This is a genomic window from Alkalihalobacterium chitinilyticum (assembly GCF_029028005.1).
GTDB classification, from domain to species: domain Bacteria; phylum Bacillota; class Bacilli; order Bacillales; family Bacillaceae_F; genus Alkalihalobacterium; species Alkalihalobacterium chitinilyticum.
This window is the reverse complement of record NZ_JAOTPO010000003.1, coordinates 57,672-115,342: the sequence shown is the minus strand read 5'-3', so window position 1 is coordinate 115,342 and position 57,671 is coordinate 57,672. Positions and strand designations below refer to the sequence as shown.

Annotated in this window: 60 protein-coding genes (2 of these 60 cut by a window edge); 44 read left to right on the top strand and 16 right to left on the bottom strand. The window is 37.1% G+C overall.

Translation table 11 applies throughout. The features are described 5' to 3' along the window. The 5 genes from N7Z68_RS05505 to N7Z68_RS05485 form a co-directional block, all read left to right on the top strand. Positions 1 to 599, top strand: partial view of a DUF421 domain-containing protein gene (locus tag N7Z68_RS05505; RefSeq protein ID WP_275117468.1) — the 3' portion only. The gene continues 118 nt to the left of window position 1, outside the view; the window shows 599 of its 717 coding nt (coding positions 119-717); its start codon lies off the left edge, out of view; its stop codon occupies positions 597 to 599. A gap of 108 nt (positions 600 to 707) precedes the next feature. Then, positions 708 to 848, top strand: coding sequence for an FbpB family small basic protein (locus N7Z68_RS05500; RefSeq protein WP_275117467.1), 141 nt, complete (start codon positions 708 to 710; stop codon positions 846 to 848). 236 nt (positions 849 to 1,084) lie between these two features. Continuing rightward, positions 1,085 to 1,225 (top strand): acid-soluble spore protein N, encoded by a 141-nt coding sequence (locus N7Z68_RS05495; RefSeq protein WP_216827844.1) that lies wholly within the window; start codon positions 1,085 to 1,087, stop codon positions 1,223 to 1,225. Between the two features lie 195 nt (positions 1,226 to 1,420). Further along, a complete protein-coding gene (locus N7Z68_RS05490; RefSeq protein WP_275117465.1) occupies positions 1,421 to 1,609 on the top strand; it encodes a hypothetical protein in 189 nt (62 codons plus the stop codon). Between the two features lie 96 nt (positions 1,610 to 1,705). Continuing rightward, a complete protein-coding gene (locus N7Z68_RS05485; RefSeq protein WP_308447211.1) occupies positions 1,706 to 2,212 on the top strand; it encodes a VanZ family protein in 507 nt (168 codons plus the stop codon). Positions 2,213 to 2,248: 36 nt separating this feature from the next. On the opposite strand, the gene N7Z68_RS05480 is transcribed toward N7Z68_RS05485, so the two are convergent. Next, complete coding sequence (locus N7Z68_RS05480) at positions 2,249 to 2,884, bottom strand: TVP38/TMEM64 family protein (protein ID WP_275117464.1); 636 nt, start codon at positions 2,882 to 2,884, stop codon at positions 2,249 to 2,251. Between the two features lie 210 nt (positions 2,885 to 3,094). Here N7Z68_RS05480 and N7Z68_RS05475 point away from each other — a divergent pair, with 210 nt between their 5' ends. The 10 genes from N7Z68_RS05475 to N7Z68_RS05430 all read left to right on the top strand — a co-directional run bounded on the left by N7Z68_RS05475 (position 3,095) and on the right by N7Z68_RS05430 (position 13,505). Continuing rightward, positions 3,095 to 3,667, top strand: coding sequence for a copper resistance CopC family protein (locus N7Z68_RS05475; RefSeq protein ID WP_275117463.1), 573 nt, complete (start codon positions 3,095 to 3,097; stop codon positions 3,665 to 3,667). A gap of 19 nt (positions 3,668 to 3,686) precedes the next feature. Continuing rightward, a complete protein-coding gene (locus N7Z68_RS05470) occupies positions 3,687 to 5,315 on the top strand; it encodes a CopD family protein (RefSeq protein WP_275117462.1) in 1,629 nt (542 codons plus the stop codon). 365 nt (positions 5,316 to 5,680) lie between these two features. Beyond that, positions 5,681 to 6,622, top strand: coding sequence for a DMT family transporter (locus N7Z68_RS05465; protein ID WP_275117461.1), 942 nt, complete (start codon positions 5,681 to 5,683; stop codon positions 6,620 to 6,622). A gap of 33 nt (positions 6,623 to 6,655) precedes the next feature. Continuing rightward, positions 6,656 to 9,001, top strand: a complete 2,346-nt coding sequence (locus N7Z68_RS05460; RefSeq protein ID WP_275117460.1) for an AAA family ATPase — start codon at positions 6,656 to 6,658, stop codon at positions 8,999 to 9,001. 65 nt (positions 9,002 to 9,066) lie between these two features. Next, positions 9,067 to 9,492, top strand: coding sequence for an acyl-CoA thioesterase (locus N7Z68_RS05455; RefSeq protein WP_275117459.1), 426 nt, complete (start codon positions 9,067 to 9,069; stop codon positions 9,490 to 9,492). A 71-nt stretch (positions 9,493 to 9,563) separates the two neighbouring features. Continuing rightward, positions 9,564 to 9,791 (top strand): small acid-soluble spore protein Tlp, encoded by a 228-nt coding sequence (tlp, locus tag N7Z68_RS05450; RefSeq protein WP_275117458.1) that lies wholly within the window; start codon positions 9,564 to 9,566, stop codon positions 9,789 to 9,791. 290 nt (positions 9,792 to 10,081) lie between these two features. Beyond that, positions 10,082 to 10,906: an NAD(+) synthase gene (gene nadE, locus N7Z68_RS05445; protein ID WP_275117798.1), complete on the top strand. Its 825-nt coding sequence runs from the start codon at positions 10,082 to 10,084 to the stop codon at positions 10,904 to 10,906. 149 nt (positions 10,907 to 11,055) lie between these two features. Then, complete coding sequence (locus N7Z68_RS05440; RefSeq protein WP_275117457.1) at positions 11,056 to 11,577, top strand: DUF4352 domain-containing protein; 522 nt, start codon at positions 11,056 to 11,058, stop codon at positions 11,575 to 11,577. 4 nt (positions 11,578 to 11,581) lie between these two features. Further along, positions 11,582 to 12,451 (top strand): PHP domain-containing protein, encoded by an 870-nt coding sequence (locus N7Z68_RS05435; RefSeq protein ID WP_275117456.1) that lies wholly within the window; start codon positions 11,582 to 11,584, stop codon positions 12,449 to 12,451. Positions 12,452 to 12,521: 70 nt separating this feature from the next. Next, complete coding sequence (locus N7Z68_RS05430) at positions 12,522 to 13,505, top strand: HD-GYP domain-containing protein (protein WP_275117455.1); 984 nt, start codon at positions 12,522 to 12,524, stop codon at positions 13,503 to 13,505. A 9-nt stretch (positions 13,506 to 13,514) separates the two neighbouring features. Here the strand turns inward: N7Z68_RS05430 and N7Z68_RS05425 are convergent, their stop codons facing one another. Continuing rightward, positions 13,515 to 14,186, bottom strand: a complete 672-nt coding sequence (locus tag N7Z68_RS05425) for a reverse transcriptase-like protein (RefSeq protein ID WP_275117454.1) — start codon at positions 14,184 to 14,186, stop codon at positions 13,515 to 13,517. Positions 14,187 to 14,556: 370 nt separating this feature from the next. Here N7Z68_RS05425 and metA point away from each other — a divergent pair, with 370 nt between their 5' ends. Further along, complete coding sequence (gene metA, locus N7Z68_RS05420; protein ID WP_275117453.1) at positions 14,557 to 15,471, top strand: homoserine O-acetyltransferase MetA; 915 nt, start codon at positions 14,557 to 14,559, stop codon at positions 15,469 to 15,471. A 65-nt stretch (positions 15,472 to 15,536) separates the two neighbouring features. Here metA and N7Z68_RS05415 read toward each other — a convergent pair whose 3' ends face one another. After that, the gene (locus N7Z68_RS05415) at positions 15,537 to 16,448 is read right to left on the bottom strand and encodes a methyl-accepting chemotaxis protein (protein ID WP_275117452.1); all 912 of its coding nucleotides are present in this window, start codon (positions 16,446 to 16,448) and stop codon (positions 15,537 to 15,539) included. A gap of 187 nt (positions 16,449 to 16,635) precedes the next feature. Here N7Z68_RS05415 and N7Z68_RS05410 point away from each other — a divergent pair, with 187 nt between their 5' ends. Together N7Z68_RS05410 and N7Z68_RS05405 are read left to right on the top strand one after the other, a co-directional pair. Next, on the top strand, positions 16,636 to 17,733 hold the full coding sequence (locus N7Z68_RS05410) for a hypothetical protein (RefSeq protein WP_275117451.1): 1,098 nt from the start codon (positions 16,636 to 16,638) through the stop codon (positions 17,731 to 17,733). A 312-nt stretch (positions 17,734 to 18,045) separates the two neighbouring features. After that, the gene (locus N7Z68_RS05405; protein ID WP_275117450.1) at positions 18,046 to 19,482 is read left to right on the top strand and encodes an RNA-guided endonuclease InsQ/TnpB family protein; all 1,437 of its coding nucleotides are present in this window, start codon (positions 18,046 to 18,048) and stop codon (positions 19,480 to 19,482) included. Positions 19,483 to 19,636: 154 nt separating this feature from the next. On the opposite strand, the gene N7Z68_RS05400 is transcribed toward N7Z68_RS05405, so the two are convergent. Next, the gene (locus tag N7Z68_RS05400) at positions 19,637 to 19,837 is read right to left on the bottom strand and encodes a hypothetical protein (RefSeq protein WP_275117449.1); all 201 of its coding nucleotides are present in this window, start codon (positions 19,835 to 19,837) and stop codon (positions 19,637 to 19,639) included. Between the two features lie 93 nt (positions 19,838 to 19,930). On the opposite strand from N7Z68_RS05400, the gene N7Z68_RS05395 reads away from it, so the two are divergent. The 5 genes from N7Z68_RS05395 (at position 19,931) to N7Z68_RS05375 (ending at position 27,732) form a co-directional block, all read left to right on the top strand. Beyond that, complete coding sequence (locus tag N7Z68_RS05395; RefSeq protein ID WP_275117448.1) at positions 19,931 to 20,773, top strand: alpha/beta fold hydrolase; 843 nt, start codon at positions 19,931 to 19,933, stop codon at positions 20,771 to 20,773. Positions 20,774 to 20,849: 76 nt separating this feature from the next. Then, positions 20,850 to 22,067, top strand: a complete 1,218-nt coding sequence (locus tag N7Z68_RS05390; RefSeq protein ID WP_275117447.1) for an EAL domain-containing protein — start codon at positions 20,850 to 20,852, stop codon at positions 22,065 to 22,067. Positions 22,068 to 22,267: 200 nt separating this feature from the next. Beyond that, positions 22,268 to 23,446, top strand: a complete 1,179-nt coding sequence (locus tag N7Z68_RS05385) for an MFS transporter (protein WP_275117446.1) — start codon at positions 22,268 to 22,270, stop codon at positions 23,444 to 23,446. 93 nt (positions 23,447 to 23,539) lie between these two features. Next, the gene (locus N7Z68_RS05380; RefSeq protein ID WP_275117445.1) at positions 23,540 to 27,343 is read left to right on the top strand and encodes a dynamin family protein; all 3,804 of its coding nucleotides are present in this window, start codon (positions 23,540 to 23,542) and stop codon (positions 27,341 to 27,343) included. Positions 27,344 to 27,522: 179 nt separating this feature from the next. Continuing rightward, complete coding sequence (locus tag N7Z68_RS05375; RefSeq protein ID WP_275117444.1) at positions 27,523 to 27,732, top strand: hypothetical protein; 210 nt, start codon at positions 27,523 to 27,525, stop codon at positions 27,730 to 27,732. 92 nt (positions 27,733 to 27,824) lie between these two features. On the opposite strand, the gene N7Z68_RS05370 is transcribed toward N7Z68_RS05375, so the two are convergent. After that, positions 27,825 to 28,232: a YppG family protein gene (locus tag N7Z68_RS05370; protein ID WP_275117443.1), complete on the bottom strand. Its 408-nt coding sequence runs from the start codon at positions 28,230 to 28,232 to the stop codon at positions 27,825 to 27,827. A 24-nt stretch (positions 28,233 to 28,256) separates the two neighbouring features. Beyond that, the gene (locus N7Z68_RS05365) at positions 28,257 to 28,700 is read right to left on the bottom strand and encodes an Hsp20/alpha crystallin family protein (RefSeq protein WP_275117442.1); all 444 of its coding nucleotides are present in this window, start codon (positions 28,698 to 28,700) and stop codon (positions 28,257 to 28,259) included. A gap of 113 nt (positions 28,701 to 28,813) precedes the next feature. On the opposite strand from N7Z68_RS05365, the gene N7Z68_RS05360 reads away from it, so the two are divergent. The 4 genes from N7Z68_RS05360 to N7Z68_RS05350 all read left to right on the top strand — a co-directional run bounded on the left by N7Z68_RS05360 (position 28,814) and on the right by N7Z68_RS05350 (position 33,089). After that, positions 28,814 to 29,743 carry a dipeptidase gene (locus tag N7Z68_RS05360; protein WP_275117441.1) on the top strand — a complete coding sequence of 310 codons (930 nt, stop codon included), beginning with the start codon at positions 28,814 to 28,816 and terminating at the stop codon, positions 29,741 to 29,743. A 55-nt stretch (positions 29,744 to 29,798) separates the two neighbouring features. Continuing rightward, on the top strand, positions 29,799 to 30,083 hold the full coding sequence (locus N7Z68_RS24425) for a HesB-like (seleno)protein (protein ID WP_441296786.1): 285 nt from the start codon (positions 29,799 to 29,801) through the stop codon (positions 30,081 to 30,083). Positions 30,084 to 30,485: 402 nt separating this feature from the next. Then, the gene (locus N7Z68_RS05355) at positions 30,486 to 32,108 is read left to right on the top strand and encodes a Na/Pi cotransporter family protein (RefSeq protein WP_275117440.1); all 1,623 of its coding nucleotides are present in this window, start codon (positions 30,486 to 30,488) and stop codon (positions 32,106 to 32,108) included. A 75-nt stretch (positions 32,109 to 32,183) separates the two neighbouring features. Next, positions 32,184 to 33,089 carry a chemotaxis protein gene (locus N7Z68_RS05350; protein WP_275117439.1) on the top strand — a complete coding sequence of 302 codons (906 nt, stop codon included), beginning with the start codon at positions 32,184 to 32,186 and terminating at the stop codon, positions 33,087 to 33,089. Positions 33,090 to 33,176: 87 nt separating this feature from the next. Here N7Z68_RS05350 and N7Z68_RS05345 read toward each other — a convergent pair whose 3' ends face one another. Next, positions 33,177 to 33,665 (bottom strand): DUF421 domain-containing protein, encoded by a 489-nt coding sequence (locus N7Z68_RS05345; RefSeq protein WP_275117438.1) that lies wholly within the window; start codon positions 33,663 to 33,665, stop codon positions 33,177 to 33,179. Between the two features lie 158 nt (positions 33,666 to 33,823). On the opposite strand from N7Z68_RS05345, the gene N7Z68_RS05340 reads away from it, so the two are divergent. The 6 genes from N7Z68_RS05340 (at position 33,824) to ablB (ending at position 39,078) form a co-directional block, all read left to right on the top strand. Then, positions 33,824 to 34,030: a hypothetical protein gene (locus tag N7Z68_RS05340; RefSeq protein ID WP_275117437.1), complete on the top strand. Its 207-nt coding sequence runs from the start codon at positions 33,824 to 33,826 to the stop codon at positions 34,028 to 34,030. A 192-nt stretch (positions 34,031 to 34,222) separates the two neighbouring features. Further along, positions 34,223 to 35,572: an aspartate aminotransferase family protein gene (locus N7Z68_RS05335; RefSeq protein WP_275117436.1), complete on the top strand. Its 1,350-nt coding sequence runs from the start codon at positions 34,223 to 34,225 to the stop codon at positions 35,570 to 35,572. Between the two features lie 4 nt (positions 35,573 to 35,576). Then, positions 35,577 to 36,260, top strand: coding sequence for a CoA transferase subunit A (locus N7Z68_RS05330; RefSeq protein ID WP_275117435.1), 684 nt, complete (start codon positions 35,577 to 35,579; stop codon positions 36,258 to 36,260). After that, complete coding sequence (locus N7Z68_RS05325; RefSeq protein ID WP_275117434.1) at positions 36,245 to 36,895, top strand: 3-oxoacid CoA-transferase subunit B; 651 nt, start codon at positions 36,245 to 36,247, stop codon at positions 36,893 to 36,895. The genes N7Z68_RS05330 and N7Z68_RS05325 overlap by 16 nt, the downstream gene beginning before the upstream one ends. A 31-nt stretch (positions 36,896 to 36,926) precedes the next feature. Next, complete coding sequence (locus N7Z68_RS05320; protein ID WP_275117433.1) at positions 36,927 to 38,195, top strand: peptidase; 1,269 nt, start codon at positions 36,927 to 36,929, stop codon at positions 38,193 to 38,195. A 52-nt stretch (positions 38,196 to 38,247) separates the two neighbouring features. Further along, a complete protein-coding gene (gene ablB / locus N7Z68_RS05315) occupies positions 38,248 to 39,078 on the top strand; it encodes a putative beta-lysine N-acetyltransferase (protein ID WP_275117432.1) in 831 nt (276 codons plus the stop codon). Between the two features lie 152 nt (positions 39,079 to 39,230). Here ablB and N7Z68_RS05310 read toward each other — a convergent pair whose 3' ends face one another. The 4 genes from N7Z68_RS05310 to N7Z68_RS05295 all read right to left on the bottom strand — a co-directional run bounded on the left by N7Z68_RS05310 (position 39,231) and on the right by N7Z68_RS05295 (position 43,538). Further along, the gene (locus tag N7Z68_RS05310) at positions 39,231 to 39,503 is read right to left on the bottom strand and encodes a YokU family protein (protein ID WP_275117797.1); all 273 of its coding nucleotides are present in this window, start codon (positions 39,501 to 39,503) and stop codon (positions 39,231 to 39,233) included. A 6-nt stretch (positions 39,504 to 39,509) separates the two neighbouring features. Then, entirely contained in the window at positions 39,510 to 40,928 is a 1,419-nt protein-coding gene (gene kamA, locus N7Z68_RS05305; RefSeq protein ID WP_275117431.1) for a lysine 2,3-aminomutase, read from the bottom strand. Positions 40,929 to 41,048: 120 nt separating this feature from the next. After that, a complete protein-coding gene (locus tag N7Z68_RS05300) occupies positions 41,049 to 42,449 on the bottom strand; it encodes a sigma-54 interaction domain-containing protein (RefSeq protein ID WP_275117430.1) in 1,401 nt (466 codons plus the stop codon). A gap of 570 nt (positions 42,450 to 43,019) precedes the next feature. Then, a complete protein-coding gene (locus N7Z68_RS05295) occupies positions 43,020 to 43,538 on the bottom strand; it encodes a ribonuclease H-like YkuK family protein (RefSeq protein ID WP_275117429.1) in 519 nt (172 codons plus the stop codon). 172 nt (positions 43,539 to 43,710) lie between these two features. Here N7Z68_RS05295 and N7Z68_RS05290 point away from each other — a divergent pair, with 172 nt between their 5' ends. After that, the gene (locus N7Z68_RS05290; RefSeq protein WP_275117428.1) at positions 43,711 to 43,998 is read left to right on the top strand and encodes a HesB/YadR/YfhF family protein; all 288 of its coding nucleotides are present in this window, start codon (positions 43,711 to 43,713) and stop codon (positions 43,996 to 43,998) included. Positions 43,999 to 44,123: 125 nt separating this feature from the next. On the opposite strand, the gene ykzP is transcribed toward N7Z68_RS05290, so the two are convergent. Continuing rightward, the gene (gene ykzP / locus N7Z68_RS05285) at positions 44,124 to 44,255 is read right to left on the bottom strand and encodes a protein YkzP (protein WP_275117427.1); all 132 of its coding nucleotides are present in this window, start codon (positions 44,253 to 44,255) and stop codon (positions 44,124 to 44,126) included. Positions 44,256 to 44,453: 198 nt separating this feature from the next. Between ykzP and N7Z68_RS05280 the strand changes: the two genes are divergently transcribed. The 6 genes from N7Z68_RS05280 (at position 44,454) to N7Z68_RS05255 (ending at position 49,094) form a co-directional block, all read left to right on the top strand. After that, positions 44,454 to 45,116, top strand: coding sequence for an SIMPL domain-containing protein (locus N7Z68_RS05280; RefSeq protein ID WP_275117426.1), 663 nt, complete (start codon positions 44,454 to 44,456; stop codon positions 45,114 to 45,116). Between the two features lie 91 nt (positions 45,117 to 45,207). Beyond that, positions 45,208 to 45,339: a hypothetical protein gene (locus N7Z68_RS05275; RefSeq protein ID WP_275117425.1), complete on the top strand. Its 132-nt coding sequence runs from the start codon at positions 45,208 to 45,210 to the stop codon at positions 45,337 to 45,339. Positions 45,340 to 45,616: 277 nt separating this feature from the next. Further along, the gene (gene msrA, locus N7Z68_RS05270) at positions 45,617 to 46,150 is read left to right on the top strand and encodes a peptide-methionine (S)-S-oxide reductase MsrA (RefSeq protein WP_275117796.1); all 534 of its coding nucleotides are present in this window, start codon (positions 45,617 to 45,619) and stop codon (positions 46,148 to 46,150) included. A 297-nt stretch (positions 46,151 to 46,447) separates the two neighbouring features. Further along, entirely contained in the window at positions 46,448 to 47,650 is a 1,203-nt protein-coding gene (locus N7Z68_RS05265) for an alpha/beta hydrolase (RefSeq protein ID WP_275117424.1), read from the top strand. Positions 47,651 to 47,823: 173 nt separating this feature from the next. After that, entirely contained in the window at positions 47,824 to 48,735 is a 912-nt protein-coding gene (locus N7Z68_RS05260; RefSeq protein WP_275117423.1) for an aldo/keto reductase, read from the top strand. A gap of 98 nt (positions 48,736 to 48,833) precedes the next feature. Beyond that, positions 48,834 to 49,094 carry a DUF2535 family protein gene (locus tag N7Z68_RS05255; RefSeq protein WP_275117422.1) on the top strand — a complete coding sequence of 87 codons (261 nt, stop codon included), beginning with the start codon at positions 48,834 to 48,836 and terminating at the stop codon, positions 49,092 to 49,094. Positions 49,095 to 49,471: 377 nt separating this feature from the next. Here the strand turns inward: N7Z68_RS05255 and N7Z68_RS05250 are convergent, their stop codons facing one another. After that, a complete protein-coding gene (locus N7Z68_RS05250) occupies positions 49,472 to 50,704 on the bottom strand; it encodes an aminopeptidase (RefSeq protein ID WP_275117421.1) in 1,233 nt (410 codons plus the stop codon). Between the two features lie 149 nt (positions 50,705 to 50,853). After that, positions 50,854 to 51,093: a DNA alkylation repair protein gene (locus tag N7Z68_RS05245; RefSeq protein WP_275117420.1), complete on the bottom strand. Its 240-nt coding sequence runs from the start codon at positions 51,091 to 51,093 to the stop codon at positions 50,854 to 50,856. A 73-nt stretch (positions 51,094 to 51,166) separates the two neighbouring features. On the opposite strand from N7Z68_RS05245, the gene N7Z68_RS05240 reads away from it, so the two are divergent. Together N7Z68_RS05240 and megL are read left to right on the top strand one after the other, a co-directional pair. Then, a complete protein-coding gene (locus N7Z68_RS05240) occupies positions 51,167 to 51,694 on the top strand; it encodes a GNAT family N-acetyltransferase (RefSeq protein ID WP_275117419.1) in 528 nt (175 codons plus the stop codon). A gap of 576 nt (positions 51,695 to 52,270) precedes the next feature. Next, positions 52,271 to 53,479, top strand: coding sequence for a methionine gamma-lyase (gene megL, locus N7Z68_RS05235; RefSeq protein ID WP_275117418.1), 1,209 nt, complete (start codon positions 52,271 to 52,273; stop codon positions 53,477 to 53,479). A gap of 149 nt (positions 53,480 to 53,628) precedes the next feature. Here megL and N7Z68_RS05230 read toward each other — a convergent pair whose 3' ends face one another. Beyond that, on the bottom strand, positions 53,629 to 54,450 hold the full coding sequence (locus N7Z68_RS05230; protein ID WP_275117417.1) for a squalene/phytoene synthase family protein: 822 nt from the start codon (positions 54,448 to 54,450) through the stop codon (positions 53,629 to 53,631). 227 nt (positions 54,451 to 54,677) lie between these two features. On the opposite strand from N7Z68_RS05230, the gene N7Z68_RS05225 reads away from it, so the two are divergent. Together N7Z68_RS05225 and N7Z68_RS05220 are read left to right on the top strand one after the other, a co-directional pair. Continuing rightward, positions 54,678 to 54,920, top strand: a complete 243-nt coding sequence (locus N7Z68_RS05225) for a YuzF family protein (protein WP_275117416.1) — start codon at positions 54,678 to 54,680, stop codon at positions 54,918 to 54,920. Between the two features lie 48 nt (positions 54,921 to 54,968). Then, entirely contained in the window at positions 54,969 to 55,865 is an 897-nt protein-coding gene (locus N7Z68_RS05220; protein ID WP_275117415.1) for a manganese catalase family protein, read from the top strand. 28 nt (positions 55,866 to 55,893) lie between these two features. Here N7Z68_RS05220 and N7Z68_RS05215 read toward each other — a convergent pair whose 3' ends face one another. Continuing rightward, positions 55,894 to 57,671, bottom strand: the 3' portion of a protein-coding gene (locus N7Z68_RS05215; RefSeq protein ID WP_275117414.1) for a DNA ligase D. Its footprint extends 34 nt past the window's final position; only the last 1,778 of its 1,812 coding nucleotides appear in the window; its start codon lies beyond the right edge, outside the window — the gene reads right to left on this strand; its stop codon occupies positions 55,894 to 55,896.

Sequence of the window (57,671 nt, the reverse complement as noted above, 5' to 3'; positions counted from 1 at the left end):
GTACTGTGAACCCTATTGACTTTATTTTTGGTGTCATTATTGGTGATATTGTTGGGGAGCCTTTATCAAGTGGTGAACTCCCATTGGGTGGACCATTAGCAGCCGCAGCATTAATTGTAGGACTGCATTTAGCGTTAACCGTAATATCGCTACATACTCCAAGATTTAGAAGAGTTGTGGAAGATGAACCAATCATTTTAATTCGACATGGAAAGATCTTAAAAGAGCAAATGACAAAAGCCAAAGTTACGATCGATTCTTTATTAATGGATATGCGCTTACTTGAAACAAATTTAAACGAAGTCGATTATGCTATATTAGAAGCAAATGGACAGATTAGTGTCATTAAAAAAAGTCAATACGATTCGATCACTCCACAGGATATGTCCATTGAAGCGACCAACAAAGGATATCCAACCGTACTTATTGAAGATGGACATATTATATTAGCGAATGTTAATAAAGTAGGGACTGTGGATTGGCTCAGAGACCAAGTGACGAAGCATGGATATGGCAGCTATAAAGACATCTTTCTTATGACAATGGATGAAGCAGGACAGATTTATATAAGCCCACAGGAAAAACAAGGAGCGCAATAGGGTTTTAAAACCACAAATATAATATAAAGTAAGAGTTTTCTTACAATTAGGTATAAATTCACTCTATAACAGTAAAAATAGTGATACTATTTGTTAGGAGTGATATACATGAGAAAAATCAGAAAATTATCATTTGAGGAATTAGTTCAGGAAAATAAACGGCAACTAATGAATGATAAAGAAGCACTTGAAAAAATTGAAGAGCGCTGGGAACAAAAAATTCAGAAGGAAAATGGTGTGGCATTTTAAGGTACTAGGTCTGTTCCAGTAACGTGACCGGTCTTTTTTTACACGTTAAGTATTGATAAATTGAGAGCAAGTAAATACATTTGACGTAGTGTAGAGATCATCGTGTTTCCTTTATCTCATACGGTGGCTCCAGTCCGTACGTCGCTAAACGGAACCTTGTACTTTGTTATCAAAAACTGCCACTTATGATTCGCTCCCTTTCTGCTTACATTATAGTTAGAGAAAGGGGGAGAACAATGGCAAAGTCAAAGCACGCATTTGATAAGTTTCGCCCAAATCACCTAGGTACACAGCCTAGAAAAAGTGACTCTAATAATGGTAAGAAAATGAATACAAAAGGAAATGAACACCCTGATTATGTTCCGCCAAAAGGGTAAGTGTTAAGTGCTAGTTGACCTCAATTATGATGGAGTGCTATAACCGATAGCATCTTCTCAGTTGAGGCCTAGCACTTTTTTTTTGGTGGTTAACCTCATAATTAAGTGTTTTGAGCTGTTGTTGCCAATCCTTTTTTCTCGTAACGTAAATAGTACCATGCTATCATGAAGTAAAAGAATTAAAGAGGAGATAGTATGGGTAAAGAACAATATCATTGCTGTGCTGCTTGCAAGCACTTTAGAGTCTTAAAAAACAATGGAAATACCCAATATTTTTGTTCGCGTTTAAAATACGAAACAAAACCAAATTATCAATTTAACTGTTGGGAACCAAAAGAATCGGTATTAAAAATAATGCAAAAACGTGGTGTTGAAAAGTGTTGAAATTCATCAAAAATTTGAGAAGGAAAAGTCTTGTCTAATCGTCCCAAAAAATCAATAATGAAACAAAGGTTAACTTAGGATGGAGATTAGAAGGACGTGTTTTCTATTAATAACAATAACAACCGAAATTTATCTTCTTCTCAACAAATAAGAGCCTTTGCTCTTGTTTTATTTGTTATTTATTTATCTTTACTTTTTTATGTCACTTTGTTTGCTTGGAATTATGGAGCTTCACTTGGAGCTGAAGGACCAGGTGGTCGCAATTATAATTTAATTCCTTTTAGAAGTATTTACCGGATCTCTGTTTTTAGTAAAGATATAATGGACCCAATCACCATATTACTGGGAAATATTGTGTTATTTATGCCGTTCGGTTTTTTACTTCCATTTGCAATGAAACAGTTAAAAAAAGTCATTTTAAAGGTTACAATTGCCGGCTGTATTATATCCATTTTTATTGAGTCCAGTCAGTTTATGTTCACGTATCGCGTTGCAAATATTGATGATGTAATATTAAACACGTTTGGTGCATTAGTAGGAGTACTCCTATTTGTATCTCTGCGGTTGATTAAAAGGCGAGTTATTATCTTCTACAACAAATAAGGAACCTTAACATTTTAGTTAAGGTTCCTTATTTGTTTATAACTCATTGAGATGTAAGACACGTTTTTTCCAAAGTCTGTAGCAACCGAAGACGATTCCTACAAATACTACATAAAAGAAGAAGATAAGAATCAGGTCCCTCGGATTGGTTACTAGTGTATTCCCAACGATGGCAAATAACATCATGGATGGCATCTTTCCTAGGGAGGATGCAACGGCATAGTTAATAAATGAAACTCTGCTTAAAGCAGCATAGACGTTAACGATGATCGAAGGAATAAATGGTATGAGTCGACTTAAAAATAAGGCGAAAAATGCATTTCGCTCAAACAAAACGGTAACTTTCTCTAAAGGCTTGTAGTTACGCAAGATGGCGTTACCCCAATCTTGAAAACTAAAACGAACGACCAAAAACATAATAATAGAAGCTGCAGATGAGCCTACCCAAATGACAAAGGCTCCTAAAGCTGGCCCGAAAGCGGCACCCACGATTCCGCCAATAATAGGGTATGGGATAATGGGAAATAAAGATAATAAAGTGGCAACAATCATCGTTAATAATAGATAATTTCTAGCATACGTATTTAGCCAGCCGATTAATTGATCTCCATAAATGTATAGTAAATATCCGATGATAATATAAAGAGTAACTGCCCCAATTTTTTTAAACATTAAACTCTCCTCGTTGCAAATATAGTGTGGTTAAGGTAATGAGCACTGATTTTGATTTTAATAGTAACTTAACCAATTATAACGAGACAGGTCTTTTATTTAAAGAAATTAGCTGAAAAAACTTTTTACTTTTCACAATTAGTTCACATTGCTAATATATAATGTATAATACATAGATGAATACTTGGTTTTATAGGAGTGAAAGTAGTAATGAAAAAATTAGTTGGTTTATTAATTGTTTTTTGCTTATTAATGCCTTTACAAGTGTTGGGGCATTCATATGTCGGTTCATCGACACCAAGTGAAGGAGAAGTTGTAAGTGAACCATTAAAAGAAATTTTATTACAGTTTGATGCGGGCATTGAAGAACATACGTCGATCGAACTTGTTGATGAGGACGGAGTAAACGTTTCAATTCGTGATCAATATGTTCAAGAACGAACTTTAGTGGTGTTACTAGATGAGTTGGTTTACAGTGGTGATTATACAATACAATGGACGGCGCTAGGAAGTGATGGACACACAACTGAAGGTACGATTTCATTTACAGTTGATGCGCCTCAGCCAGAAGTCGTTAACGAAGAGGTTCCTGAAGCAAATGATGAAGATGTTCCACAGATTAATGAAGAAGTTACAGAAGAAGAAATAATTGACGAAGAACTAGTTGAGAGTGAAGAAAACATAGAAGAAGAGACTGTAGAAGCGACAAATATTATTTTATTTATCCTAATTGGTTTGGTTGTAGTGATCGGAGCTTTAGTCCTTTTACGTCGCCGTAAATAAGTGGAAGGGGGGATTATAAATGGTTGAAGTGAGTCAGGCTTTAATGTATGTTTTATTTTCATTTTTGCTAGGTATAGCTTTACTATTAGTTATACCTAGTCAATGGAGACCTTCGTTTTTTGTGAAAAGCCGTTTCGTTTATGGAAGCATTGGTTTAATCCCCTTGTTAAGTATCGTACCGGTAATATCAGTGTCCTATTTTATTCATATACAATATGAAGCACCATTCGTCTCTACTTTCACACAAGTTGTGCTTGGCTATAAAATCGGGCAAGCTTGGATGGTTACGATGATTTTGGCTTTACTCGTTAGTGTTAGTTATTTTATCGTTGAGCAGACGCCAACCGTAATCTCAAAAAGCCTGTTTTTTATACTCGTTCTTGCGTATACAGTTTCATCAAGTTGGGCTAGTCATGCCGCTTCTTTAGACGAAGCTGGTGGCTTTTTGTATAATGGTATGCACTTTATTGCTGCAACCATCTGGATGGGTACAATATTAATTGTCAGTTGGTTTGCGAAGGATGATAATTTACACAAATGGTCCTCGTTTATTCGATGGTTTTCTCCTGTCGCACTAGGTGCCGTAAGTATGTTAATCTTATCGGGATTATTATTAATGACAATTATTGTTCCAGAGTATGTGAACTCTTGGGTGCTTTCTTATGGGCAGTTATTGCTTTTGAAGCATATCTTAATTATTCCAATCGTAGTGTATGGGGTAGTCCATGGCTTCTTATTAAGAGTAAGGCTACAAAAAGTTGGTATCTCGCGCTTTAAGCGAACCTTAAAAGCAGAAAGTATTGTCGGTCTAATGATTTTTGTAATTACAGCTATTATGACTGAAAGAGTACCACCGCATGAAGTCGCTAGAACATTACAATCGACGGATCCTTCCTTGTTATATCAATGGGTGGTCGGTGATCATTTGGGTTCATTGGTGCCGCTTTCTTTCTCGTTTAATTGGTTGTCAACAAGCCTTTTAGTCGGTGCTTCAGTCCTGCTTATTCTGTTAATAGTTGAAATTTTGAAAGGTAAAGGGGTAATTAGGGTTACGATCGTGTCTTCTTCTTTTGTGGTAGTGACTTTAATAGGACTTTTACTGAGCACGCAGCCATCAAGTCAAGGTTGGATTGGGGAAGAGGCGTTTGTTACTCCGTTAGAAGCCATTCAATCAAGTCAAGATGGCGAGATCGAAGTATTGGTTGAACGTAAACTTCCAGATGGTTTTGTCGCGGTTGTTTATCATATTGATTACGATCGATTAGCAGCAGATCTTTTATATAAAGAGGGCGGAGATTATTATAAAGTTAATGATAGTAACTTAATGATTGGTGGTATTCCAATTAGTGAAATGGATCATAAAATTCGTACGTTTATTGTGCGAAATGGTCCATGGCTTCAAGACGATCAGCCATACACGTATGTGACAATTGGGCATATTCGTGAGCCGATAGGTGTAGACCGAGTGACCATTTATTTTGAAGGGGACACAAGTGAAACACGAGTAGAAAACAATACGTTTATCAACGTAATTAGTGCTGATACAGAATGGGATCCGAATCATCCGATTGAATTTTTCGATGAAAATGAGGAAGTAATTGGCGGATACATGAGAGGCTTTCTTGAAGAAGGGGTCTATTGCCATTAGTAACGGTGTTGGGGGAACGATAATAGTTCCCTTTTTTTTTATTTTTCGATAAAAGGGTATTAACCGTATGTTGTGTTAATTTTTTTAAAGGAAGAATTAAAATTTCGAAGATGTCTAGATCCAGGCCCTATTAAACAGGCGCCTTCCGCCTTTCGAAGATGTCTAGCTCCAAGCGCCATCGGCTCGAGGTCGCTTCGGTCCATCAAAAGTGTCTAAAGAGCAAGCCACTTAATGCTGGCCCTCCAGCGCTTGTCGGCGATAAACAGGCGCTTTCCGCTTTTCTTAAAATCCGAAAACTTCACATATTTCGTTTTCCGAAAAAGGTGTTACAATAAAGAAAATAATCGTGAAATTGAGGGAGTAAAATGGAAAAACAAAAAACACCTATTTTAACGTACATAATGTTAGCGGTGGCAACGAGTATTTGGGGAAGTGCATTTATTGCTGGGAAGGTTGCGGTAGAGAGCTTTGAACCTGCTACAGTTGCCTTTTTTCGTTTCCTCGGAGCGGCAATTTTGTTGTTTCCAATTATGTGGGTGATGGAGAAAAATCGTCCGAAGCCTACTAAAAAAGATTGGGGACTGTTTGCATTATTAGGCTTAACCGGTATAGCGATTTATAATATTTGTTTCTTTTTAGCGAGTAAACATGCACCGGTAATTAAAAGTTCTCTTTTCATTGCATCGAACCCGGTATTGATTGTATTATTATCAGGTTTATTTTTAAAAGAAACGATTACAAAACGTCATATTGTGGGAATGAGTGTAGCTTTATTTGGTGTTGCCATCATTATTACAAATGGCCACCTCTTAGATTTAGTAAAGCTAGGCTTTGAACCGATTGATTTTATATTATTAGGAGCGGTTATTAGCTGGGCACTCTATAGTGTATTAGGAAAAGTTGTGCTAGGAAAATATAGTGCCATTGTATCAACGACGTACGCTGTATTTTTTGGAACCCTCTTTTTATTACCATTCGCGTTATATGAACTTACATGGACCCAAGTACAAGGCGCGTCAATCGGGGTATGGGCGTCTCTTCTTCATATGAGTGTATTTGTTACAGTTATTAGTTTTATTATGTACTACCAAGGTATACAAAAAGTCGGTGCTGCTAAGGCATCTATCTTTATCAATGTTATGCCTGTTTCAGCTGTTATTATGGCGACGTTGTTTCTAGGGGAAACTTTTACATTAGCCCATGGCGTTGGAGCTGCTTTCGTTCTGTCAGGGGTTTATATAGGCACCTATGTAAAAGCAAAGAAACAAAAAGAGGATATTCAGGAAAAACAGGTGATGGTAAAATAAAGAAATAAGTTGGACATAGAGGTGAACATCTTGATGAACGAACTAAGAGTATCCATTGACCAAATTCAAAATGACGTCCAAGTATGGTTAGAGGAACCTGAACAATTTATTCAAGAAGCTTTAGCGCTTCGTTATCTTACTATTTTAGAGGACCGCACGGAACCCGTATCCGGCAGACTGCGTGCTGCGGTTTTAAGCTTATTGGCTTTAAAAAGAAGTAACCGTTATAGTCTTGATGATCCGTTGCTGAAAAAGTGGTTAGATGAGGCATTGACAATTGAACCGAATCATCCTTTGGCTAATGAAATCCATACAGAACGGTTAATCTCACAATTAGAAATAGATATTATCCCAGAAAAATTACCGCAAATTCGGGAAACAGACCATGGGGCTTCGAAGAAAAAGATCGCTCAAGATTATTTTCAAATCGCAAATCAATTTTTTTCGAAAGCTTCGGAAGTTCATTCTATTCTTCATCAAGCCAAACAGGCAGCTGAAATGAATCAAAATAATAAACAAATCGAAACAGTAAATCAACTTGAAAAGATCATCACAGATTTACATGAACCGATGTTAGCTATTGCAAAAGCGACTGAAGCTTACCAAGAGTCTGCCACAGGCATCTTTTATTCTGCGTCACAGTTAAAGGAAATTAGGGCTTCGATAAAAGTTATCGAGGAACTTAAAGAAGCTTGGCAAGAAGCGATTCAAAAAGAAAATGAAAAGATGACATCAACCGACCAAGATCAATATCCGCAATCGCTAAAAACGTTAAATCAAATGATCGGTTTAAAAGACGTGAAGGAACGAGTTAAAGGACTGTATCATTTTCTTCAATATCAACGTCGACGAAAAGAAGAAGGGTTTCGCATTCAAGATGACTTAAGTTTAAATATGATCATTACAGGGAATCCCGGAACCGGCAAAACGATGTTAGCTCGACTTTTAGCAAAAATTTATTATGAACTCGGGGTCTTGCCGCGAGAAGATGTGCTTGAGGTCGATCGTTCTCAGCTTGTTGGCGGATTTGTAGGACAAACGGAAGAAAATACAATAAACATGATTGAAAAATCACTCGGAGGCATTCTTTTTATTGATGAAGCTTATAGTTTAAAACGGGAAGGTGCCGGAAGCAATGACTATGGTCAAGCAGTAATTGATACATTAGTTTCAGCGATGTCCAGCAGCGATTATGCTGGGAAATTTGCAGTTATATTAGCAGGTTATCCAGAAGAAATGCGCCAATTTCTTTGGGCGAACCCAGGTCTTAGAAGCCGATTCCCGGAGCCGAATCATATTCATCTACCCGACTATTCTATTGATGAGTTGTTATTAATTGGTGAAAGAATGGCACTCGATAATGATTTTGTGTTCTCAATGGACGGGGTGAGAGAATTAAGAAAACGGATTGAAACAGAGCAAGTAGATGAAACATTCGGTAACGCACGGACAGTGAAAAATATCGTACTTGATGCCATTTTTAAAAAAGGATCGCAGGTCGATACGGCGAATTCATTAACAATCGATCAACTTACGGTGCTTGACGGCAAAGATGTTAAAGCTGACCAACGTACAGTTGAAGAAAACGCAGAAAGTGCATTGGAACAACTGTCTCGTTTAATTGGTTTAGATGAAGTAAAGCGGGAAGTACAAGCACTTAGTTCATTAGTGCGTGTTCAACAATTAAGAGCAGAAAAGAACATGCGTGTCATACCCGTTCAGCTTCATTCTATTTTTACAGGTAACCCAGGAACGGGTAAAACGACAGTGGCTAAGCTCTTCTCCAAATTATTAAAGGAAATGGGTTTATTAAAACGCGGGCATGTCGTCGTCGCTGGTCGAACAGATCTTGTGGCTGGCTATATGGGACAAACAGCCATAAAAACGAAGAAAAAAATTCGAGAAGCCTTGGGTGGAGTCCTCTTTATTGATGAAGCTTATTCATTAGCTGCAGGTGGCGAAAAAGACTTTGGTCGAGAAGCTATTGATACATTAGTTGAAGAGATGACGAGACATAATGAAAACTTAGTCGTGATCTTAGCGGGTTATCCGAATGAAATGAAGCATTTGATTGGGCAAAACCCTGGATTAGAGTCGAGATTTAAAAAGTATATTCACTTTGATGATTATTCAAAGGACGAAATCTTACGTATGGTGACGATGTATGCATTAGAGTACGGTTACCAACTAGATAACGGCGCCATAAATCATATCGAAAAAGAAATCCAAAACATTACAATAACAAGTAATGGTCGTTATGCCGTAAATTTAGTTGAATTAGCCATACGTGAACAAGCACAACGCATTTGTCAGTTAAAAGAAGATGAAATTCAACCAGATGACCTGATGATGTTAATGAAAGAGGATTTTGTTTTTTAACACTCGAATTAGATTTTTAGGAAATTTCAAAGAAAGAGTGCAACTTTAGGGAAGGAGCTCTAAATATGAAAAAGTCAGTAACTGAAATTGAAGTCCGATATAAAGAAACAGATCAAATGGGAGTCGTTCATCACTCGAATTACGTCGTATGGTGTGAGTTAGGTCGTACCCATTTAATAAGAGAATTAGGTTTTAATTATGCTGAAATGGAAAGTGACGGGGTTTTGTCTCCAGTTACTGCAATTAATTTAGCTTATAAATTTCCAGCTAAATATGGGGATACAGTCACAATTGAAACGTGGATAGAACGCTATGATGGAATAAGAGTCGTATATGGATATAACATTGTAAATGGGGACGGGGTTCAATGTGTAACAGGGACTAGTGAACACGTTTGTGTTAAGAAAGAATCCTTCCGCCCTATTTCCATCAGAAAACATTTACCGGATTGGCATGCTGTTTATGAGCGTGAAAAAAAGGCAGTAGAGTAAATTTCTAAGCCGAATATAAAGGAACCTCCAGCAGCAAAATAGATTTGTACAAATCTTAAGGAGGCTTTTCCATGGCTAAACCAGATAACCGTAAAAATAATGTAGAGCGATTACAACAAATGCGAGAGAATACGATCCAAAACATTGAAGCAGCTGAAGAGACTTTAGCTCAAAGTGATGTGGATGGTGCTGAAAGACAAGCTATTGAGCAAAAAAATGACCGTCGCCGTGAAAGTATCCATGCATTTGAATCTGAAATTAAAGATGAACAAGAAGACCGTGAACGTGGCAATTATTAACTCGATGGAGAAGCAGGTATTGTGAAAAGGCAATCCTGCTTTTTTTGATGCCTATGTGAACTTAAAAAATACTGAACTTATTTTTTTGATCATTAGGCGCTAAAGTCATATGTCAATATGCGCTTCTGATTTTCGTGTTAAAATTAATATGATAGATTTTTTAACAAAAGAACTGATAACATAAAAAATGTAATGTATATGTTAGGGTGGAGAAACTCGTTTGTCATTAGTGAAAACGGGCAAATTAATAGCAGGATGGAAAGTTACTGGGGGTAATATAATTGGAAAAAATGCAACAGCAGATTATACAAGCGTTACAAGTGCAAGCTAAAATCGAGCCAACTGAAGAGATTCAACGTAGAGTTGATTTTTTAAAACGATACTTACTGCATACTCAAACGAAAGGGTATGTACTTGGCATCTCAGGAGGACAAGATTCAACGTTAACAGGAAAACTCGTTCAAAAAGCAGTCGATGAATTAAATAGTGAAACTAAATCTGATCAATATACGTTTATAGCTGTACGACTTCCCTATGGTGTTCAACTAGATGAACAGGATGCACAAGATGCACTAGATTTTATTCAACCTTCACAAAGGGTGACAGTTAATATAAAACCGGCAGTTGATGCAGCATATTCATCATTTACACAAGCAACGGGACAAACGTTATCAGATTTTAATAAAGGTAATACAAAGGCAAGGGAACGAATGAAAGTTCAATATGACATTGGTGCACACCATCAATGTTTAGTTGTAGGTACGGACCATGCAGCTGAAGCTGTTACTGGATTTTATACAAAACATGGCGATGGTGCTTGTGACATAGCCCCTTTGTTTGGGTTAACAAAACGTCAAGGAAAAGCGTTGTTAAAAGAATTAGGATGTCCATCGCATTTATATGAGAAAGCACCAACTGCAGACTTAGAAGAAAATAGACCAGCATTGCCAGACGAAGTGGCACTCGGTATGACTTATGAACAGTTAGATGATTATTTAGAAGGAAAAGAAGTACCATCTGATATTAAAGAAAAAATTGAAAAGCGTTATATAATGACTGAACATAAACGAAAACTACCAGTAACGGTATTTGATACTTGGTGGAAAAGTGAATAGTTAACTTAGAACCTGCCATCAGTTAAGAGGCTATTCCACTTGACCGATGGTTCTTTCACATAAATGCCATAAAACAAATGTATGAAAGAAGCTCCCTCCACATAATATTCAATGGGTCCATCTAATACCAATTGTAAAAGAGGGAGTAAATGATGATTAAGCAAAAATATATTTTATTATTAGCGCTGAGTTCGATATTATTTGGTGTTGTCGGTTTTTGGGCAGGGACAAACTATGGGTCTACTATGGTGAATTCTGAAGTTATTGAAACGATAAGTGACCGGTTAGAGATTGGCGATTCCGTAGAAATTAATGGTCTTGATTTTAGATTAAATGAAGTAAAACTTGAACCAACAGATGAGGAATATGGATATATCATTGCTGACGTAAGCATTACCAATAGGAAAGAACAAATCCATGAGTTCACTTTACACAAGCTGACGATGGTTGATGAAGAAGGGTTCGCCTATAAGCATGACCACCACTATGAAACAAAGGGGATCTTAGGCGGTCAGATTGCACCAGGACGAACCGTAAGGGGTGAAGCAGCATTTTTGGTACCGCTAAATGATAGCTATGAATTTATCTACACAGATCATTTGCGAACAGGACAAGTGATCTGGTATGTTGATTATGAAAGGATAAAAATGGTGAACGACGAAAAGGACTGATTGGATGAAAAGTGGGCATTCAAATACGGATTTACATATGCATTCTACTGCTTCGGATGGTGGTTATCGGCCAGAAGCACTCCTAAAAAAGTGTAAAGAAGTAGGTCTTGAATACATTGCGTTAACAGATCATGACACGACTGCAGGTGTTAAGGAAGCGGTTGAAACAGGTAAACAATTAGGTATAACTGTAATCCCAGGAATTGAATTTTCAACAAAGTATAATGGGAAAAGTGTTCATATTCTTGGCTATGGTCTAGATTACGATAATGAAGAATTATGTGAGATGTTAAAGGGCCAACAAGAGATGAGAAGAAAGAGGCTCGATGTCATTATAAGGAAATTAAAAGATGTCGGTCTAATCGTAACAGCTGAAGATGTGCTAGAGTTTGTAGACGGGGGAAGTATTGGAAGACCTCACGTGGCAAAAGCGTTAATTAAAAGAGGGTATGTGAAAGACGTAGCGGAAGCCTTTGATAGATTTTTAGCAGAAGGACGGCCTTGTTATGTACCAAAGGAAAAAGAAATGACGCCAGAAGAAGCATTGAATTGGATTAAACGGATGAATGGTGTTTCAATTCTAGCTCATCCGGTGTACTATGATTTGGATGACTGGATTGAAACACTTGTTGCTGACTACGGTTTAGATGGGGTAGAAGTTTATCACCGTGATCATTCACCAGAAGACCGTAACCGTTATGAGCATCTTATTCAACAGATTGAGGAAAAGTATAAACTGTCATTGCTGAGAACCGGGGGTTCGGATTTCCACCATGAAGATTATGGCAGAGTACCAGAACCTCTTGGAATTACAAGAATTGATAATTATTTTGCAGAACAATTATTAACAAAAATTCACAAAATGAGGAGATAAGCCCCCCTTTATTACAAGAAAATTATGTTAAAATAAAAGTATTACATAATTGTAAAGAGAGTGAAGGGAATTGCGTCTTATACAGATAGAAGAATACAATCAAAAAACAATGGAACTGGCCAAGCCGATCTATGATGTTAAGGGGAGAGTTTTACTCGGGGCAGGTCATCGGATTCATCCAAAATACTTAGAAAAACTAAAAAGCTTAAAGATTAGCTATTTAATTATAGAAGATGCAGTTTCTAGTGGAATTACATTAGATGAAATGGTTGATATGCCTACGTGGATTGATGCAATCAGATCCGTACATTTTGCTTATAAAGCGGTAAAAGATAAACAATTGCTGCCGTTCCGAGATATTCAGAATACGGTGAAAAAGTTAATAACTGAGGTTAGAAGTCGTCGAGTTATTATGTTAGCTCCTTCTACTTCTGCAGCAGATGAAGTACAAGAACAAGCCCATTGTGTCAATGTAACATTAATTGCACTGCAAATGGGGAAGTTTCTTCAATACAATGAGCTTCAGCTAAAGGATCTCGCTTTTGGGTGTTTAGTTCATGATATTGGTAAAGCTGTAACTGATGTTTATGAGGAACATCCCATTAAGGGATTTAACTTAATTCGTAACGTTCGTGAAGTGAACTTGGTTTGTGCTCATATTGCCTACCAACATCATGAGTGCTTTCGTGGACAGGGATTTCCAAGAAAGATTAGTGGAAATGAGATATTGGAGTTTGCTCAAGTGTGTGCAATTGCCAATGAGTACGAAAACCTTATTGCAAGAGAGGGCATAAGTCCTTATACGGCAATAGAGATGCTTATGACGAAGTCGGATAAAGTATATTCTCATCGAATAGTAGATGCATTGTTTAAAAGCGTTCCTTCTTATTTACCGGGGATGAAAGTAGAGCTAAATACAGGTAATGAAGCCATTGTTACAAAGATAGAAACCCACCTTCATCGCCCTCATTTAAGACTGCTTGAAAACGGGGAAGAGTTTTCGTTAGAAGACAACCCAACCGTTATTATTACGCGAGAGTTGTCTCCTTTTTAATATTAGAGATTAGCTTTCTCCATCATTTAAATTAGAATGACTAGAAATAAATATTTCGTTTAAAGCTTGGGAAGCTAGTTGATCGGCTTCCCGATTTTCTTTTCTCGATACTGATTGATAATTGACTTTGTAGCCTAGTTGTTTAGTTTTTTTCTCTATTCGATCTAACCAGCGCTCTAAGTCTTCCTCGTAACAAGGCCATTCATTAGTTAATTGGTTAATGACCACTAGTGAGTCACCTTTTATCGTAAGTTCTGTATGATGGACTTCTTGTTCTTCTAACTGTAGCAGTAAGTTCCATAGAGCGGCGTATTCCGCTTCATTGTTCGATTCGATTTCTTCAATACGCTCATTTTTTCGGATGCGAAATTTCTGTCCGTTTTTTTCATAATAAATCACGACACCGAGCCCGGCGGTTTTTGTTGGCTTGTCGAAACCTCCATCAAAATAGGCGATAATTTGCTGGGGTTCTTCTGCTTCTTTTTCTAACAGTTTTTCAAGTTCTTTTTTAGTCCATTCGGAGTCCATTTGATCGAAATATTGTAACTGTTTCACTCTTCCTGTTTTTTCAATATCCCTCGTCATATAAAGAATATCTTGAACACTCATAAAGTCGGTTGTAAGTAAATACGTTTTTTTACTTTTTGGAATTTGATAGTTCCATTCTAATCGGACTTTCATACGATCCACCTCGATCTTAATTAACTAGTTCTGCTATGTAATTTAATAAGGAGATTAGGCTCAACACAATAATGCGTGAGCCCAATATCTAAAGAAAAAAACAGTCATCGTAAATATAAACAAAATAACAATTGCGAATTATATAAATTCATGATAATTTAATAAATTAAAAGGGTAAAGTTTTTACATCATCTTTTTCAGTTTTTTATTAAGAAATCCATTAAGAAGTTTAATCCCCTGTTTTATCAGGATAAGCTTGACTACTTTGCGAATAACAGGTCCAATCATAATATAATTCCTCCTAATGTTTATTTATGTTTAGGATGGTTGATTTACTTAAGATTTATCCTGTCAAAAAGGAGTTAGAAAAATGCCGATTAGAGTTCCAGATCATTTACCAGCAAAAGAAATTTTATCGAGTGAAAATATCTTTGTCATGGACGAAAGCAGGGCGTATAAGCAAGATATTCGTCCATTAAAAATTGTTATTTTAAACTTGATGCCGATTAAAGAAGTAACTGAAACCCAATTACTTCGTCTGTTAGGTAATAGTCCGCTGCAAGTAGATGTCGTATTTATCCATCCAGATACACACAAATCAAAAAATACGTCTGAAGAACATTTATCTTCTTTTTATAAAACATTTGAAGATATAAAAAATCAAAAGTTTGACGGTATGATTATTACAGGAGCCCCTATTGAGAAGTTAGTTTTTGAAGAAGTCAACTATTGGGATGAGTTAAAACAAATTATGGAGTGGACAATCTCCAATGTGACGTCAACACTACATATTTGTTGGGGGGCACAAGCCGGGTTGTATTATCACTATGGAGTGCCTAAATATCCACTTGAGAAAAAGATGTTTGGTGTGTTTGCTCATCATGTAAATAATGAATCCAACATTAAATTGCTTAGAGGCTTTGATGATGTCTTCTTAGCTCCTCATTCGCGTCATACAGAAGTGAGAAAGGAAGATATAGAAAAAGTACCAGATTTAGATATACTTAGTGAGTCACCTGAAGCAGGCGTTTATATCGTTGCTTCAAGAAATGGTAAACAGATATTTGTGTCAGGACATTCTGAATATGACTGTACAACGTTGCAAGATGAATACGAAAGAGACGTAAATAAAGGACTCGGTATAGAAATGCCGATTAACTATTTTCCGAATGATAATGCAAAAGAAACACCATTATTACGTTGGCGAGCCCACTCGAATTTATTATTTTCAAACTGGCTCAATTATTATGTTTATCAAGAAACACCATATGATCTATCAAAATGATAAACAGGCTGGCTCAAAAATAGAGCTAGCCTGTTTTAATTGTGTTTTTTATATATTCTTCTTTGTTAATGGAATAATGGTGTTCCTCTTACCATATGGTTAAATCCATTAATCAAATTAGAAAACTCATCTGAGTAGATATCGCTTGCTTTAATCGTAAAATTCCCAGACTCTACTTTCTTCATGTTAGTACGCAAATGTTGGATAGGGCTCATCACTGTAGAAAACAATAGCCATGCTCCGTATAACGATAAGGCAATTCCTAAGGTCAATATAATTGCTGCCCAAAGCCAGTATTGTGCAATGAAAAAATCTGAGTGTTCTGAAAAGCGAACAAAAGTAGCCAAGCTAAACAACATTAGAGGAAGAGCACCAATGAGAAGAGCACTTAGCTGAAATTTCGTCCGAATGGAAACAAGGACTTGTCCTTCAAGTGACAACTCATAATAATGTAGTCTCTTACCTTTATTTCTAAGCTCTTCTAGAACAGGAATAATGGATGAGGACGTTTGGAAGTATTCAAGCATCGCATGTATACTTGCTATTAATACTGCAGCAGTTGCACCATAGAAAATATATTCGTACGGAATTTCAAGGTATTGTTTTGCTATTAAAAAGTGTGTAATTGCAATCGCTGGGATTGAGAGTCCTAGCAAATGAGGCCCTAAAATTCGAATGCCTGTGAGTTTAGGAAATTTATGTGTTTGAATATAGGCTTTTTCAAGTTCTTCTATAGAAGGAGAAGCTTTTGTTAAAGCAAGACGAATTGGACGAATATGTCGCTCAAAACTAATAAATTCACAAGCTAGCATAATTAGAAATGAAACAAAGACAACAAATAGAAGATAGGGAACATCAGCTCTGTTTAGTGAAATCGTTGTAAACATTAAAACTGTTCCCACACCAAAGACTGAGACGAGAGATCCGATAATATAATTTCTTAATAATAATTTTAGAAATGTACGATATGTATTCATTAGTAGACAACCTTTTTATATTGTGCGATTTTGTAACCAATTCAATTATTTTGCATAGGTTTACAATAGGTTAATGTCTATATTTTACTAATAAAACGACTCATTAGACAATGAAAAAATTGGATATTGGTACTCATGATTGAAACGGTATGAACACCTTTCAAAAAATCTTAAGGTGGGGTTATTTATGAAAATGGATCGGCGGTTTTATGTTAGCGGTCATACGAGAGTAGGATATTTCTCTGTTTTACCTGAATTAGCTCAGCAATTTGAATGTATGTTTGTATTAAAAGGTCTCTCAATGAAACAATGCCATGAGACTCTTGAGAAAATTAGTAAAGCACTGAAGGAAAACGAGTATTCGGTTGATTTTTTCCATAGCCCAAGTAACAACGATTATGTTGAAGGTTTGAGAATTCAAGATTTGAAATTAGCTGTTATTTCCTACGATATGTTAAAGAACATCAACACAAACTTTGCAGAGCAAACAGTAATTTTTATTAACTTTAATAAATCCTTAGATGAGCAAAAGGCAGCACAATTCCTTAGACAAATCAAGCAGTTAGAACATGAGCGTGACTACCAAATCCAACTCGCATATGAACGATTTTCGCAAGCTAAAGAACACCATGAAATGAAAGAGCAAATCTATTTGTCTGCAATGGACTTTAATAAAGCAAATGAAGTAACTGATAAACTGAAAAGAGCGATCTTTCAATCGAGAAAAGGGAAAAAGAAAGTGGGCAGTAAAGAACGAATCTTTTTCGGTGCAGCAACACCAAAAGGGGCTGTCCATTTTATTGAAGAGCTGACAGCAGATTTAAAAACGAGGTATATTATAAAAGGACGCTCTGGAAGCGGTAAATCAACATTAATGCGTAAAATAGCGACAGAAGCTCTTCAACGCGGGATGGATGTAACGTATTTCCTTTGCGGGTTCGACCCCTCAAGTGTCGATATGATCATTATTGAAGATTTAAAGATTGCTATTCTAGATGGAACGGCACCCCATGTAATTGATCCAAAAAGTGATCGGGATAAAGTTATTGATATGTTCGAATTTTGTATTGATCCGAGTATCGAAGAAACCGATATGCCAGCCATTAATCAATGCGATAAAAACTATAAAGGCTGTATGAAGGATGGTACAGGACATTTAAGGAAAGCGAAAGAAGCGCAAGATGTAATTGACGAATACTATGATATGATCACCATTAAGGATAAATTAATTTCACTGCAAGAAGATACAATTCAAAAGGTTATTGAACCACTGAAAGAAGAATAGTACTCCACAAATCATTGTTGTTGTGAGGTACAAAAGTGTGAAAAGGGCTGACTCCTCACATGTCGCAGTTGCGCAAGCAGGAAATAGAAATGGTATTCAGAAGTAAATGGAGTCAGCCCTCCTTTTTAAGGTAGTAATAAGGGTCGCTGATGCTCTTTCCGCCATCATTTCAGCCAAGAGGACTCCTTCCTCAAAAATTCGTTAGAATTTTAGGTGGGAGGTGAATTGGCGGTTTTGAGTGTCATCACTAGGAATTTCTCACTTTTTTTGGTAAAATAAATATAGGAACATATGTTTGAAGGTGATATCGAAATGGAAAACTACAAAACGATGCAAATTTGGGTAAAAAAGGGACATCGTATGCATTCTTACTTTCAAGAGATGTGTCGAAACGCAAAAAATATGCATAATACGACTAATTTTTTTATTCGTCAAATTTACACGGGTCTTTATTCAAGCAAAGAGTTACACCCCCTCCAAAAAGAAGTTTTAGAAATGGTGTATCAAAACATAGATAAAATGAACGAAGTTCAGACCATTTCTTGTTTTAAAAAAATGAAAAAAGAAATGCAGAAAGAGAAAGATACACAAAAAGACATCCAATGTAATTTATTTGAGTTGCCGTCAAAAAAGAAACCTTACGTAAATTACAACTTTTTGGATGCTTTGTTTAAGGTTTTAGCACAAAACGACTATCGCTCTCTCCCTGCTCAATCAAGTCAAGGAATAATGAAAACAGTATTCCAGAACTGGAAATCGTTTTATGGTAGTTTACGAGAATACAAATCCAATCCAAATAAGTTCAAGGCAAGACCCAAAATCCCAGGATATAGTCGTGCTAAAGAAAAAGAAGTCTCTTTTTCCAATCAAGATTGTGTGATTAAAGATAATAAGTACTTGAAGTTTCCCAAAACAAAAGACCGTTTGAATATCGGAAAGTTGGGTTACTCCGAAGGTAAACTCAAACAAGTTCGTGTGAACCCAAGGTACGGACATTATGTTGTTGAGTTAATTTTTAGTGTTCCTTCTGAACAAGAAATGAAAGTTTCCAAGAAACGTTATATGTCGATTGACTTAGGAAATGATAATCTTGCAACCATCGTCACAAACACAGGTAAAACTGTATTAGTGAAGGGCAAAAATATTAAATCTGTCAATCAACGGTATAATCAACTGAAAGCCCATTTCACGGGTATTCTTCGTCATGGAAAAAATGAAAAAGAGGGTTCGTTTACCTCCAAGCGTTTAGAAAGAATTAACCATAAGCGTTTTAACCAAATCAAAGACTTGTTTCATAAAGCCAGTCATCATATTGAGAAAATCGTTTTAGAAGATGATATTGATACCATCATTATCGGTCACAACAAAGAATGGAAGCAATGCTCCAATATGGGCAAAAAAAATAACCAAGCATTCACAACCATTCCGCACAGCCTTTTAATCCAGATGATTAAATACAAGGCAGAGAGACATGGAATCAAAGTCCATGTTACTGAAGAGTCTTATACTTCAAAAGCGAGTTTCCTAGATAACGATGATATTCCAGTTTATGGTGAAAGCAATTCGAAAAAATCATTTTCTGGCAAGCGTATTAGTCGTGGTCTTTACCGTTCGAAGAACGGAATTCTTATCAATGCAGATGTAAACGGAGCAGCCAACATCATGAGCAAGGTATTCAAACATGCATTTAAAGAACCTTTTTCAGACTATAAATGCTTACTGCAACCGACATCATTCCTAATCAAATAAAAGTAATCCCAAAGGCAAGACCAATGGGATAGCGGGGTTGGGTGTTTTTAGCACACCAATGTGTCAACTCCACTGATGGTTAATCGTCATTTCCAAAGTCGATACCTCAGAAACCCCCACTTCAAATTTCGTAGAAAATAAGTGGTGGGAGTATTCATAAGTTTCTTTTTTGAACTCCTATGCGGTCTTTTAACGGGCCTGGATCGACATGAAGGTCATTATGATCATCATCGCTCACATCTTCCATCGCAAAACCGTCACCATAATCCTTCGTGTATTCCAAGTCAATTTTTGCTTCTAATCCATAATCTTTTGTACGAGGTTCAACTGTAATTCGCTTATTGTTATTTTTCATTTTATCCCTCCTATTATCGGTTAGATGAGTTATAGTTTGTTAAAATAAAGGCAATCCTATACAAAAAAACCACATTGGGAGAGGTGGTTCCTGATGACACAGCACTATCTTGAAAAAACCGAAACCGTACTAGTGGATAATGTGAAAGTGCATTATGAATATTACTGTAAAGAACAAAACGTTGGAAAGCCAGTTATCGTACTGATTCATGGTTTTGTTTCGTCAACTTATTGTTTTCGTCACCTCATCCCGAATATAGCTAAACATTATTCTGTTGTAGCTATTGATTTACCGGGATTCGGCAAAAGCGAGAAATCGAATTCTTTTATCTATTCCTTTCATAATTATGCTAATGTTATTTTTTCACTTTTGACCAAGTTAAACATTAAACAAGTAATAGCTGCAGGTCACTCAATGGGTGGCCAAGTTGCTTTATATATGGCAAAATTAAATCCTGAACGAGTTAAAAAAGTTGTCCTATTGTCAAGCTCAGGTTATTTAATGCGGGCAAAAAGAAAATACCGTTACGCTTCATACATTCCGTTTGCTCCAAGACTAGTGAAGAGCTTTTTTGTCAAACGAGATTATAAAGATGCGTTATCCTATGTTGTCTATAACAAGGAAACCGTTCATCCAGATGATGTTAGCGAATATGCAAAAGCGTTTGAGGACGATCGTTTTTCTCACTCGTTGGTCCGGGTACTGCGTCATCGAGAAGGGGATTTAACAGCGGAGCAACTTAAGGAAATTCAACAGCCGGTTTTATTGCTTTGGGGAAAACATGATCAAGTGATCCCCCCTTATATCGGAAAAAGACTGCAGGTAGACTTACCCAATGCGAATATCGTCATATTTGAAGAAACAGGTCATTTAGTACCTGAAGAACGACCGAATGAAGTAGCGGAGCAAATTATCCAATTTATAGATAAAGATTAATTGCATCCAAGTTCTAATCCTTAGTTGGTATGCTATAATATGGATGTCCTTGTTGTTGAGACTTGGAGGTGATCATTTGGATGCATTAGATGTCATAATGAATAAAGATAAAATTATTCCATATTTTCAACCAATCGTAAGTGCAGATACGCAGTTGGTCATTGGATATGAAGCATTAGCACGTATCCAAGTCGAAGACGGTGTCCAAAGCTTAGGTTGGTTTTTTAAAGATCAATCAATTCCCGAGGAGTATCGTCAGGAAGTGGATGAACATGTATGTCATCTTGCAATTGAAAAACTATTAGAACATGACATAGAGGCAAAACTGTTTATCAATGTAGATATGAATGAAATTTTAGAAAATAATGGAGAACATCTAATAAATAATTTAAAAGCTTACGAATCAAGAGGACTCTCACTATCAAGTATCGTAATAGAATTCGCCGAGCAGGATTTTAAAGGGAATATTTCGTCGTTAAAGCATCTATTAACTTATATTCAAAGCTTGGGAATTCAAATCGCTATTGATGATGTCGGGAAAACGGGAAGTAACTTAGACCAAATAGCGCTGCTGAGACCGAATATCGTCAAGGTAGATTTAGAGTTTTTAGAAGGCGATGCTTTTCCACAACTTTATCGTGATGTCCTCTATTCTCTATCCTTACTTACTAGAAAAATAGGGGCAACTTTAATGTTTGAAGGAATAGGTAGTTTTAACCAGTTAAACTATGCCTGGAGAAATGGCGGTCACTATTATCAAGGCTACTATCTATCAAGACCGAAACCAACCTTTCAGGAAATAGATTTTTGTAAAAGCTCACTAAAAAAGGAATTCCACCATTTTATTCACTTCGAACGAAAAAAGATTGAGGCGCAGATTACATTGACTGAGAAGCTCTCACAGTTGATAAGGCACTCGATTAAGAAAGTGAAGGCACTCGATAGTTATGATGCGGTTGTCATGCAAATCGCTAAGGAATTGAGTAATATCTCGTTTCGAGTATACATTTGTGACCATGATGGCTATCAGCAATCGGGTAATGCTGTTAAAGATGAAGAAAACAATTGGAATTTACAAGAAGGAAGCCGCTTTAAAAACTGGAGTTGGCGACCTTACTTTCTTGAAAACATCGTTCGGATGAATTATGAAAAAAGAGGAATATTATCTGATCTTTATACGGATATTGAAAAGGACGAAATGATTAGAACGTATTCTTTTCCGATTGATGATCATTTATTTTTATTCGTTGATATTCCATACAGTTACTTATTTGAACAGGATGGATTAATGTAAACTTAACAAATGCCCCCAAACGATGTCTGTTAAAGGATAGGGGGGCTTTTTTTATTTTTGTGAAAAATTAATTATTTTTAAAACTATAGTCAATTGGAGCAAAAACCATTATCCTTTATAAGGTGAGTTTTCTCTGTTCGTTTTAGGAAGTCACTTTAAAGTAAGACATTTTCATATATAAGAAAGGAGTGTAGAGGAATATGGTACCCAATCGATCTGTGTTTAAGCTCATGGCTTATTTGTTTTTTGCATATTCAATCATGACTATCGTAATGAGTTATATGCCAGTTTACTTTAGGTATCAAGGAATGACTGCCAAAGAGCTTGGTATTCTTTTAGCAGTAGGTCCGCTCGCTTCTATTTTTGCTCAACCGTTTTGGGGCTTTATGAGCGATAAATTTAAAACGATTAAACGAATTTTAATTATTGTAGTCGCCGGAACTTTCATTGCGACTCTCGGACTATTTCAGATGAATAATCTCGTTGGCTATACGATTATGATGTTTGTATTATTTTTATTTTTAGCCCCTGTAACTGCTTTAGGCGACAGCCTTTCTCAAAAAACGGCTCTACAACATAAAGTAAGTTTCGGACGAATTCGAATGTGGGGTTCGTTAGGTTTTGCAACGTCATCCTTACTTGCCGGTTATTATTTAACATTCGTCGGCATCCAGTTCATCATGTTTCCTATTTTAGTAATGGCTATTATTACGTTTGTATTTGTGTTATCAATCAACGATGTTAAAGCGACGAATAAACCTGTAACGATCTTAAATGCTGTCAAAATAGGAGCGAATCCACGCCTTTTCACGTTTTTGTTGATTATTATTTTTATTTCGATTACCCACCGCACAAATGATAATTACCTTGGAATATTTGTGACTGAATTAGGTGGAAAAGAGTCATTAATCGGATGGGCATGGTTTATCGGGGTTGTCTCAGAAGCGATCGTTTTCTTTGCAGCAGCTTTTTGGTTCAGAAAGTTTAACCCGTTAACGTTTTTAATGATTTCCGCTGTTTTATACAGTGTCCGTTGGTTCCTTATGGGAGCTGCAACAATGCCTGAAACCTTGCTTATTTTACAAGCTTTACATGGTCTCACTTTCGGAATTTTTTACATTGCAGCATTTCAAATTGTGACCAAGTTAGTGCCTGAAGAGTTACAAGCAACGGGTCACGTTTTATTTATAACAACGTTTTTCGGGATCTCAGGTATTATCGGTGCATTTATCGGAGGTTTAATTATCGAAAGTGCGGGTGTTGCCCAACTATATAGCTATTTAGGCTATTTATCGGTCATTGGTTTCTTCGGTTTAATGATTTATAAATTCGTAACTGAAAATCGTCTCGGCGAAACAGTTGAATATTCCAATACATAGAGGCTGCTTACAAAGTAGCCTCTATTAGACTTTTTTATGGGATATAAGTTAAAATTTTTGTAGTGAACGATTCTAGTGATGGAAGTGAGTATCATGCAAATATCAACTTCGCTGCATAGTAATAACGTTATGATTGACTCTGACGAACTGATACAAGTTTTAGAAAAAATGACAAGGACATTAACAGAAGCGGGCCATACAAATACCAAAGTAAATGAACTAACTAGGAAACTCCGGAAACAAGAGTATGGAATTGCTTTCTGTGGACATTTCTCAGCGGGGAAGTCAACGTTAATTAATGAATTACTGGGGGAACACATACTGCCATCCAGCCCAATTCCTACAAGTGCCAATGTTGTAAAAATGATGAGCGGGCCTCCAAAGGTCATTGTTGAATATACAGATGCTTCGGTTAAAGTATTTGAAGGAACGTATGAAAATGATGTCGTGCAAGAATATTGCCGAGATGGAAACAATGTAACGAAATTGACTATTTTTAATGATCGACACGGCCTACCTAAAGATATATACATACTAGATACACCTGGGATTGACTCTACTGATGATGCACACCGAGTAGCAGCCGAGTCGACATTACACATTGCTGACACAGTTGTGTACATGATGGATTATAACCATATACAATCCGAAATTAATTTTGCTTTTCTAAAAGAAATGAATAGAAGATTTAAAAAGGTCATTTTAGTTGTTAATCAAGTTGATAAACATCGAGAATCTGAAATGAGCTTTGAGGATTTTAAAGCACATACGATTCAGTCTATTGAAAATGAGGGGATTTCCTTTGACGCTGTCTTTTTTACATCAGCCATTGATCGCTTCTATGTATACAATGAACTAGACAAACTGAAAAAATACTTGGAATCCATTATTAATAATCGGAATCAATTATTGTCAGTTAGTGTCTGGAAAGAGGCTTCCTTAATTATTTCAGAACATGAACAATGGTTAAAAAAGTGGTACAACAAACAATTGCAACAGTTTGAACAACTGTTATTCCCTCATCAATTGACAGATGAGTCTGACTTAAAGGATCAACTAGAGAAACTAAAAAAGGAAACAAAGCCACCGAAAGCAGTGTTAGAGGAGTTTGAGGAAAGTTTTTTACTTCAGTTTAGTACGTTATTAAATAACGCAAATTTAATGCCATACCATACTCGGAACTTAGCAAGGGATTTCCTTGAAGCAGAACAAATCGGCTACAAAGTAAGAGGGTTGTTTTCTGCGAAAAAAACGAAAGCAGAAAGAGGACGCAGGCGAGAGGCTTTGTATCAAGAACTGAAAGAAAATGCAGTAACTTATATTGATATTCATCTTAAAGATATGTTTTTTAAACTATTAAAAAAGTATGAGATACGAGAAGAAAGGCTAAGTCAGGCCGTCCATGATTTTTCTGGCCAGCTGCAAGAAGATGTGATTACTCGATCACAGAAAAGAGGTGCCTTATTTTCTCATGAATATGTTTTAAACTTTTCAAAAACTTTAATGGATGAAGTTAAAAGTCATTATCGAAAAAAAGCGAACAAACTTTTAGGAATCGCGCTGGAGACGTTAAGTGAAACACTAACCCGCCAAACGAAAGCACAGGTTAGAAAGCGGGATGAGTTAGAAAGAAAAGTAGCAGCATATACCGGCATTCATGAGATTTATGAAATTATTGAAGAAAAAGTTCAGCGATTAACGAGTATGCTAGAAGTGCTTAACAGGTATCAATCAGACAAGAAAATAGAAACAGTTTCCCAGTCGTTCCAATTTAAAGAAACGTGTGAGGCAAGAGAACAGAAGAAATGTATCAATTTAAGCCGATTAGGTAGTGAAACAGGAACTGTTCGTCTTTTTGATTTGGTTAATGAGAAGGAGAGAAGATTAAAAGCGGCGCATCATATTGACAATATAGGCAGGATTGTTGCAAAATTACCTAGTTTGGGAAGAGTATCTGAGAATTTTTTTGATCAGAGTAATCGCTTAAAAGACAGGACATTTACGATTGCTCTTTTTGGAGCCTTTAGTTCGGGGAAATCATCATTTGCGAATGCATTAGTTGGTGAGAACGTCCTTCCTGTATCACCGCATCCAACAACAGCGACAATCAATAGGATCTTGCCGCCGACAAAGGAGTGTACCCACGGAACGATTCATGTTTACTACAAACAGGAAGAAGTTGTTCTAGGGGAAGTAAATGAAATTCTCCAAGTAACTGCTAAATCAATTAATAATTTAGGGGAACTGAAACTTTTATTAGAGGAGAGGCAAAAAGCTGTTGAATATTCAAAACAGCATGATCAAGACAATAAAGGAGAAAAAGAGGAAAAAGAGACGAAAGTCGACCTTTTTGAACTGATTCATCCGAATCAACTCCAATATTTAACGTTTATTGTAGAGGGATACGAGTCAGTGAAGGACCAACTAGGGAATACACTTGCGGTAACGTATGAAGACTATAAAAAGCTAGTTGCTACTGAGCGATTTGCAGCATTTATAGAACGAATTGATGTCTATTACAATTCACCTATTGCTAAACAAGGCATTACACTTGTTGATACACCAGGGGCAAATTCCATTCATACTAGACATACAAAGCTTGCCTTTAACTTTATCAAGCATGCAGATGCGATCGTTTTTCTGACGTATTATAATCATGCGTTTTCAAAGAGTGACCGAGAATTTCTCATTCAACTAGGTCGGGTTAAAAATTGCTTCGAAACAGATAAAATGTACTTTGTTATAAATGCCGCTGATTTAGCACAAGACGAAGAAGAAATGACACTGGTCACTTCTCATGTTGAAAAAAATTTATTGCAGTGTGGAATTCGCTTTCCGCAAATTTATCCAATTTCAAGTCAGCTGGCTCTTCTAGCAAAAATAAAGTCTGCCCGAACGCTTACTGCTGGAGAAAGTGATGTATTCAACGAACTTTTATTGGGTGGTCGAGGAGAAGAAGCTCTTGAATATTCAGGAATTACGAGTTTTGAAACTTCCTTTTATTCGTTCGTGTTAAATGACTTAACAAATGTTGCGATCCGCAGGGCAAATGGTGATCTCACTCAGCTATGTCATACGTTACAAAAGTGGTATGAGGATGCAAATAAGGATGAAGCGTCAAAACGCCAGCAACGGATAGAGCTTAGTCAGGTAGTTTCTCAAAAACAGCAAGAGATCGATGAGACATGCTTCAACATTGAAGAGCAGCTCGTTCGACAGGAGATACATGAATTAATATATTATGTCAAACAGCGAGTTTTTTATCGTTACTTCGATGAATTTAAAGAACTGATTAATCCGAGTCAGTTTAAAGAAGACGCTGATTTTCAGAAACAATTACATCTAGGGGTGCACAATGTTCTTCAATTTTTAGCGCATGATTTAGTCCAAGAATTACGTGCGACGGGCTTTCGTCTAGAGGTGTTTATTAGCAAAAGTCTAAGCGACATTGAAAATCATATGGTGGAAAAAATTATTCAAGGAGACGGTCTACCGTTGTTACGATACAACGTGACCCCAATAAAAGAGCTGGACATTGAAGCTTTTTCGCAGCTGCGTGTGTCTGATCTTGAAGCAGAAATGAAAGTTCATGAAAGCAGCAAAACATTTTTTGTTGAAAAAGGAAATTTGCAGTTGAGGGATGAGATTGAAGAGCGGTTACGATTGCCCGTAGATAGCTACTTAAAAAAGTATCGAAATCATTTTGAAGATGTTTTCGTAGTATGGTTTCTAACTGAATTAAATCAACTAAAGTTACACCATATTTCAGAGCTGGACCATTATAAGCAGGAACGACTGGCTGTATTAGCGGATTATAACCAGTCTATTCTGATTGGCGAAGTTCTTGATAAATTATCTGCAGAGCGTAATGACCTATCTACTTATGTCGTTACATAGTGTACGATTTTGCAATCAAGATGAGGAGTAAACTAGTAAGGAAAACTAAATAGTGAGGAGGACATAGATAAATGAAGGTAATTGTTACAGATGCAGCCATTGCGCGCTTAGAATTAGAATTCCAATTAGAGCATATCTATCTTCGCGTACTAGCGATTGATACGTACGAATGAAGTACGATGTTGGAGTTTCAACTTGCTCTGGATGAGCAAGCAGTAGATGATGAAGTATTTACATTTGACAAGGTTCACGTCCTACTTGACCAAAAGGCGCTGGAAGAGGTCGGGAAATATTTAAAAATCGATTATTATGAAAACCAAGGCTTCCGCCTTATTAATTCTTCCCAAACTTTAGCCTATGGTTTACGAATAAAAAAGAAAACATCGTAATAAAATCTTGAAGCTAACTCAGTCTTAAAAGTTTTAGTCCATTCCGCCGTTTGTCTAATGTCGAAGAATGTACTGAGTTAGCTTCGTTCTAATTATGCTTTTGGAGTAAAGAATGAGCTCACCGACTTTACAAGTGGTGAAATTTGATTTACCGTTTTGACGACTTGGTCAACAGTTTGGAATGTTTTCGAAATATCAAATTTTCCATCTGGTCCCGTAAACGCATTAAAGAAGGCAGGCCCCTGTGGCCGGTACGGATTTTGTGGACCGAAATGATTGGGCCCTTGATTAACTGGGAAGCTTTGCTGTATATTTGGTTGCTGCGTGTTTTGCTGTAAAGGTAAGTTATAATTTGCGCTAGGATATGGAAAAACTTCAGGTGAGTAGAGTCCCCCATGGAACGGATTAGAATTTTGATATTGATTAGAAACATAGTTAGGTTGCTGTTGATGGTAAGGAAAACCTTGAAAACCAAAAGATGAGTCATTATAAAAATTCATTTTAACCCCTCCGCTTACATACCATTATTCAATATCGATGACATGACGTCGATTCGGAACTTTTATTGTTAATAATCCATTTTGATACTTAGCTTTTACATCTTTTTGTGTCACGGGAAATGGCAATGGGATGACACGTTCTTTAACTTGCGAAGAAAATTGTTGTTTAACATATTTGTCTACTTCATTCTTTTCTTCCATGAACTCTTCTTGTTTGACGCCAATCTTTACATGACTTTGATAGACATCTAAGATAATTTGTTCTTTTTTTACACCTGGTAGTTGTGCTTCAATAATAAATGCTGAGTCCGTTTCATAGGTTTGAACTGGGATTTGTGAGTGAAACATACCATTGTTGTGAATGTTTTGAAAAGCATCGTAAAAAAATGAGTCAATGGACTTTAAAAAATCATTGTAAGATTTCTTAATAACATCAGGTAATTGTGGTTCTTTTTTCTTCTCACTCATACAGATCACTCCATTTAATACTTATATCTACTTTACTATATGAATGAAGGTTTGTTTCTGTTAGTGATATTCGCCTAAAGGACATATACCTATTAAAAAAAGGAGGAGAACGTATGAAGATATTTGATGCCCATTGTGATGCGCTGCTAAAACTTTGGGAAAAAGAAGAGCGTAATTTTACGAATTCAAGTGAGATTGATGCCAATTACGAAAGACTAATGAAAGGCGGAGTGAAAGTTCAATGTTTTGCATTATTCGCTGAGCCAGACCTAACGATTGAAGAAAAGTATCAATCCATTTTAAAACAAATTGAATTATTTCAGACAGAAGTCATTAATAAGCATGATCAGGTGAAGCATATTAAGGATTGGAAGGATATTGCTCAATTAAATGATGGAGAGATTGGAGCTGTCCTCACACTCGAAGGGGTTGACTGTATCGGGGATAACCTGACGAAGTTAAACATCTTTTATCAGCTTGGGGTCAAGTCTGTTGGCCTGACTTGGAACCAAGCAAATTTATGTGCTGATGGGGTTGGGGAGCCGCGTGGAGCTGGTCTTACTTTATTAGGAAAAGAGCTTGTTCAGTTGAATAACGAACATAAAGTATGGACCGATGTCGCTCATCTTAGTGAAAAGGGTTTTTGGGATGTCATGGAATTAGCAGATTATCCAGTTGCGACTCATTGTAATGCTCGTGCCCTCTGTGATCACCGACGAAATTTGAAAGATGAACAAATCTTAGAATTAGTAAAAAAGGATGGTTGGGTAGGTCTCGTTTGGCACCCGATCTTTTTAACTGGGACGGATCACGCAACGATGACGGACTGCATCCGGCATATTGATCATTTGTGTTCGCTTGGAGTAAAGGACCATATTTTATTTGGATCTGATTTTGACGGTATTTCTGTCTTCGTTAAAGGTCTAGAGAACGCAAGTAAATATCCTGATTTTATCGAAGAGTTGCTTAAACATTTTTCAGAAGATGATGTTAAACGGTTTGCATATGGCAATTTTGAAAGGTATATAAATCGTATAACATAGCTTGGCAAAAGTTACTATTGCTTATATACTTTAAGAAAGGAAAGAGGTGAAGAACATGTTTATTACAGATAAAGCCAAAGCACTAATCCTAGCAGCAATGGAAGAGAACAATTCTTCATCAATCCGTGTCGTATTTGCAGGCATGGGTTGAGGGGGTCCAAAATTAGGACTGGCTCTGGATGAGCCAGAAGATAGCGATAAGATTGAAACAATTAATGGTTTAACAGTAGCGATTGAGGATCACGTTATTCCTTTTGTCGAGAATATTACGTTAGATTGTGTAATGAATGAGTTTGGAAAAGAAGCTTTAACCATTATAGGAAACAGTGATTGTTGTTAGTACGCAGTCAATAGGAGGAACGCCAGGGTCTTTTAAATGATCCAGGCGTTTCCTTTTTTATTGGCTTTTTTTGTTAAGGATATTGTGATTTAAGTTGATGGTGCGGTCATCAGGGCTATTGGTTGGAAGGTTGTTCTAGATTTTCCTAAGAGTGCACTATTCAGGATTATTGGTTAGCGGGTTCTCCTAGATTTTTCCTCAATTCCTCTCCAATCCAGGCCTTTAGGCGCTCAGCTATCCAAATTTTTCCTCTTACCATTTTCAAACCATACAAGAAACTCTTTTGAGGTTGGAAGAACTGCGTTAGAATAGAGACAGGAATAAATTGATGCTCTACAATCATTAAAATGAAAATAAACCTTAATAAAAGATACTTGTATAGAAGAAAGATAGGTGCGAAACATGGGGACTTTTACAATTGTTTTAGGGGGAGTCGGGTTATTTCTGCTTGGAATGACCTTAATGACAGATGGTTTAAAAGCGTTAGCTGGAGATGCTTTAAAGCAACTATTAAGTAAGTTCACGGGTGGAACGATTTCATCTATTTTGTCCGGAGCGACAATAACAGCGTTAATCCAATCTTCAAGTGCAACAACATTCATGACGATAGGCTTTGTTAGTGCAGGGTTACTAACATTTACACAGTCTGTCGGTGTAATTATCGGTGCTAATGTTGGTAGTACAAGTACGGGATGGCTCGTTTCAGTAATTGGATTTAAAGTGAATATGTCTACACTTGCATTGCCTTTAATCGGAATTGGTGTGTTTTTAAAGCTTTTCTCAAAAGGAAAACTAACACCCCACGGAATGGCTCTCGCTGGTTTTGGTCTGTTATTTTTAGGAATTGATATCTTACAGCAAGGAATGTCAGGTATCGGAGATATGTTCAACCTTGGTGCCATTTCAGGCGATACATTGCTGCACATGCTTTTACTCATTGTAATTGGGATTGCAATGACGGTTATTATGCAATCTTCAAGTGCGGCGGTTGTTACAACGTTAACTGCCCTTTACGCTGGTGCTATTACTTTCGATCAAGCTGCTGTGTTAGTCATTGGGCAAAATGTAGGTACGACCGTAAAAGCGATGATAGCTGCGGTTGGCAGTTCGATTCCGGCAAAACGAACTGCGGTTGCCCATATTTTATTTAACCTATTGACAGGTTTACTTGCTTTACTTGCATTACCTTTATTTATTTCCGCTGTGTTTTATATCAGTGATTTACTGCAAATAACCGATCAAAGTGTGTCACTTGCCATTTTTCACACCTTATTTAATGTCATTGGCGTATTATTGATTGTACCATTTATGCCATTATTTATTAAATTAGTCATTAAAATTGTCCCTGAAAAAGATGAGCACTTAACGAAGCATTTAGATCACAGTGTAGCAACAGTTGGTCCTGTAGCAATTGAGGCAGTTAGAAGAACGTTATTAAAAATTATGGGGTTAATCTCTACATCCTTTGTTTCGGTGTTTAAAGGTGAAAAGCCACTGGCTTATCTAAAGAAAAAGCTTGAGGATGCTGAAAATGCATTAGTGGAAATTCGTAGCTTTTTAACTAAAGTAAATTCAGAGTCTGTCAGTCATTCAGATCGAGAGTACAGCAGCCATGTTTCTATGATACATGCCATCGATCATATTGATCGTTTAATTAAAGCATTAAAAGAGATTGAGTCAATTGAAAAATTAAAACGTGATCAAAATATTCTAACCTTATTAATGAAGTTAGCCAAAGTATTCGAACAAGTTAGTGGAAGCATTGAAAATAAACAGCTTGAACATCTTGTCGCTCTCGTTGAGACAAATTCAAAGGAAATAGCAGAAATTCGAAAAGAAGACCGAAAAACAATCATTAAAACAACGGCTAAAAGCCAACTTGATGTAAGTGTCGCGATTGAAAAAGTTCACTCTATTCATTGGGTGGATCGAGTCGCTTTTCACTTATGGCGCACGATGTATCATCTAGAAGATAAAGAAGTAATGGAAGTAACCGACTTTGAAGTAGAAAATGCCCCAGAATAAATATTATTGTTGTACTAGACTATGATTTCACTTATTATATGGTTATAAAGAAGTGGTTCAAACGGGAGGACTTCCATGGTTAATGATAAAATATTACTAGAAACAGGAACGAATGAACTAGAAATAGTGATGTTTAATGTAGGTACAGGTTTATTTGGAATTAATGTGTTAAAAGTGCGAGAAATTATTAACCCGTTGCCTATTACTGAAACACCGAATGCACATACGTATGTTGAAGGAGTCATTCGTTTACGACAAGAGGTTATTCCAGTCGTTAATTTATCAAAAGTATTAAATTTTCCTTCTTCTGAAAATCCAGAACAGGATAAATTTATTATTTCAGAATTAAATCAAGTCAAAGTGGCTTTTCACGTTCATAGCGTTTCAAGAATCCATCGCATATCTTGGCAGCAAATTGAAAAGCCAAGTCAACTTTCTCAAGGAGAGCAAGCTCAAACCATTGGGATCGTGAAAATGGAAGAAGGAATGGCTTTATTACTTGACTTTGAAAAAATCGTCGTTGATATTAGTCCAGAAGCTGGTGTTAACGTAGAAAGTCTAAAGGTTCTCGGACCTAGACAGCGGTCTGCGAAAAAAATTGTAGCCGCTGAAGATTCGGCTATTCTCCGAAAATTATTAAGTGATACGTTAGCTGAAGCGGGTTATGATAATGTACTTTTTTTTGAAAATGGGCAAGTCGCATGGGAATACCTTGAAGGTTTAGCGTGTGATCCAGATTATGACCCATTGGAAGAAGTCAACTTGTTAATTACTGACTTAGAAATGCCTCAAATGGATGGTCATCACCTCACACTAAGAGTAAAAAATAATTCAAGGCTGGCGGGTCTGCCAGTAGTTATATTCTCTTCTCTGATTACGGATGATTTGTTCCATAAAGGCGCAAAAGTTGGAGCGAGTGCACAAGTAAGTAAACCTGAAATCGTCAAACTCGTTCAACAAATTGATCAGCTTATTTTATAGGTCAGCCTAGCGGAAAACAATGAAAAATAAATGAAGGATTTCGGTTGCAGATAAATAGCTTTCTTTTTCTCAAGAGGCTCCTCTTTATTAAGGGGTCTCTTTTTTATCAATGTTTATTTCTGTAGATTTTTTAGCTAGAAGCAAGCTTACTTTTCCATTGGGCTCTAAAAATCCGTCTTTTACTTTTTCTGCCGTTTCAATTCCTTTAATCCTTAATTCCTGGTCTAAGTTTTTGGTTGTCATTCTAGCTTTTTTTAAACCACTCATTAATACTTTTCCGTTACGGATAATTTGGATTGGACGTCCCATAATTAATACCTCAAACCGATCCGATTTTAAAGATAGAAAACTAAAAACGATTTGTGCTACTACAAACCCACTAATAGCAATAATGGAGGTTAATGGGTGGATGGAAGGATCAACGAGTGGGGCGCCCATCAATGCACCGATTGCAATTACAACAACTAAATCGAAATCCGTCATTTCCCCAACCGCTTGACTTCCCATCAATCGAAAAGCTGTAATTCCGACAGAAAACATGAGTAGAGTTTTTAGAAAAATAGGAACATATATCACATGCTTGGTTCTCCTATCATAGAAGTATTAAGTTTATTATTAAAAAAAAAATGTAAATTTATACTTAATCCGAATTTTTGTTCTCGATATAGGCAATGAACCAAAACCCCTTAATTGACATAGTATTTACTATACTTTTTAAGCAAGGGGAAATGGTTATGGCAAAAAAATCGTCAAACAAGAAAGTACTGCTACCACAAGTGAACAAACATGCATTTAATATGAAAGTGGTTACTTCTGATGTATGTTTCGCTTGTAAAACGAAGTGTAATCGAGGCATTGCCTATATGGAAAAAATGTCACAGCCAGGAGCAATGGGTAAAGGAGTACCGTGTATTCTGACAAAAGGTAAAGGATATAAGTAAAAAGTTCTAAGAGTTGACTCTTTAGTATTGTTGGCACCCTCAAAAGCAGTAAACGAGAGGAGCAAGCGGTATGGGAGCAACTCTTTTTTCAATGGCATTGACAGTACTAATCGTGAATAAACTGTAGGAATAGAACGAACATATTTTCAAAGCATTTCCGACTGCAGTTCACAGTCATATAGGAGGAAAACGATGGGGAGACGATATTTAATTCAACCGTTCCTTACTAAAAATTATCCCATTATTCATTACGGTAAAGGGGTTTTTTTATATGACAAAAATGGAAATGAATATCTGGATGGTTCTTCTGGAGCTGTGACAGCTAATATTGGCCATGGTGTTCATGAAATTATTGAAGCGATGCATGACCAGAGTAAAAAAGTCTCTTTTGTGTACCGTTCACAGTTTACGAACGAACCAGCCGAACGACTAGCGAAGCAATTAAGTGAATTAGCCCCAGGTGCACTCAATTGGTCTTTTTTCGTCAATAGCGGTACAGAAGCCATCGAAACAGCCATGAAAGTCGCACTTCAACATTGGCAAGAACAACAGAGACCAGAAAAGCAAGTATTTATTTCAAGGCGGTTAAGCTACCATGGGATAACAATCGGTGCTCTATCATTATCTGGTTTTATTGCACGGCGCGAGCGATTCGAACCACTACTCGAAAACTATCCTTCCTTATCACCTCCTTACTGTTATCGCTGCCCATTCCACTCTACTTACCCAAAATGTCATTTACAATGTGCTGAAGAATTAGAAGATATCATCGAGAGAATAGGTGCCAAGTACATCGCAGCGTTTGTGGCAGAACCGGTGATTGGAGCTGCAGGTGGAGCCATATCGCCACCCGACGGATACTATCAGAAAATAAAAGAAATATGCCAGCGTAATAACATTTTATTTATCGCAGACGAGGTCATGACAGGCATGGGGAGAACAGGAAAGATGTTTGCTATCGAGCATTGGGGCGTAACACCTGATATTATGGCCATTGGAAAAGGGTTAAGTGGCGGGTACGCACCGATTGCAGCAACTCTTATTTCAGATGATGTGATGAAACCGATTGAAGAGGGTACAAAAGTAATTATGAGCGGCCATACATTTAGTGCCAATCCCCAATCGTGTGCAACAGCATTAGCTGTTATTCGCTATACATTAAAAAATAAAGTGATAAATGAGGTTGAAGCTAAGGGTGAATTACTAATGAAAAAGTTATCGCCGTTAGCTAAACGTTTTCCGTTCATCGGCGATATTCGTGGAAAAGGGTTGCTTATTGGGGTTGAAATCGTGGGAAATACCCGTCGGAAGAAGTCATTTCCACGCCATTGGAATGTCAGTCAACGAGTCATTGATCACGCACTAGAATCAGGGTTGCTGTTATATCCTGCTGCTTCTGGTCATAACGGCTTAGATAATAATGGAATATTAATTGCGCCTCCATTAACCATTACAGCAAAAGAGATTGACGTGCTTGTGGAGCGCCTTGCGAAAACATTAATGTTGACAGAGCAGAGCTTGACACAACTAGAAAGGAGTTAATCCGATGTCACATCAGAAAGTACGGTCCAAAGAAAACATACTCGATTATGTTAGTAGTTCAAGTACGATTATGATTGGTGGCTTTGGTGGTGTAGGCACTCCGCCAACGGCGATTGATGTACTTCTTCATAGTGATATTGACTCGTTAACGATCATTAGTAATGATGCTGGATTTCCTGATATTGGGATTGGTAGATTAGTATGTCATCATAAAGCAGCCAAAATGATAACAACCCATATTGGGTCCAATCCAGTAGCTGGACGATTAATGAATGAAAATAAATTAGAAATCGAATTTGTTCCTCAAGGAACGTTTGCAGAACGTGTTCGGGCAGGTGGAGTCGGTCTAGGAGGAATTCTAGTCGACAGTGGCCTTCAGTCATATAATAGTTCTAGCAAAAATACGGTGAAGATCGATAACAAAATTTATTATTTAGAACGCCCGCTTACAGCTGAAGTATCTTTTATTTATGCAAAGAAAGCGGATACATTCGGCAATCTCATTTATGATAAGACAGCAAGAAATATGAACCCGCTTATGGCAATGGCTGGCGAGGTAACAATCGCTGAAGTGGAAGAAATTGTTCCTGCAGGCAGTCTCGACCCAGAATTGATTGTCACACCTGGAGTGTTTGTAGACGTTATCGTTGAAAGTGAAGGGGTGAATTGGAAATGGGTTTGGGAGTAGAAGACCGTGTTCGTATGGCAAAACGTGCAGCAAAAGAAATTACTCCAGGTATGTGTGTGAACTTAGGAATCGGGATCCCTACCCTGGTTGCGGATTATATACCTAATGAATGGAATGTCATGTTCCATGCCGAAAATGGAATTGTAGGTGCAGGAAGGAAACCGCTTGCAGGAGAAGAGGATGAGAACTTATGCAATGCAGGAGGATATCCGATTACTTTACGTAAAGGCGGGGTATATTTTGATAGTGCAACAGCTTTTGCTATCGTCCGTAAACAAATGCTAGATATGACGATTTTAGGAGGATTAGAAGTAAGTGAACGTGGTGATTTAGCCAATTGGATAGTTCCGGGCAAACGTGTGCCAGGTATGGGTGGAGCCATGGATTTAGCTGTTAAAGCCAAGAAACTCGTTGTTCTATTAAGTCACACGGATAATCAAGGAAATCCGAAAATTGTAAAAGAGTGCAAACTCCCATTAACAGCTTCACGTTGTGTTCATTTAATTATTACGGAAAGGGCTGTAATTGAAGTCACCGCTTCAGGTTTAATTTTACAAGAGACACTTGGTAATTATTCAGTAGAGGAAGTGATCGAAAAAACAGGGTGTTCATTAACAATACCCCCTGGTTTCTAAAACTTTAATTCGTTTCAGGAGGGGTCAAACGATGAATAAAGATTATCAATCACTCATTCACTCATGGATGAACGAAAATAGAGTCGTCGGGATTGAACTTTTACAAAAACTGGTCAGGAACCGAAGTATACAAACGAATGAATATGAAGCTCAACAAGTTATTATCAACCATTTACAGAAACTCGACCTAGAAATTGACGAATGGGAAGTAACAGGAGATATTTTTACTCATCCTTATTTCTGCTCAACGAGAAAGAGCTTCTTAAAAAGTCCTAATGTCGTTGGTGTGAAAAGAGGAATTGGGAAAGGAAAATCGATCATTTTAAATGGCCATATTGACGTTGTACCTGAAGGAGATGTTACACAATGGACGGATGACCCATACAGTGGCAAAATAGAAGGTGGAAGAATGTATGGGCGCGGTACGACTGATATGAAAGGCGGAACGGTTTCGCTGTTATTAGCAATTCAAGCCTTGAAAGAACTTGGAATTCAATTAAATGGTGATGTCATTTTTCAAAGTGTGATAGAAGAAGAAAGTGGCGGGGCAGGTACGTTGGGAACCTTACTGCGAGGCTATAAAGCAGACGCTGCTATTATTCCAGAACCTACTAATATGAAGATCTTTCCAAGACAGCAAGGTTCCATGTGGTTTCGCCTGACTGTAAAAGGCCGTTCCGCACATGGCGGGACTCGCTATGAGGGCGTTAGTGCAATAGAGAAGTCAATGGTTGTTATTCAGGAACTGCAGAACTTAGAAAAAGCCCGCAATGCTAGAATAGTAGATCCACTCTATGAAAATACGCCAATACCGATTCCGATTAATTTAGGTGTTATTAAAGGCGGTGACTGGCCATCCTCAGTAGCGGATGAGGTCATTATTGAGGGAAGGATCGGTGTTGCTCCAGATGAGGAAATGCGACATGCGCAAGAAGAACTGAGACTTTGCTTGAAAAACCTTGAGAACATTGACCGTTGGTTTAGGGAAAAGCCAGTTGGACTGGATTGGTTCGGTGCAAGATGGGTACCTGGCACCATAGATGAAGATCATCCATTAATGGGAATCCTTCAGTCGAAGTTTGAACAGGTGAAACAGACTGATCCTAAAATCGAAGCTTCGCCTTGGGGAACAGATGGAGGGTTATTAGAAAAGTTAGGCGGAATACCAGTTATTGTTTTCGGACCAGGTACAACTGAGATTGCTCATTTTCCTAATGAATATATTGAGCTTGAGAGAATGTTTGAAGTCGCTGAAATTATCGCACTCACACTAATTGAATGGTGTGGAGTGAACAGGTGAGTAATAAAAAAATAACGGTTCGCTAGCGACAGTGAGTCTAGTAGGTGATTAAATGAAAAATCAAATAGAGGTAGATTTATATAATGATAGGATCGTTGCCTATTTTCCGCTTGCAAGGAAAGAAGAACTAGCTCAGCTTGTTCAGTTGCAACAACAGCACCAACCTTCGAAAACCATAGTGTATGTGACGAAAGAATACGTTGATCATTTCGTTCAACAAGGATATGAGTCAGAAGGGCAAATTCCAGGTTTCTTTTATGGCTTTGACAGTTATATTGTAAGTCAATATAAAGGAAAAGAGCGAAAGACTTCAAAGCAAGTCCGAGAGCAAGCTGACATTATGAGTACGGTACAACAAACAAAAAATCGAATAGTACTTTCACCGTTAGAAGGGCAGTATTCGCTGCATTTAGCTAGTCATAATGATGTAAAAGGACTCGTTCAATTATATAGAAAGGTGTTTGAAAAATACCCAACTATGATTTTTGATCAGGACTATGTAGGAAAAATGATGACGGATGATTACTTTTTTGTGGTTATTAAAGATCAAAATAAAATAGTGAGTGCAGCCTCGGCAATGATCAATGAATATAAGAGTGCGGAAATTACCGATTGTGCCACTGATCCTGATTATCGTGGAAAGCAGTTCCTTTTACACATCATAACCAGGTTAGAGAAGGAGTTGTTCAATCGAGGAGTTTATTGCGCATATTCATTAACCCGGGCATTGTCACCAGGTATGAATGTGACTATTAAACGCTTAGGTTATGAATATGGAGGAAAATTAGTAAACAATTGCATCATAAGCACTGGCTTTGAAGATATGTGTATTTGGTCAAAGCAACTTAACCAAAAAAGCAAAGGAGCTGACTCTAGAATTTAGAGTCAGCTCTTTTTATAGAAAGAATATAAATTTTTCGGTCGACCTTTAGCTGGGTAACCTTAGCTTGAGGAGTGTCGGTTGCATCTTTGATGAATTGACCATTTACTGACATAGGAGAGAGTGGTATCGTTATCAGCTGCTACTACGTTTTTTTACATTCTAAAATAGTTTTTCTTTAATATCCGTGGTTGATTCATAAGTGAATCGTAACCAATGGAGTGTGGGAGATCCTGGGTATGAATTAGAAATAAATGGTCTTCAATGTCTTGGACCAATGACTCTTCAATATAGTTCATACCGCAGGATTGACAGTGTATAGACGGGATATCATGAATTTGAATCGCTTTTAATCCGTCTGGTAACTCCCAATAGGCTTCTTTTGTCGTTTGAGTTGTATTGTTTGATTGACACCATTCACAGTTCATCATACGCTATTTCTCCTCCTTTTTATTTTCACTCTCACTTTGCATCATTTTTTTCTGTTCTGCCAGCCATTTTTTCTCTTTCATTTCATCACGCTTTTGACGGCGGTCTTTTAAAGTTTGATGACTTTCATCACTTTGATAATTTTTACGACGGTCGATACGCTGAAGTCCTTCTGGCATAAGTGTTGTTTGTTCGTCTTTCATCAAGGAATGAACACCAATTGAACGTTCATTACCAGTTATTCCATAATATTGGGCAAAATAATCATCTGCTTTACCTGGATTGTAATTTTCTGGTTCAGGATAGGTTGTTATAACGCCTTCAAAATTGCGAAGAACTATTTTATTAGCGGATTGAGATATTAAATAATTCGGTTGCAAGGCAATCTTGCCGCCACCACCTGGAGCATCGACGACGAAAGTTGGTACTGCATAGCCACTTGTGTGTCCGCGTAAGGCTTCAATAATTTCTAACCCTTTTGAAACAGGAGCCCGGAAATGACCAATTCCTTCCGATAAGTCACATTGGTAAATATAATACGGACGGACACGAATTTTAACTAAGTCATGCATTAACTTTTTCATAATATGCGCACTATCATTAATTCCTGATAGAATGACAGCTTGATTTCCAACAGGAACACCAGCATTGACAAGCATTTCACAAGCCCGTTTCGACTCTTCAGTAATTTCAAATGAAGTGTTAAAGTGAGTATTCAACCAAACAGGATGATATTTCTTTAAGATATTACATAAGTTTCCAGTAATTCGCTGTGGAAATACAACAGGTGCACGAGTCCCAATTCGAATGATCTCTACATGTGGGATCGCACGTAAATTTTTTAGTATATATTCTAAGATTTGATCATTAACAAGGAGACCGTCTCCTCCTGAAATTAGCACATCGCGAACTTGGGGAGTATTACGGATATACTCAATAGCTCCATCTAATTGTTTTTTCGGAACACCCATACCAATTTGTCCTGAAAACCTACGTCGTGTACAATAACGACAATACATCGAGCACTGATTCGTAACGAGAAATAAAACTCGATCAGGATAGCGGTGAGTCAGTCCTGGAACTGGTGAATCTTCGTCTTCTGACAAAGGATCTTCTAAATCATACTTTGCCTTTTCAATTTCTTTTGATATCGGTACTGATTGCATACGAATTGGGCATCGTGGGTCATCTGGGTTCATGAGTGAGGCATAGTACGGTGTAATATTTAAAGGAATTGTTTTCGTTGAAATCTTAACACCCTCTTCTTCTTCAGCAGTTAAGTTAATGACTTTTTTTAAATCATCTAATGTCCGGATTGTATGTGTAAGTTGCCATAACCAATCATTCCACTCATCATCACTTACATCTTTCCAAAGTTCTATTTCTTTCCAATGTTTTTTCGGTTTATATAAATTAAAATTCATGATCATCCCTCCTAGCTTCTTACCCATACAAATGCAATTATTGTGCCAAATTGTAAAGGTGCGAAAAGGTGGGAAGGAGGCTAAAAATGAAAAATGGCAGTGCCGAAAAATCATCAGTTGTCATTTTGATAACTTAAATTTTTTCATTTTATACTGAAGGGTCTGTCTCGGAATGTTTAAAAATTTCGCTGCTTGTAGAATATTCTTGTTGCATCTATGAAGTGCGCTTTCAATTAAGTTCTTTTCGAATTTATCTACTTCTTTGCGAAAGGAGATCGGTTCCTTTTGAATTGGGGAAGTTGTGTGAAATAAATGATTCGGTAGATGATCTTCCGTTATTGTATTTCCATCTGCAATATTCATAGCAGATTCGATGGCATGTTCTAATTCGCGGACATTACCAGGCCAACTGTATTGTTGGAAGAAGGCTTGCACATTGTGAGATAGATTTTTAACAGATTTATTAAAACGTTCATTAAACTTCTTTAAAAAGTGTTTGGATAATAAGGAAATATCATCTTTTCTCTCACGCAACGGTGGGATATGAAGCGTAACAACACTAATTCGGTAAAATAAATCTTGGCGGAGTTTTTCTGCATTTACACAAGTAGTTGGATGTTCATTCATCGCTGTAATGATGCGGACGTTACATTGAATTCCCCTTGTGCCGCCAACTCTTCGAACAATTCCATCTTCAATCACTCGAAGTAACTTAGCTTGTAGATCAATTGGCATCGAGTTAATTTCATCAAGGAACAAAGTACCATTATGGGCCAATTCGAACAAACCTGGCCGTTCGGCAGCACCTGTAAAACTTCCTTTAGAAGTACCGAACAAAATACTTTCAAGAAGACTTGCGGGTATCGCTGCACAATTTTGAGCGATGAACGGGCCGTTTTTTCTTTGTGAAGTATTATGAATCGACTGCACAAACAGCTCTTTTCCCGTTCCGGTTTCACCATAGATTAAAATCGGTGAAGTAGTCTTGGCTGCTTTGCTTGCAGTTTGTTTGAGCTTTTTTAGCGTTTCACTTTGAGTAATGATATCCTCTAATTCAAACTTTGCACTCGAAGTAGAATTCTCTTTTTTGGCTGGAGTTCCACTCCGAATGACTCTTTCTTGCAGTTCAACGAGTTTTTCGGAAAGCTTCTTGATTTCAGAAAGATTTTTGGATATCTCAACAGCGCCAATAATTTCATTATTTTGGTAGATCGGCATCGTCGTATTAACGGTATCAACAAGAACGCCACGAACATTAGCAAACCGCTGTTTTTGATAATATATAGGTGAGCCATGCTTTATGACTTGTAGCAACGTACTTGTTTCTTCAGTCAGTGAAGGAAAAACATCGAGTACATGTTTATGAATGACTTCACTTGCATCAACACCATCTAATTGAGCAGCCACCTTATTATAGTAAATGGTTTTCCCATTTAAATCGACAACATGGATTCCTTCATCGATCGTGTCAAACACTGCATGAAGTAAATCAGGTGTTGTTTGAGTACCTTTCGTTGTCATTTCTTTTCCTCCTTTTTTATTGCTAAAATGTTGGCAAAGGAGAGCCGGAAATTTGGCACTCTTCTATTTATAAGTATGTTTTAACTTCAAAAACATGAAAGTTAATGTAGTAGCTTAGTTATTTCCCCCATGTTGTCACTTCTAATCTGAATCAAACAAAAGCTGCCCACCTTACTTTTAATCAGGTCGCAGCTTTTTAACATGATACTTATGGTTATATGCGGTAATTGCATCTATGCAATTATGGCTGGAGTTGTTTGGTATTTTTTCTAATCATATCGTCTCTTTGTTTTGCAGTAATCACTTTAAGCTTGTGCAATAAATGGGCGTACTGAACGACTTTCTTATTTCTTCCCATTTTCATCACCTTTTTTTCATAGTGTTAATGTATATTATTCACTACGGCAAAAAAAGTTTCGTTAAGGCAAAAGTAAACCAAGCCTATTTTTACAAATTAAGAATTATAGTTCGCAAGCCCAAAATACATTTCCCAAAGTAAACAATGGTATTAACTATAGGTCGCTGGCTTCGCTTAAAGGTCCCTAAATTGCGGTTTTTCTTTACGTAACCTTATTTTGTGTAGCGATTAGCATAGGAAGAAGCTACGAAAGATTGAGGTTTAATAAAAGGTTTCATGCCATGTTCTTCAATTCGTTTGACCATTTCTTCGACATAAACTTTTGTCTTATTTCTTGCCCCCTGTCCAACATCAATATGGCCTTCGATTGTTAGGGAACTGCCTTCCTTAATATGCGGAAGAATGATATTGATCATTTGCTTTTTTCGTTGGATTGTAAATAATTGAGCAATTTGCTCGGTTAGTGTTGTCTCTATTGATATTTTTGAATGGAGACATTCAATTCGCGTGGGGATATCAAATTTTCTTATGCATCCCCATGCACCTTTTCCTTCTCGGCGAATAACAATCCCAGTGACAAATCGCGTATATTTGCCATGTACTTGTGAATCGGTTCCAATAATTAAACGATAGGTTGAAGCAGGTTCCTTCTCCATAAATGAACATATATATTGAAACACTTCTTGGAAGGTCATATGTTTCCGTGAAAGGTTTTGAAAGGATATACCCATGCATCCCCCTCCTTAATGAAATATTTTAGTACTAGTTGTGTTAAACTTTATGATGAGGCAAGCTTTTCCTATTCCTATTTTTCAATGTTTGGAACGAGAATGTTTCTATAAAATGTGTTATAGTGAAAATAGCAAAACAGAGTAGTACAACGAGACGTTAGGAGTGTTTGGAGTGAGTATTGAAGTAACAAAGCCAGCGTATCAATGGTTTAAAGATGAATTTAACTTAGAAGGCACAGAATATATGAGAATTTTTGTACGTTACGGTGGGTGTGGAAGCTTCCAACAAGGTTTTTCGTTAGGGATTGTGAAAGAAGAGCCGAAAGATGCTGCGATTGAAGTTAATATGGAAGGAACGATTTTTTTTATTGAAAAAGAAGATATGTGGTATTTTGATGGTAAAGGTGTAAAAATTAAATACAGCCGAACGAAAGAGGAAATTGAGTTCGTTCAAGCTTAAGTAAAAGGCCAATCATATTAACAATTCATACTCCACGTGAAAAAGAAGTCCTTCCGCTATTTATAGCTATGGCAGAAACAATCAAATAATATTAGGTAAAGAAAAAGTAACAGCAAGGTAAGCTGTTACTTTTTCTTTTTCTGTCTTTTCTTCGGTTGATCGACCAATTCACTTGATGTTTCTTCGTTAAACATCGATTCAGTTGGTGTTTGGTTGTTCGTCAATGCCTTGTCTTCTTGAGGACGGCGTTTTTTCATAGCAAAATCTCCTCCTTTAAGGTTACGCTAGTAGTTTCACCATAACTGCGAAAAATACACGACACTCTGAAAATCAACTTCACTTAGAGTTTTAGCAATGAATTTTTATATTTTCTTAAAAGTAACACGATAAAAGATCGGTTCAAACCATATACTCAATTAAATGAATTTTATAACAACTTGTAGGGGGGAATGAGTATGTATTATCGTCAACCGATTCGCAGTTCAGACGGAAATCGATTTCGTCTCACCGTTATTGGTGAAGGGGAAGTAGCTGCTACTCCAGATATTGTTCAAGTTACGTTAGGTGTGCGAACTGAAAGAGAACATCCAAATGAAGCCATTCAGGAAAATGCACGAATAGCTAATAACATCATACAAAACTTAGAAAACTTAGGAATATCGAGAGAAAGAATAGAAACAAGGACATATAATGTTAGACCCATTTACGATTTTATTGAAGGTAAAAGTATTCTTAGGGGATATGAGGTGGAACACTTATTCGATATTACGATAACCGATATTAATCAGGTTGGTGAAGTGTTAAGCACAAGCGCAGAAGCCGGTGCTAATGTCATTCAAGGTTTACAGTTTAAGCTTTCTAATCCACAGGAATATTATCTGCAAGCTTTGTCCATTGCTGTCCAAAGTGGTACAAAAAAAGCAAATCATATTGCTGAGCAAATGGGGGTTACATTACTTCAGCCACCAATAACGATTACGGAAATCAGTGACGAACCTGTTTCTGTTTATCAACCGGAAGGAATGGTGCTAGCCGCAACTTATCCTGCTTCACCACCAATCACTACACAAGATGTGGTTATCCGTGCTAAAGTTTCAGTGGTGTATTCTTACAGTTAATTGTCACAGTTTCGCCATAATTAGAGCTGAGATATATGTTACTATATAGATAGTAATTAACGTATTTAGATTTATAATAGGGGTGACTTAAATGAGCGCAGTAGCATTAGTAGCAATTCTTAGTTTCGGTGGATTAGCAATGTTAATTAGTATTACAATGTCAATTATGTTTATGAAAATGTCTGATATCGATGCAAAAGATCCATTCCACACTAACCATTAATTTTTAATAAATAAAATAGATAGATTCATTATTTCTCAGACTATCGCGAAGAAGCGGTAGTTTTTTATTTGCAGTTAAGAATGTATAACATCTATAAAATGTCTAGACCCGGCGACTAGCGAAACTTCTTCACATGCATACGGTAAGTCAACACCGACTTACTACGACTGAATTTCAACCATAAGACTGATTTTTTGCATTTCAAATTATAAAGGAGTACGATAAATTCACTAAACTTATGGGGGTGTAGTTAATGACGTTACATATGGACAATACATTGCAGCATGCAACTTTTGCTGGCGGATGCTTCTGGTGTATGGTCAAGCCATTCGATCAATTTGAAGGAATAGAGAAAGTCGTATCAGGATATATGGGAGGACACATAGAAAACCCGTCATACGAACAGATCAAAACGGGAACAACTGGTCATTACGAGGTTGTTCAGATTACATTTCATCCAGAGCTTTTTCCTTATTCGAGGCTTCTTGAAATTTACTGGCAGCAGGTAGATCCTACTGATCCAGAAGGGCAATTTCATGATAGAGGCCCACAATACCGTACAGCGATTTTTTATCATAATCAAGAACAACAGGAAGAAGCACTGGCGTCTAGAGACAAGCTGGAGCAGAGTCAGAAATTTTCAAAGCCAATCGTTACACAGATTGTGGAAGCATCGACGTTTTACCCAGCAGAAGAGTATCATCAAGATTACTATAAAAAGAGCCCTAAACATTATAAAGAGGACCGAGAAAAGTCAGGAAGAGATGAATTTCTTCAAGTACATTGGGACGAAACCTCACGCACGAAATAATATATGTGTCTTCCTAATAAGAGTAAGATCACTTTTATTAAGGTTTAAAAAGACAGACAAAATTTTCCCTATACATGCTAATAATTGATAACAAAAAAACAAATACTACCTGTAACAAAAGAGAATCGTTAACTACGGTTCTTTTTTGTTCGGTCAAATAACCAAAATGTATAAAAATATGTAAAATTACATAGATAATTTGTAAAAGTATGAACAAAAATCTAAAATATCTGATATAATTTTATTAAGATAGTTTTTTTGAATATTCGTTATTGGGTGAGGAATGAGGGGAACAAAATGAAAATAAAAAGTAATATATATAAATTTTTCAGAATAATCAGAAATATAACCATTGGCGTTGCTGTTTTTGTTCTCTTATTTGCAGTTGTAGTTTTTGTAACTGTAGAACAATGGGCATCTAAAGAGGAAGGAAAATTACCAGTAAAGACTGCGGTAATCTTACATGCCGTCAATGAGAATTTAGTGCCTCTTGATATAGAAATACCGAACTTTGTTAGGGGAAGTACTGGGAGAAGTACAATGGTTAGAGAGACTGTTGAGATCCCAGTTCGAGATGGTTCGGAGATAACAGGAAAAGTTTATCGACCCAATGGGGAAGGACCTTATCCAATTATAATGTATTATCATGGCGGGGCGTTCCTAGAAGGTTATGGAAGTATTGAAACACATGAAAATATTGTTCGTGCATTAGCAGGAAGAACACAGAGTATCGTCGTAGCTGTTGGTTATCGTGTTGCGCCCAAATATGTATTTCCAACTGCGATTGAAGATGGGTATGATGCGCTGTTGTGGGCGTACGATATGGCTGAAGCGTGGAATGGGGATGTAAGTAAAATCGCAGTAGCCGGGGATAGTGCAGGCGGTAACATCGCTACTGTTGTTGCGATGATGTCAAGAGACGAAGGTGGTCCAGAATTAACTGCACAAGTACTCTATTACCCGTTAACGACGTTTCAAGATGTAGCGTTACCCTCTCGAAATGTCTACGATAGCGGTTATTATTTACTTTCAAGAAGTGTCATGTATTTAGCAAGAGATAAATATACACCAGAGCCAGATATGTGGTCAAACCCTTATACGTCACCATTGGAAGCTAAAGATTTAACAGGATTACCGCCAACCTTAATTATTACTGCTGAATTTGATCCATTACGAGATGAAGGAGAAGCTTACGGCAAAAAATTAAGTGACTTCGGTGTACCAGTGGAAACCATTCGTTATAAAGGAGTTATGCACGGGTTTATCTCTTTTTACGAAGTGATGTATCGTGGAAATCACGGATTACAGAAATCGGTTCACTATTTAAGAACTGCATTTCATGATGAAATCTTATATGAACCGTACACGGTAAAAGTGGTTAATATCGAGGATGGCAAAGAAACACTTCGTGATCAACTTGAAGCGTATGCGATGGCAGGTTTTTTAATTGGAAAACAAGCATTTACAATGCTACCGACTCAATACACTCTTATAAAATAAAATAATGAAAAGCTAGCCACTAGGGCTAAAAGGGGGAGTTACTGTCATCATGATAGTGACTCCCTTTGTATTGTGATGCAGGATTTGATATGTTGTAGATTTAAGGTGTCTTGTTTGATTGCTTACTATAAATCTGCTTAACTAAAGTAAAAGAAGAATTGGATGGTGAAATCATGTTAAAAAGACGTTTAGGAACGAGTGATTTATTTGTCTCAGAAGTTGGTCTAGGTTCCATGTCATTGAAAACTGAGAATGAAAAGGAAAGTATTGAAATCATCCATAAAGCGATAGATGGTGGAATGAATTTTATTGATACAGCAGATTTATATGAGTTTGGATTAAACGAAGAGCTTGTCGGAAAAGCCGTTAAAGGAAAAAGGGATGAAATAATAGTTGCAACTAAAGTTGGAAACCGCTGGGACAAAGACCAAGAGGGCTGGGGATGGGACCCATCCAAAACCTACATAAAAACAGCAGTAAAAGAAAGTCTTCGTCGTCTACAAATGGATTACATTGATTTATATCAACTTCACGGCGGAACGATTGAGGATCCAATTGATGAAACAATTGAAGCATTTGAAGAGCTGAAAAAAGAAGGTCTCATTCGATATTATGGTATTTCATCCATACGACCTAACGTCATACGTGAGTATGTAGAGAAATCAAATATTGTTAGTGTAATGATGCAATATAGTTTACTGGATCGTCGACCTGAAATTGAGGTGTTTGATTTATTAAGTAAACATCATATTTCTGTCATATCTAGAGGTCCGTTAGCGAAAGGAGTATTATCTACTAATTGGAGAAATAAAATCGACAATGGTTATCTGGACTATACGCCGGATGAATTATCAAAACTACTAGCGGAGACGGAAAGAATACGAGGAAATCAAAGTATCACAAGTATAGCTATCCGTTATGTAACAACGCCATCAGTAGTAGCCACAACAATTCCTGGGCCAAGAACCGTGGAACAGTTGAATGATATTCTGCAGTCTTATGATCAATGTAAAAATATATCTGAACATCAATTAGAGGAAGTGAAGGAGCTGACAAAGCAGCAAAATTTTACTGCCCATTTATAATTTTTAGTTAAGTTATCTAAAAATTTTTATAATTAATATTGTTCGTAATAAGGAAATGAGTTATTCTATTTATAGAACAATATTGGGGTGGTAAATGTATGGCAACAAAAAAATTAGAACTGTTTCATATGAGTGGACAGAAATATAAAATAGTCGACATACCTGTTGTAAATCAAGATGTCTTTGTTGTTAATTACTATTTACAGTTATTAATTGATGATATTGAGAGAAGCGCAAAGCCAAAAGGGATTTATTCTTTCTCGAGTTTTGTTATAGGAAAGTGCGGCTTAAAAGAATATAACAAAATGAAATCCCTTAGTATTACGAAAACTCTACACCAATTAGACGCCCCTAGTTAATATAAAATAAAAATGACACTAAAAAAGCTGCGCCTGCCTAAATAAGGAGACGCAGCTTTTTCTTGCCTTTCCTTTTAGGGGTTAATTAGTTTTGTTGAATAAAAACGGATAATATTTACATAGCGGGAGAAATAAATAGTCCTAATGAATTATTACATTTAACAAGAACAGGATTATAATTATCTAGTCGCGTAGAAGGTATGGATTCCGATGAACTATATAAAGTGTCTGACAAACAATGAATATGAAACAAAATTAAATTCCCTAGCTCGACAATGGGGAGTTGAAATTGAATGGGAAGAGTCTGATAATGACCAGTAAAATAAGACCACTCTGAATAGGGTGGTCTTATTTTAATTTTACAACAGTACTTTTAATTAAAACGCCCAATTTCCATTTCTAAATAACGGCTCACGCTCACCGTCAGCTGTAATTCCATCGATATTCATATCAGCTGAACCAATCATGAAATCAACGTGTGTAATACTTGTGTTTAAGCCATTTTTTTGTAGTTCTTCTTTAGACATCGTCTTACCGCCTTCAAGGTTAAAGGCATAGGCACTTCCTAGAGCTAAGTGGTTAGATGCATTTTCATCAAATAATGTATTGTAGAAAATAACATTTGAGTTTGAGATCGGTGAATCATGTGGTACTAAAGCGACTTCACCTAAATAAGCCGAACCTTCATCTGTTTCAACTAGGCGTTTTAGTGTTTCATAGCCTTCCTCAGCTGAATATTCTACAACTTTTCCATCTTTGAATGTTAAAGAAAAGTTTTGAATAAGTGTTCCACCATAGTTTAATGGTTTCGTACTAGATACTGTTCCGTAAACGCCGTCTTTTTTCGCAGCTGTAAACACTTCTTCGGTTGGTAAGTTAGCAACGAAGTATACATTTTGTTCGTTATTACTTCCTGCACCAGCCCATAAGTGTTTTTCAGGTAGTTCAATCGTTAAGTCAGTACCAGGGGCTGTATAGTGAAGCTTTTGGAAACGCTTATTGTTTAGGAATTCTACTTTACTCGTAAGATTTTCGCAATGCTCTTTCCATGCCGAAACAGGATCTTCTAGTTCAACGCGTGTTGCGCTGAAAATCGCATTCCACAGTTTTTCAACCGCTGCTTCTTCAGAATCATTAGGGAACACTTTTTGAGCCCAGCCCGGTGCAGATGCCGCGATCACTGTCCAACTGATTTTGTCAGATTGAACATACGAACGGAATGTATCCATCGCTTGACCAGATGCTTTGTTCGCATTAGCAATACGCTCAGGGTTTACACCTTTCAGTAAGTCTGGATTACTAGCGACGATACTCATAAAAGCAGCACCATTTTCGGCCATTTCTTCATATCCCTTTGCTTTCCAAAGTGGAAACTCATGAAAAGCTTCATCCGGGGCATTCTTATATTTAATTAATGTTAGTTCTTCATCATTCCATTCAACATGGACATTTTTTGCACCAGCGTCATAAGCTTTCTTCGCTACAAGTCTAACAAAGTCTGTAGCTGCAAGTGGTGCATTGATCACTAGTGTTTGACCTTCTTGAATATTGACACCAACTTTTACGGCTAATTCAGCATACTTTTCAAGTTTTGTTTGTAAATTCTCCATTTATTTCCCTCGCTTATGTATAATTTCTATTACAAGAGTATTTTAACAGTTTCTGTACGTTTTGAAAAAGAAAACCGTTCCTTTTATTAAGTGATATGAAATAAAAAAGAGGGTTATAGCCCTCTCTGTTAAAATAAATAAAATTAGCATTACTTTTTTCCGTACTGTACAAACATGCGCTCGTCTTCAATGAGCCCACATGCACCACACTGTATTTTTAATGAAGGACCGCGGTAAGGCAGATGAAAAGGATCAAGTTTTTCGTTTGAATACTCTTCCATTACATCACCAGTTTGTGGATTCAATTTTACAGCTTGAGCTATTTGTTCAATACGGTTAAAACGGGATCGGTTGGTTTTACAATTAGGACACAAATATGGTTCCGCCATAAGTAACACCTCCTAATCACAGTATTTCCATTTTATTTTATGAATACTCTATTTAGAGAAAGAAGGGGAAACTATGATTGTAAGATTAGCTCAATTAAAGGATGTTCAAGTGATTGCTGATATTCATGTTGCAAGTTGGAAGACAACCTATAGAGGAATCGTTTCCGAAGAATATTTGGATTCATTAAAAGTGGAAGATCGACAGGAAATGTGGAAAAGAGTTCTCTCTACCGAGAACCATCCAACAACTGTTTTTGTGGTGGAAGAAGAGGATACAGTCTTTGGGTTTGCAGCTGTTGGTAAAGAACGAACAGGAAAATACCCAGAAATCGACGGTGAGTTGTACGCTATCTACTTATACGAAAATGCCCAACGAAAAGGCGGAGGAAAACAGTTGGTTGCAAAGGCGGCAGAAGTATTAAAGGAAAAAGGATATCATGGACTTTTAGTTTGGGTTCTCGACGATAATCCGGCAAAACGATTTTACGAAGAAGCATTAAATGGAGAATTTTTAGAAAGCGTAGACATTGAAATTGGCGGACAATCGTTTAAAGAAGCTGCATACGGTTGGTATAGCTTGGACCAGTTTATTTCTAGATAAAGAGAAAATAGTGGCTGTTTTCGTAAACGTCGTTGATAGTAGGATATTAAAAAAATCATATGTCCATCTGGCAGATGTTATGTTATCTAATGAGGCTGACTACAGGGTACATTTAGTAACCGGATCTAGTCAGCTTTTTTTGTCCTATTAACAATTACTGCGATTAGGAGCGCTTAGAAGGGAGTATTAGAAAATACTTTAACCGATAGCATTGATTGGTGGACAGTAAAGGAAAAAACTTGGAGAAAGCAGTAACTAAAAGCGCGGGATCGAGAGCGGTAGAGGGAAAAATTAGGAGAAAGCAGTAACGAATAGCGCTGGGTCGTGAGCGGTGGAGGAAAAAAATAGAAAAAACAGCAAAGATTTTATCCAATAGCTTGAATTTGAAGGAGGCGCCAAATTCTGCTAGTAAGTCCCCATAAAGTTAGCTTGTAACCTCAATAGGTCAAAGCAACGACCTTGGAGAAGAAAAAAGCAAATAAGATTAGAAGCTGTGATTTTTGTGTATTTTTTTAAAATATGTAAGCGTTTCCATTGACCGAATGATACTTTCATAGAATAATATAAGAGGAGAGAATGAGAAATAATCGTAGAAGGGTGATTGTTTTGAAAAACTACAGATTAGAAACAGAGGTCATTCACAAAGGTTATGATAGTCAATCTTTTCAAGGGAGTTTAACACCGCCGCTTTTTCAATCCTCAACATTCACAATGAAATCGGCTGAGCAAGGTGAGCGCAGGTTTGCAGGAGAAGAAGAAGGCTATGTATACTCCAGATTAGGAAACCCGACGGTAACCGTCTTAGAAGAAAGGATAGCGGAATTAGAAGGTGGTGAAGCTGGGCTTGCTTTTAGTTCGGGTATGGCTGCTGTTTCTGCGACGTTATTTGGACTTGTTCGTTCAGGGGACCATATCCTTGTCTCAGAAGGAGTTTACGGGTGTACGTATGGTTTATTAGAATTGTTAAAAGACCGCTTTAATGTAGACTATGACTTAATTGCAATGGATGAAGAAGACCATATTCGTTCGTATATTCGTCCTGAAACGAAAGTAATTTATGTTGAAACACCGATTAATCCGACGATGAAATTAGTAGATCTCGAGTTAGTTTGTAAACTCGGAAAAGAATTCGAAGCCAAAGTTGTGGTTGATAATACGTTTGCCACTCCATATCTTCAAAGACCGATTACCTTTGGTGCTGATGTCGTTGTTCATAGTGCGACCAAATATATTAGCGGGCACGGTGATGTTGTTGCTGGTCTCATGGTTGGAAGCCGTGAATTTGTTAATGAAGTTCGTATGACTACGCAGAAAGACATTGGTGGCATTATTAGTCCGTTTGATGCTTGGTTGTTAATTCGGGGCTTAAAGACGCTCCCCGTTCGAATGGATCGCCATTGTACGAATGCTGTGAAAATAGCAGAAAAAATGAAAGCACATCCAAAGGTCAAAGATATTATTTTCCCAGGAGATGACCAGTTCCCACAAGCCGGAATTGTAAAATCGCAAATGAAGCAAGCAGGTGGAATGATCAGCTTCTTAATTGATGGTGGAAAAGAAACGGCACAACGGTTTATGAATGAATTACAGTTGATAAAAATAGCTGTAAGTTTAGGAGATGCCGAGACGCTCATTCAGCATCCAGCAACGATGACACATTCTGTAGTACCAGAAGAAAAGCGTGAGAAGATGGGGATTGGCCCCGAATTGATCCGTTTATCCGTTGGCTTAGAAGCATGGGAGGACATTTGGGCAGATATAGAGCAAGCGTTAGAGAAAATCTAGTACGTTGTTGATATAAATCGAGTCATACGAACTTGAGTATATAAGAGTAAGAACATTATTTAAAAGGATGACTCAAACGAGGGCTAGTACACTCATGAGTCATCCTTTTGTTGTCAAATTAATTTCTGGTTGTCCTTCTTAAATAATGATTACTCAGCCACTACCTCGTTAACAATTTCCATGACGGAGTTACGTGTTAGCTTTTCTTGTCCTGCTTCAATAGCGTCTAGTGTACTAAATGCGAGAGCTAACGGAATTTTACAGAAATAATAAACCGGTCCAACGGTTAAATCTTTCGTATATTCGTCGCCTAGATCAAGGTTTCTACGAGCATATGTAAACATATCTTTCATTTCCCACCCATTTGGGAAAAAGTCTACACCGTCTCGAGATAAGTCTTCTTCACGATTGCGAATCATATTAACAGCTTGCAGTCCACGTCCGAACCCAACTGCAAGATCTCGATCACAATCTGTACCGTCGTACCATTTCCAAAGATCTGAAAGCATTACTCCTACTAAACCTGCCACGTAATAGGTGTATTCATCTAAATCTTCCTCAGTCTCAATGTTGAAGGCTTTGTTCACCCATTTTCCCATTCCTTCGGCCATCTCCGAAGTTGCGCTTAAAACGGCAGGAGTTGCAGATTCAGGACATAGGACAATCCAGTCGTTAAGTTCTAATGTGACTGCTGGTAAAGATGATTTATAAGGTTCAAATAAAGCAGCTAGCTCAGCTTCGGTGAACGGTTTTTTTATTAGAACACTGATTTTATTTAATAAGTTGACTTTTTCTTCTGTAGAAAGTACGGCACTGTCTTCAATTTCGTCGATTGCTCTCATACATAGATAAGCAGACATGACAGCTTCTTCTAATTCATCTGGCAATTTGCTGATAGGAATAAAAAATGTCCGACTCGTTTCCATTAATACTTGCTTTGCTCGATCATAAAGATTTTTTTTATCGGTCATGTAATGTACCTTCCTTTCAAATGGCTTCATACATAAAATTTTAGACTAAAAATGATTAAATTACCAGAAACACCATCATATCTACCCTTCTTATTTTAAAGAAGCTCTTGAACGAGAATTAATTTGTCCCTTTTATTTGGAATACTTGTGCAGAAATAATTGGTATGGTACATGCACAATGCCTCATACAATGGGAGCGACTGACAAAATAGAAGGGAGTCGTTACCATGAATCATCATCAAGGTCATCAGCACGGTCACGCGAGCGCTCCGCAAATGATTTCATTAGTAGACCCTTACGTTTATCAGACGTTACAAACAATTATTGGCAGAACTGTCGTTGTTCAAACCGCCCAAGGAAATATTCGCGGCGCATTAACTGATGTTAAGCCTGATCATGTCGTTGTAGATGTTGCAGGGTCACCTTTTTTTATTCGGACTCAAAGTATTATTTGGGTACTGCCGCAGTAATTAGCACCTAAGCTTCCAAATGGTTAGGAGAGAAGGAGGAGAAGGTCAGTGATAATACGTTTTGATAAAATGTTAATAGACTTACCGAGACCTGAATATTCTGATCCAAATGGCGCTTCCGCCGTTCAAGAGTTACTTGGTGGAAAATTTGGTGAGATGTCAACATTGAATAACTATATGTACCAATCGTTTAACTTTCGTAATAAGAAAAAGTTTAAACCGTTTTATGATTTAGTTGCAAGTATTACGGCTGAAGAATTTGGTCATGTTCAGCTCGTTTCAAACACGATAAATATTATGTTAAATAATACAACTTTTCCGGGAGATCCTGATATTGCGCCAATGCAAACGGCAAAAGATTTAAGATTTCATCATCATTTTATAGATACTGCACAAACAGCAAAACCAGCTGATTCACACGGTCGCCCGTGGACAGGGGATAATGTCTTTAATAGTGGCAATTTATTATTAGATTTAATTCATAATTTCTTCTTAGAGTGCGGGGCAAGAACACATAAAATGCGTGTATATGAAATGACGGAAAATCCGACAGCACGTGAAATGATCGGCTATTTACTTGTCCGTGGCGGTGTTCATATTGTGGCTTATGCAAAGGCCATCGAAGTGGTTACAGGAGTCGATATGACAAAGATGCTTCCGGTTCCTAATTTAAGTAACCGTGCGTTTGAAACAGCGCAGAAATTTGAAGATGAAGGCATTCATACGAAGTTATACACATGGAGTCCAACAGACTTCCGTGATATTAATAAAATTTGGAAGGGAACTCATCCAGAGGACGGTAAGCCATTAGAAGTAATTATTGGGGCGCCGGAAGGAGCACCAACTCCTGATTTTGAAGAAGTGCCAGAAGAATTTGCTCCTGGTATTTCAGCTGAAGATTATCAGGAAATTGTAAAACGCTTAATGCGTTCTGCCGGCTTATAAAGAACGGGTGCCAAGCGCACCCGTTGTATTATTTTTTTTGCGTCAAAAAATCAATGACTTGATCTAATGGTTGATCGACCTCGAAATAATTTTCAAATGGACAACCTTTTTTATTTAAGCGCTTAATAATGGTATCAATGGTAAAGTGAGTAGGGGCTAACTGTTCATTAAGCTCCTCCCAAAATAACGGTGTAGCGACGGTTGCTTCTTTACGTCCCCTTGCAGAATATGGAGCGATAATCGTTTTTCCCTCGGCGTGTTGAATATAATCAACATATAGTCTTTTACCACGTTTTTTTTTCATCCGTTCAATCGTAAATAAATCAGGCTCTTTGGAAACGAGAAAATCTGCAACAAATGAAGTAAAAATACGTGTTTCTTCGAATGCATATTTCCCGCCTTTTAAAGGTAAATGAACTTGAATGCCCTTACCACCAGATGTTTTTACAAAAGGGAAGAGACCGAGCTGATCACAAATCTCTTTAATCATACGTGCTCCTTTTACAGCGACTTGAAAGTCATCGACAGAATGTGGATCTAAGTCGAATACAATCTCTCTCGGTTGATGAGAATTAATCGTTTGAAAAGGGATATGAAATTCGATGGCTCCTTGATTTCCTAACCATAGGAGCGTATCAAAAGATTGACAAACGATATAATTAATACCTTCATGCAATGAGGTATCGACAAATGAAGGAGCATAGTCTGGAATGTTTTTTTGAAAAAATGCTTCTCCCTCAACACCGTTAGGGTATCGAATAACGGTCAAATGACGATCTTTTAAAAAAGGTAAAAAATAAGGTGCGATGTTTTCTATATAATCAATATAATCTTTTTTCGTAAGTGATAGTGCTTTCCAATAAACTTTGTCTGGGCTGGTAATTTCAACTTCATTTTCGGTGACTGGAGGCTGTTTGTTAGTATGCAGCTGGTCAAGCGTACAATCCTTATACGAAAGATCAAAGCGAAATTGTTCGAAAAAAGGCTCTCTTAATTGCTCTTTATAAAATTGCAAGTATTTAATCTCTATACAGATACCAGGATCCACCTTTATAAATTGCTTATCTTCACTTGATTTATTGTTTTTAATCGTTTCGATTAAGGCTCGTTCTTCCTCGCTTTTTATCCCGTGTTTAAATAACCCAATAGGTACTATTTGACCCTTGTTCCATAATCCGACGTGGAAGTAGCCATTCTCTTTTTCAAAGGCGGTTATAAAACAATTGATTCTTTTATAGTTTTTAATTTTCAGCCACGAACGGGTTCGTCCATTTTCCCACTTACTATGAACTAGTTTTGCGATAACGCCTTCACTATCATGTTCGATCGCTTTCTTCCATATGGGATCAAACGAGTCATAAGATGTAACCAATTTAAACGTACGTTCGGATTGAAATTTCTCTTGAAACATTTGATACAATTTTTGTTTTCGCTCGGAATAACTTTCGGTTTTAAAATTTTTCCCGTTAAGTTCTAGTATGTCAAATATACAAAAAGTAACTGGATGGTTATTTGACTCTGCTTTAATCGTTTCTTCATTTCGTAACCTTCCGCGCCTTTGTATAGCTTCAAAGTCTCCTTTTAACTCATTTTCTAGAACGACAATTTCGCCGTCTAATTCAAGAGGTAATAAATCTTTCATTTTAGACTGAATGCTTTCTCCTGCAGCAACGAGTTCAGGGAAATGTTCATTTAAAATCCGTCCATTTTTACTAATAAGTGAAAACTCTGAGGTACTCCACTTGAGGAGACACCGATAGCCATCATATTTTATTTCAAATTTCCACTTTTCCCCGACTGGCGTTT

Bases quoted from the DNA above. Each gene is read 5' to 3' on its own strand.
- N7Z68_RS05320 (WP_275117433.1), top strand. From the start codon at position 36,927: ATGAATAAAGATTATCAATCACTCATTCACTCATGGATGAACGAAAAT.
- N7Z68_RS05225 (WP_275117416.1), top strand. From the start codon at position 54,678: ATGAATCATCATCAAGGTCATCAGCACGGTCACGCGAGCGCTCCGCAA.
- N7Z68_RS05405 (WP_275117450.1), top strand. From the start codon at position 18,046: ATGGAAAACTACAAAACGATGCAAATTTGGGTAAAAAAGGGACATCGT.
- N7Z68_RS05460 (WP_275117460.1), top strand. From the start codon at position 6,656: ATGAACGAACTAAGAGTATCCATTGACCAAATTCAAAATGACGTCCAA.
- N7Z68_RS05310 (WP_275117797.1), bottom strand. From the start codon at position 39,503: ATGAACTGTGAATGGTGTCAATCAAACAATACAACTCAAACGACAAAA.
- N7Z68_RS05370 (WP_275117443.1), bottom strand. From the start codon at position 28,232: ATGAATTTTTATAATGACTCATCTTTTGGTTTTCAAGGTTTTCCTTAC.
- N7Z68_RS05495 (WP_216827844.1), top strand. From the start codon at position 1,085: ATGGCAAAGTCAAAGCACGCATTTGATAAGTTTCGCCCAAATCACCTA.
- N7Z68_RS05230 (WP_275117417.1), bottom strand. From the start codon at position 54,450: ATGACCGATAAAAAAAATCTTTATGATCGAGCAAAGCAAGTATTAATG.
- N7Z68_RS05350 (WP_275117439.1), top strand. From the start codon at position 32,184: ATGGTTAATGATAAAATATTACTAGAAACAGGAACGAATGAACTAGAA.
- N7Z68_RS05395 (WP_275117448.1), top strand. From the start codon at position 19,931: ATGACACAGCACTATCTTGAAAAAACCGAAACCGTACTAGTGGATAAT.
- N7Z68_RS05275 (WP_275117425.1), top strand. From the start codon at position 45,208: ATGAGCGCAGTAGCATTAGTAGCAATTCTTAGTTTCGGTGGATTAGCA.
- N7Z68_RS05500 (WP_275117467.1), top strand. From the start codon at position 708: ATGAGAAAAATCAGAAAATTATCATTTGAGGAATTAGTTCAGGAAAAT.
- ablB (WP_275117432.1), top strand. From the start codon at position 38,248: ATGAAAAATCAAATAGAGGTAGATTTATATAATGATAGGATCGTTGCC.
- N7Z68_RS05335 (WP_275117436.1), top strand. From the start codon at position 34,223: ATGGGGAGACGATATTTAATTCAACCGTTCCTTACTAAAAATTATCCC.
- nadE (WP_275117798.1), top strand. From the start codon at position 10,082: ATGCAACAGCAGATTATACAAGCGTTACAAGTGCAAGCTAAAATCGAG.
- kamA (WP_275117431.1), bottom strand. From the start codon at position 40,928: ATGAATTTTAATTTATATAAACCGAAAAAACATTGGAAAGAAATAGAA.
- N7Z68_RS05380 (WP_275117445.1), top strand. From the start codon at position 23,540: ATGCAAATATCAACTTCGCTGCATAGTAATAACGTTATGATTGACTCT.
- N7Z68_RS05415 (WP_275117452.1), bottom strand. From the start codon at position 16,448: ATGAATACATATCGTACATTTCTAAAATTATTATTAAGAAATTATATT.
- ykzP (WP_275117427.1), bottom strand. From the start codon at position 44,255: ATGAAAAAACGCCGTCCTCAAGAAGACAAGGCATTGACGAACAACCAA.
- N7Z68_RS05340 (WP_275117437.1), top strand. From the start codon at position 33,824: ATGGCAAAAAAATCGTCAAACAAGAAAGTACTGCTACCACAAGTGAAC.
- N7Z68_RS05255 (WP_275117422.1), top strand. From the start codon at position 48,834: ATGGCAACAAAAAAATTAGAACTGTTTCATATGAGTGGACAGAAATAT.
- N7Z68_RS05245 (WP_275117420.1), bottom strand. From the start codon at position 51,093: ATGGCGGAACCATATTTGTGTCCTAATTGTAAAACCAACCGATCCCGT.
- megL (WP_275117418.1), top strand. From the start codon at position 52,271: ATGAGAAATAATCGTAGAAGGGTGATTGTTTTGAAAAACTACAGATTA.
- N7Z68_RS05250 (WP_275117421.1), bottom strand. From the start codon at position 50,704: ATGGAGAATTTACAAACAAAACTTGAAAAGTATGCTGAATTAGCCGTA.
- N7Z68_RS05465 (WP_275117461.1), top strand. From the start codon at position 5,681: ATGGAAAAACAAAAAACACCTATTTTAACGTACATAATGTTAGCGGTG.
- N7Z68_RS05365 (WP_275117442.1), bottom strand. From the start codon at position 28,700: ATGAGTGAGAAGAAAAAAGAACCACAATTACCTGATGTTATTAAGAAA.
- tlp (WP_275117458.1), top strand. From the start codon at position 9,564: ATGGCTAAACCAGATAACCGTAAAAATAATGTAGAGCGATTACAACAA.
- N7Z68_RS05375 (WP_275117444.1), top strand. From the start codon at position 27,523: ATGTTGGAGTTTCAACTTGCTCTGGATGAGCAAGCAGTAGATGATGAA.
- N7Z68_RS05330 (WP_275117435.1), top strand. From the start codon at position 35,577: ATGTCACATCAGAAAGTACGGTCCAAAGAAAACATACTCGATTATGTT.
- N7Z68_RS05440 (WP_275117457.1), top strand. From the start codon at position 11,056: ATGATGATTAAGCAAAAATATATTTTATTATTAGCGCTGAGTTCGATA.
- N7Z68_RS05410 (WP_275117451.1), top strand. From the start codon at position 16,636: ATGAAAATGGATCGGCGGTTTTATGTTAGCGGTCATACGAGAGTAGGA.
- N7Z68_RS05360 (WP_275117441.1), top strand. From the start codon at position 28,814: ATGAAGATATTTGATGCCCATTGTGATGCGCTGCTAAAACTTTGGGAA.
- N7Z68_RS05240 (WP_275117419.1), top strand. From the start codon at position 51,167: ATGATTGTAAGATTAGCTCAATTAAAGGATGTTCAAGTGATTGCTGAT.
- N7Z68_RS05325 (WP_275117434.1), top strand. From the start codon at position 36,245: ATGGGTTTGGGAGTAGAAGACCGTGTTCGTATGGCAAAACGTGCAGCA.
- N7Z68_RS05300 (WP_275117430.1), bottom strand. From the start codon at position 42,449: ATGACAACGAAAGGTACTCAAACAACACCTGATTTACTTCATGCAGTG.
- N7Z68_RS05480 (WP_275117464.1), bottom strand. From the start codon at position 2,884: ATGTTTAAAAAAATTGGGGCAGTTACTCTTTATATTATCATCGGATAT.
- N7Z68_RS05355 (WP_275117440.1), top strand. From the start codon at position 30,486: ATGGGGACTTTTACAATTGTTTTAGGGGGAGTCGGGTTATTTCTGCTT.
- N7Z68_RS05470 (WP_275117462.1), top strand. From the start codon at position 3,687: ATGGTTGAAGTGAGTCAGGCTTTAATGTATGTTTTATTTTCATTTTTG.
- N7Z68_RS05455 (WP_275117459.1), top strand. From the start codon at position 9,067: ATGAAAAAGTCAGTAACTGAAATTGAAGTCCGATATAAAGAAACAGAT.
- N7Z68_RS05265 (WP_275117424.1), top strand. From the start codon at position 46,448: ATGAAAATAAAAAGTAATATATATAAATTTTTCAGAATAATCAGAAAT.
- N7Z68_RS05425 (WP_275117454.1), bottom strand. From the start codon at position 14,186: ATGAAAGTCCGATTAGAATGGAACTATCAAATTCCAAAAAGTAAAAAA.
- metA (WP_275117453.1), top strand. From the start codon at position 14,557: ATGCCGATTAGAGTTCCAGATCATTTACCAGCAAAAGAAATTTTATCG.
- N7Z68_RS05435 (WP_275117456.1), top strand. From the start codon at position 11,582: ATGAAAAGTGGGCATTCAAATACGGATTTACATATGCATTCTACTGCT.
- N7Z68_RS05385 (WP_275117446.1), top strand. From the start codon at position 22,268: ATGGTACCCAATCGATCTGTGTTTAAGCTCATGGCTTATTTGTTTTTT.
- N7Z68_RS05490 (WP_275117465.1), top strand. From the start codon at position 1,421: ATGGGTAAAGAACAATATCATTGCTGTGCTGCTTGCAAGCACTTTAGA.
- N7Z68_RS05280 (WP_275117426.1), top strand. From the start codon at position 44,454: ATGTATTATCGTCAACCGATTCGCAGTTCAGACGGAAATCGATTTCGT.
- N7Z68_RS05260 (WP_275117423.1), top strand. From the start codon at position 47,824: ATGTTAAAAAGACGTTTAGGAACGAGTGATTTATTTGTCTCAGAAGTT.
- N7Z68_RS05400 (WP_275117449.1), bottom strand. From the start codon at position 19,837: ATGAAAAATAACAATAAGCGAATTACAGTTGAACCTCGTACAAAAGAT.
- N7Z68_RS05475 (WP_275117463.1), top strand. From the start codon at position 3,095: ATGAAAAAATTAGTTGGTTTATTAATTGTTTTTTGCTTATTAATGCCT.
- N7Z68_RS05295 (WP_275117429.1), bottom strand. From the start codon at position 43,538: ATGGGTATATCCTTTCAAAACCTTTCACGGAAACATATGACCTTCCAA.